This window comes from Xanthomonas sp. SS (assembly GCF_014236835.1).
In the GTDB taxonomy this organism is placed as follows: Bacteria; Pseudomonadota; Gammaproteobacteria; order Xanthomonadales; family Xanthomonadaceae; genus Xanthomonas_A.
Genome location: NZ_CP051190.1, coordinates 2564123 through 2619661 on the forward strand (window position 1 = coordinate 2564123; position 55539 = coordinate 2619661).

The window sequence follows — 55539 nt, forward strand, 5'->3', positions numbered from 1 at the left end:
ACCACCTGCACCGGTCCGCTGCCGTCGTCGAGCAGGAACGACACCGAGCCATGCAGGGCCACCGCCAATTGATTCAGATGGCGGTGCGCGTGCTGCCCGCGGTGCACGCCGTGCTTGGTCGCGAACAGGTAGTACACGCGCCGGATGTCGAAGGGCACGTCGCGTTGCTGCTCCAGGGCCACGAGCAGACCGCGCTCGTCGCCGTGCGTACGCAACTGGATTCGTTCGATTGCCATAGTGTGTCCGACACGGACTCCGACGCGGAGTTACCAGGCTGAGTGCCGCCGGCCGGCGCAAAGGTTGCGCCCCGCCACGCGCAGTGCCGCTGCGAACGCCGCCGCCACGCCGACGCAACCTTTTGCCGCGCGCCCGGCACCCATCTGCGACCACCACTGCGCCGGCCTTGCGCTGCCCGCGGGTGGCGCCGCACGACGCCGCGAACGGCAGCGCGCATTCCATCGACACGACCTGGACAGGGCACGCCACCATGACTTCATCCACGCAGGCCGACGACGGCACCTCTCTCTCCGGCGCACCGGAGCATCCGCCGCGCACATCCGCAGCGGCAGGGTTGCCGCGGCCGATGGTGGTGCTGCACTGGCTCACCGTGCTGTGCCTGGTGCTGGCGGCGAGCCTGATCCTGCTGCGCGAAGAGGTCGAAGGCCGCGCCGTACGCCAATGGTTGCTGGAGGGACATCGGCATTTCGGCCTGTTCGTACTAGGTCTGTTTTTCCTGCGTGTGGCGCTGCGCCTGCGCCTGGGCAAACGCCACGACCCCGATGCCGCCTCGCCGCTGCTGCGGGCGCTGGCCGGGCTTACCCACGTGGTCATGTACGCGCTGCTGCTGACCCTGCCGGTGCTGGGCTGGGCGCTGAGCCAGTCCATGGGCAAGCCGGTGCACCTGTTCGCCGCCACGCTGCCGGAACTGGTCGCCCCCGATCCGGATCTGGCCGACACGCTCGGCGCCTGGCACGTCTACGCCGCCTGGGCGCTGCTCGGCCTGATCCTGCTGCATATCGGTGCCGCGCTCTGGCACCACTTCGTGCGCCGCGACGACACCCTGCGGCGAATGCTGCGCTTCCGCCGCGGCTGAGCCGCGCCGCCACCCTTCCCTCGTCCGCCGCCGCGCCGACCCGCTCAAGGACCCATCGCATGCAGACCGCCCCGTCTCCTTCTTCTTTCTTCCGTGCCGGCACGCTGCGCGGCGCCGAGCAGGTCCTGCTGTGGTCCACGCTCGGCTCGCTGTTGCTGCTGGCCAGCCCGCGCGCCGCGGCGGTGCCGGCGTTCGCGCGGCAGACCGGCTCCTCCTGCGCGGACTGCCACATCGGCGCCTATGGCCCGGCGCTGACCCCGTACGGCATGCGCTTCAAGCTCAACGGCTACACCGACAGCGACGGCAACGGGACCAAGATCCCGGCCTCGGCGCAGCTCACCGGCACCCGCAGCGTGCCGGTGCGCGGCAAGACCAACAACCAGCTCAGCGAGGGCGATCTGTATCTGGCAGGGCGTGTCACCGACAACATCGGTGGCTACATCAAGGTCTCCAGCACCAATAACGGCAAGGACAAGTTCACCACCAAGCTGGACAACGTGGACCTGCGTTTCGTCGCCAAGACCTTCAAGCTCGGCGGCAAGGACGCCCTGCTCGGGGTCAGCGTCAACAACAATCCGGGCAGCCAGGATCCGATCGGCGTGCTGCCCAACGCCTCCGGCCTGGGGCCGGCCTCGGCCTATGCCAGCTCCACCACCCTGCTCAACCAGTCCTCGCTGTCCAACCGGGTGATCGGCACCAGCGTCTACGGCGTCTACGACCGCAACTGGTACGGCGAGATCGGCACCTACAACGCGCTGCCGGTCTCCACCCAGGACGACCTCGGCTACGCGGTCGGCGGCGACCCAGGCAAGCTCAGCGACACCGGCTACCTGCGCCTGAGCTACATGAAGGACATGAAGAAGCAGTTCTTCTCGGCCGGCGTGGTCGCCCTGACCACCCATCGCCAGCTGCCGCGCAGCACCGGCCCGCGCGACGACTTCACCGACCTGGGCTACGACCTGAACTACCAGTTCCTGGGCACCCGCGAGCACATCCTCAAGCTCGGCTATCTCAACATCTACGAACGCCGCCGCTACGGCAGCGCGCTGATCGACCCGGCCGATCCCAGCGTGGCCGGACTGCGCCGCGGCAGCATCCGCGACCAGTCGATCAACCTCAGCTACACCTACAAGCAGAGCTATGGCCTGCTGCTGGCGCACTTCATCAATACCGGTTCGGACGATGCGTTCCGCTACCGCCCGTACGCCGCCCCGGACACCACCAGCAACCTGATCAGCGCCTCCTGGGCGCCGTTCGGCAAGGACGATTCGTTCACCTCGATCGCCAATATGCGCCTGTCCGCCACCTGGTTCCGTTTCAGCAAGTTCAACGGCACCACCGGCAACGTGTTCGGCGCCCTGCCGGTGACCCGCCCGCACGACCTGAACCAGTTCTCGCTGGCCCTGAGCCTCGCGTTCTGAGCACACCTTTCCCCCCAAGTACGGATCGCCATGAAAGCAGCCAACCCATTTCCCCTGTGGTGCACCCTGATGGCCAGCCTGCTGCCGCTCGGCGTCGCGCTCGCGCCCGCCGCGCAGGCCGGCGGCGGCCTGCCCGGCGCCGGCGTGTTCGCCACCGAATGCGCCGAATGCCATAGCGCGGCGCCGGGCAAGAACAAGAAGGGCCCGACCCTGTTCGGCGTGGTCGGACGCAGCGCCGGCAGCGTGCCCGACTACCGCTACTCGGACGCGATGAAGAAGACCCAGTGGACCTGGAGCGACGACAAGCTGCGCAGCTACCTGGCCCAGCCCGCATCCAAGGGCGTGCCCGGCGCCAACATGAAGTACGACGGGCTCGACGACAGCAAGCAACTGGAAGACCTGATCGCCTATCTCAATACCCTGCATTGAAGTCGGCACCCGGCCCCGGCATAGTCGAACCTGAACCCGGCATCCGCCGCCGGGCGTCCGCCGTGTCGCCGCCAGTGCGCAATGCCGATAATGGCGATCGTCCACGCGGCGGGCGCTCCAGCGTTGCCGCTGGCACGTGCCCCAGCGTCCCATGCGATCCGACCCGCGACCATCGAGCGCCCGTGCACAACCGCCCTTCCGCCGCCGGCTCCCTGTCCCCGACCGCCCTGCCCGCGACCGCGATGGGCCGCCGCCGCAGATGGGCATCCCGACCGGCATGACCACGGCCGCAGGTGACCTGGCGCAGCGCGTCGCGTGCCTGCGCCCGTTGCCCGGCACGCTGGCGCTGGCGGCGGCGCTGTGCCTGCCGGACACGGCGCTGGCGGCCAAGCTGGGCGGCGCGGTCGGGCTCAGTTCGCAATTGGTCGATCGCGGCATCGCGGTGACCGCCGACACCCCGTCCCTGCAGGTCGCCGGCTACTGGCTGCCCGCGCCGGGCTGGTCGCTGGGCGCGTCCGCCAGTACGGCGCTGGACGCGCCGGGCCACCAGCTGCTGACCACGGTCGAGCTGTCGCGCAGCTGGACCCTGTCCGACAGCTGGCAGATGCAGGCCGGGCTGCTGCGCTACGACTACCCCGGCAACCGCATCAATCGCCTGTTCAACCGCAACGAGGCCAGCCTCGGCTGGTCGTACCGGGACCGGCTGAGCGTGTCGCTGGCCGCGTTCGAGCTGCCCGACAGCTACCGCGGCCGCTGGTACGGCGCCGCCGACCTCACCGTGCACCAGCCGCTGCCGGGGCAGCTGTCGCTGTCGGCCGGGATCGGCATCAGCCAGGCCCCGCCGGCGCTGTACGGGCTGGACTACGCCGACCACTACAGCTACGGCCACGCCGGGCTGATGTGGAACGCCGGCGCCTGGAGCGTGGAGATCGACCGCGTGTTCAGCGACGCGCGCAGCATCTACGCCAGGCGCGGCAACGGCATCTGGCCGTGGGTGGTCACCGTGTCGCGCGCCTTCTGATCCGCACGCAACCTTTTCGTGCCGACCCGGCACATACCGGTGCCCGTTGCCAAGCCAGCCCTCCATGACCGACACCGATCCACTAGGCGATGCCACCGACCGCATGCTGCTCCGGCGCATGGCCGGCGGCGACCGCGATGCGCTGGCCACCCTGTACCGCAACTACCACGGGCGCCTGTGCCGGTTCCTGTCGCGGCTGACCCGGCGCCCGGACATCATCGAGGAGGCGATCAACGACTGCTTCTGGATCGCCTGGCAGAAGGCCGGCGACTTCCGCGGCGATTCGCAGGTCTCGACCTGGATCATGGGCATCGCCTACCGCTGCGGGCTCAAGGCGATCCGCCACCACAGCGACGAGGCGATCGAGGACGGGGTGAGCGCCGAAGAGCATTTCGGCTCCTCTTCCGACCCGGACGAGGACCGCGAACTGCGCGACTGGCTGGGCAAGGGCCTGGAGCGGCTGTCGGCCGACCAGCGCCTGGTGGTCGAACTGGTCTACGGCCTGGGCCACAAGCTGGAAGAAGTCGCGGCGATCATGCAGTGCCCGGTGGGCACGATCAAGGCGCGGCTGTTCCATGCCCGGGTCAAGCTGCGCAACGTGCTGCCGGGATTGGCCGGCGGCGCTTCCCCTCTGACGGAGAGCGTGTCATGAAGACAGGCTTCAACGAGCCGGGCAACGAGTGCTCGCATGCCTGGGAACTGATGCCGTGGGTGCTGCAGGCCAGCGCCACGGAAGAACAACACGAGTGGCTGATCGCGCATCTGGCCAAGTGCAGCTTCTGCAGCGCCGAGTTCGCGCAGCAGAGCCGGCTGCGCATGGCGATGTCGCTGCCCAGCGACGTGCCGGTGGACGCCGAAGCCGGGCTGCAGCGCCTGCTCGGCCGCCTCGACGCGCCCGAACCGCAGCGCCTGCCGGCGCGCGTGCGCGCCAGCTGGACCACGCGTGCGCTGGTCGCCGCGGCGCTGGTGCAGGCGGTCGGACTGGGTGTGCTCGGGGTCAGGCTGTCCGCCAGCGACCAGGGCCAGGGTGGCGGCTACCGCACCCTCAGCGAGACCGCGCAGCCGCTGGCGAGCGATGCGATCCGCGTGGTGCCGGATGCGCGCATGACCCTGGCCGACTGGGACGCGGTACTGCGCAAGCTGCAGCTGCGCGTGGTCGGCGGCCCCAACGGCGCCGGCGCCTACACCGTGGTGCCGGTGCAGGCCGGATCGCCGGCGCAGCCGCAGCGCAGCGTGCAGCAGCTGCGTGCGACGCCCGGCATCCGCCTGGCGGAGCCGATTTCCGCACCATGAGCCTGCGTCGCGCCTGCCTGCTCGTCGTCTGTCTCGCCCTCGGCGCCTGTGCCCATGGCGGGCGCGGTGCCGTCGACGCGCCCGTGGCGGCCGCAGCGGCGCCGGCGAAGATCCCGACCCTGGACGCCTCGCCGGCCTTGGACAGCCAGCGCCAGATCGTGCTCGCGGTGGCCAACCCGATGGCCGCGCCGGGTCGGCATGCCGGCTCCAATCTGATCGGCTATGCCTCGTCCAAGTATTACGGTGCCGGCACCCAGGCGGCGGCGACGCTGGACGCGCTGACCCAGCGCTACAGCCTGCGCCAGGTGACCGGCTGGCCGATCAAGCCGCTCGGCGTGTACTGCGTGGTGTTCGAGCCGGCGCCGGGCACGGAGCGCGACGCGCTGCTCGCTGAACTGGCCAAGGACGAACGCGTCGCGCTGTCGCAGCCGCTGCAGGAATTCGCCACCTACGCCGACGCCGCACCGCCGGCCAAGGCCGCGCAGCCGCTGCGCTACAACGATCCCTACGTGGACATGCAGCGCGGCTTCGCCGCGACCAACGCCGCCACCGCGCAGGTGCTGAGTCAGGGCCAGGGCGTGGGCGTGGCCATCGTCGATACCGGAGTGGACACCGCGCATCCGGACCTGCAGGGCCGGCTGCGCGAGGTGCGCGACATGGTCGGCGCCGATCCCACGGCGTTCAATCGCGACCACCACGGCACCGAAGTGGCCGGGATCATCGCCGCCGGCAGCAACAACCATCTCGGCATCGTCGGCATGGCGCCCAAGGCCATTCTCGACGTGTACAAGGCCTGCTGGTATCCGCAGCGTGCCGGCGCCGGCGCCGGCTGCAACTCCTTCACCCTGGCCAAGGCGCTGGTCGCGATCGGCGACACCCGGGCGCGCATCATCAATTTGAGCCTGGGCGGCCCGGCCGATCCGCTGCTGCGCAAGCTGCTCGAGCAATTGCTGCGGCAGGGCCGCATCGTGGTCGCGGCGATGCCGCCGGACGGCCGCCTGGACGGCTTTCCCGATGCCACCCCGGGGGTGATCGTGGTGCGCACCAGCAGCCCTACCCCGTCGCCGCCGGGCGTGCTCAGCGCACCGGGCGAGGACATCCTCACCACCCAGCCCAACGGCGGCTACGACTTCACCTCCGGCTCGTCGATGGCCACCGCGCACGTCAGCGGCGTGGTCGCGCTGCTGCTGGCGCTGGCGCCGCAGCTGGACGCGCGCAGCGTGCACGAGCTGCTGCGCCGGACCAGCCGGCAGCGCGACGGCCTGCTGCAGGTGGATGCCGCCGCCGCGGTACAGGCGCTGCCGCGCACCGCCGCCACGGCGCGCTGAGCGTTGCGCATGGCCAAGTGGATTCCGCACTGGATGCACCGGCTGGCCTCGCCGCCGACCTTCTACAGCGTCGCCGGCGCGATCCAGCCGTGGGCGCTGGGCGCGGCGCTGCTGCTCGGCGCGGTGGCGTTCTACGGCGGCCTGGTGCTGGCGCCGCCGGACTACCAGCAGCACGATGCCTACCGGATCATCTTCATCCACGTGCCCAGCGCCTGGATGAGCCTGTTCGTGTATGTCGCGATGGGCGCGGCCGGCTTCGTCGCCCTGGTCTGGCGGCTGAAGCTGGCGGAAGTGGCGTGCATGGCCTCCGCCTCGATCGGCGCCGCGTTCACCTTCATCACCCTGTGCACCGGTTCGCTGTGGGGCAAGCCGATGTGGGGCACGTGGTGGACCTGGGACGCGCGGCTGACCTCGGAACTGGTGCTGCTGTTCCTGTACCTGGGCGTGATCGGCCTGTACCGCGCGATCGAGGATCCGCGCCAGGGCGCGCGTGCCGCGGCGCTGCTGGCGCTGGTCGGGCTGATCAACCTGCCGATCGTGCATTTCTCCGTGGTCTGGTGGAACACCCTGCACCAGGGCTCCACGGTGCGCGTGCTCGGCCCGTCGAAGATGCCGCTGGCGATGCTGTGGCCGCTGCTGACCGCGGTTTTGGCGAGCAAGTGCTACTACCTGGCCAGCCTGCTCGGGCGCATGCGCACCGACCTGCTGGCGCTGGAGCGCGGCAAGGGCTGGGTGCGCGCGCTCGCGCTGGCCGCAGACGCGCCGGCGTCGCTGCCGGAAGCGCGCGTTCCGGCGGAGCGCGCGGCATGAGCGGGTTCTGGGCGATGGGCGGCTACGCCGCCTACGTGTGGAGCGCCTACGCGCTGTTCCTGCTGGTGCTGCTGCTGGACACGCTGCTGCCGCGCTGGCGGCAGCGGCGCCTGCTCGCCGAGACGCGCGCGCAGTTGCTGCGCGAACACACCCGCCGCCAGCGCGGCGCAGCGCCGCTGGCGCCAGGTATCGACCATGAATCCCACCCGTAAACGCCGGCTGCTGATCGTGCTGCTGGTGCTGGGCGCCGCCGCGCTCGCCACCGGCCTGTTCGTGCTGGCCCTGCAGCACAACATCAGCTACCTGTTCACGCCGAGCCAGGTGCAGGCCGGCCAGGCCGACGGCTACCGCGTGTTCCGCCTCGGCGGCATGGTCAAGGCCGGCTCGATCCGGCGCAGCGCCGATTCACTGCGGGTGGAGTTCACCGTGATCGACAAGTCCGGCGCCACCGCGGTCGCCTACACCGGGATCCTGCCGGACCTGTTCCGCGACAACCAGGCGGTGATCGCCACCGGTTCGCTGCAGGGCGCCGGTTTCGTCGCCACCGAGGTGCTGGCCAAGCACGACGAGACCTACATGCCGCAGGAACTGAAGGACGCGATGGCGCAGGCCCACGAGGGCCGCACCGCGGCGGCGGTTTCCGCATCGGCCGCCACGTCCGCCACGCCATGACGCGGATGCCGACCTGCCGCACCGCGCTGCGCTGGCCGCGTTCGGTCGCCCTGCCGCGATGACCGCCGAACTTGCCCAGCTCGCGTTGATCCTGGCCCTGTTGCTGGCGCTGGCGCAGGGTGTGCTGCCGCTGCTCGGCGCCTGGCGCGGCGATCGCGCGTTGATGGCGGTGGCGCGGCCTGCGGCTTGCGCGCAAGCGCTGTTCGCCTGGCTGGCCTTCGCCCTGCTCGCCTATGCGCTGCTGCGCCTGGATTTCTCGGTGCGCTACGTGGCCGCCAACGCCAACTTGGCGCAGCCCTGGTACTACCGGCTGGCCGCGGTGTGGGGCGCGCACGAAGGCTCGCTGCTGCTGTGGATCGCCATCCTCAATCTGTGGACGCTGCTGCTGGCGCGCAGCAGCCGGCACCTGCCGGAGGCGTTCGCCGCGCGCGTGCTCGGCGTGCTCGGCCTGATCGCCGCCGGCTTCCTGGCGTTCGTGCTGTTCACCTCCAACCCGTTCGCGCGGCTGTCGCCGATGCCGCTGGACGGCAACGAACTCAACCCGGTGCTGCAGGATCCGGGCATGGTGTTCCACCCGCCGGTGCTCTACACCGGCTACGTCGGTTTCTCGGTGGCCTTCGCCTTCGCCATCGCCGCCCTGCTCGGCGGCGAACAGCAGCAGGCCTGGGTGCGCTGGGCGCGGCCGTGGACCAATGTCGCCTGGGGCTTCCTCACCGCCGGCATCGTCGCCGGCAGCTGGTGGGCCTATGCCGAACTGGGCTGGGGCGGCTGGTGGTTCTGGGATCCGGTGGAGAATGCCAGCTTCATGCCGTGGCTGGTCGGCGCGGCGCTGATCCACACCCAGGCGGTCACCGAAAAGCGCGGCGCGCTGGGCGCCTGGACCCTGCTGCTGTCGATCCTCGCCTTTTCGCTGTCGCTGCTCGGTACCTTCCTGGTGCGCTCGGGCGTGCTGACCTCGGTGCACGCCTTCGCCGCCGACCCGCGCCGCGGCCTGTATATCCTCGGCTTCCTGATCGTGGCGGTCGGCGGTGCGTTGCTGCTGTACGCGCTGCGCGCGCCGCGGCTGGCCGCCGGCAAGCCGTTCGCCGCCCTGTCGCGGGAAACCGCGATCCTGGTCGGCAACCTGATGCTGACCGTGGCCGCGGCGATGGTGCTGCTGGGCACGCTGTTCCCGCTGCTCGGCGATGCGCTGCGCTTGGGCAAGGTCTCGGTCGGCCCGCCCTACTTCGGCCTGCTGTTCCCGCTGCTGATGCTGCCGGTGGTGCTGCTGCTGCCGTTCGGCCCGTACCTACGCTGGGGCCGGACCGAACCCGGCGCGCTGCAGGCGGTGGCCGTGCGCGCGGTGCTGGCCGCACTGGCCTGCGCCCTGGTCGCCTTCGTGCTGACCGACGGCTCGGCCCGTGCCGTGGCCGGCGTCGCCGCCGCCACCTGGATCGGTGTCGGTACCGCCTTGTATACGTACAAGCGCCTGCGCGAAGCGCCGTGCGGGCGCCGTTTCCCGGCGGAGCTGGCCGGCATGTTGCTGGCCCATGCCGGCGTGGCGGTGTTCGTGGCCGGCGTGCTGCTGTCGGAAAGCCTGTCGATCGAGCGCGACGTGCGCCTGGCGCCTGGGCAGAGCGAACAGATCGGCGGCTATGCGTTCCGCTTCGACGGCGTGCGCATGATCGACGGCCCCAACTGGAAGGCCGAGCAAGGCACGCTGACGGTGAGCCGCGATGGCACGGCGGTGGCGGTGTTGCATCCGCAGAAACGCCTGTATTCCAGCGAGCGGATCCAGACCGAGGCGGCGATCGATGCCGGCGTCACCCGCGATCTGTACGTCGCGCTGGGCGAGCCGATGGACGACCAGCACATCGAGAACGCCTGGACCCTGCGCCTGTACTACAAACCCTTCATCCGCTGGATCTGGCTGGGCGGCCTGCTGATGATGCTCGGCGGCTTCGTCAGCGCCTGCGCGCGCCGGCTGCGTGCGCCGCATGCGGTCGCGCTCGACCCGGGCCTTGTCGCGCCTGCCGCCCCGGCAACAGCGGGCGTATCGCCATGAGCCGGCTGCTGCCCCTGCTCGGCTTCCTGCTGCTGGCCGCGTTGTTCGGCTTCGGCATCTACTGGAGCCGCGCGCACGACCCGCGCGAAGTGCCCTCGCCGCTGATCGGCAAGCCGGCGCCGGCGTTCTCGCTGCCGCGCCTGGACGATCCCGCGCAGCGCGCCGGCAGCGCCGAATTGCGCGGCCGGCCGTACCTGCTCAACGTGTTCGGCAGCTGGTGCCTGGCCTGCGGCGAAGAGCATCCTGTGCTGCTGGCGCACGCCAACGACCTCGGGGTCGCACTGATCGGCTACGCGTACAAGGACGACCCGCAAGACGCGCGTGCCTGGCTCGCGCAGCGCGGCAATCCTTATGCGCTGGTGGTGGTCGATGAGGACGGACAGCGCGCGATCGACTTCGGCGTCTACGGCGCCCCGGAAACCTTCCTGATCGATGCCCAGGGCGTGATCCGCTACAAGCATGTCGGCGTGCTGACTCCTGCGGTGATCGCCGAAGAACTGCGCCCGGCGATCGCCGCGCTGGACGGAGCGCAGCGATGAACGTGCCCTTTGCACTGACGCTACGCGGCCGGCCATGGACCAGACCGTGGCTGGCGTTGCTGGTCTTACTGCTGCTCACGCATGCGGTGCCGGCGGCGGCGCAGGCGGTGGATCCGCTGCCGTTCCAGGACCGGCAGCAGGAACTGCGCTTCCAGCGCCTGACCGCGCAATTGCGCTGCCTGGTCTGCCAGAACGAGAACCTCGCCGACTCCAACGCGACGCTGGCGCGCGACCTGCGCCACCAGGTGTTCGCGCAGTTACAGGCCGGCCGCAGCGATGCGCAGATCAAGCAGTACATGGTCGATCGCTATTCGCAGTTCGTGCTCTACGACCCGCCGCTGGCGCCGGCGACCTGGCTGCTGTGGTTCGGTCCGCTGCTGTTCCTGCTCGGCGGCGCGGCCATGGTCGCGGCCACGCTGCGGCGCCGGGCCGCCGCAGCGGCGCACGCGGCGCCGGAACAGGAGCCGGAAGAACAATGGTGACCGCCGGCTTCTGCATCGCCGCCGCGCTGATGCTCGGCATCGCGCTCGGCGTGCTGCTGCGGCCGCTGCTGCGCCGGCGTCCGGGCGCGCGCAGGTTGCGGCTTGGCGCCGCGGCGCTGTTGGCCGTGGCGCTGCCGCTGGCGAGCGCCGGCCTGTATCTGCTGGTCGGCGATCCGGCCGCACTTGCCGGCGTGCCCGTGCAGGCCGCAGCGGCACCCGACCCGGGCGTGGCGCAGCGGACACTGCAGCAATGGCTGGACCAGGCCGCGGCGGCCGTGCAGGCGAAACGCAGTGCCGAAGCGCGCGACGCCTACGCGCAGGCGCTGCGGATCGATCCGGACAACAGCGACGCACTGCTCGGCTGGGTCGAGGCGGACATGGCCGAGCAAGCCGATTTCGCCGTCGGCACGACCGCGCACGGCATGCTCGAGCGCGTGCTCGCGCAGCAACCGGACAACCAGCGCGCCCTGTGGATGCTCGGTATCGGCGAATTCCAGCAGCGCCGCTACGCCAACGCCGCGGCGCAGTGGCGACACCTGCAAGGCCTGCTGCCCGAGGCTTCCCCGCTGCGCGACGCGGTGGCGCAAAAAATCGCCGCCGCCGAAGCGATGGCCGCGACGCCCACGCCTGCGCCCTCCGCAGCGCGCTGAAGCGCCATTGCTTGCGCGACCTGTCGCACGGTCTCGGCATCCAGATGCCGCCCGCGCTACCCTTCGCCTTTCAACGAGAATGCGAAAAACCGCACTGTGGAGCACCCTATGCTGGTTTCCCCGACAAGCCCGAACAGCCGCGTCTATCGGATCAGGCCGACAGCAAGCAAGCTCGGCGCATGCGGCCTCGCGCTGACCGCGTTGCTCGCGAGCGCCATCTGGCCGCGCGACGCGACAGCGGAGGTCGCGATGACGCCGGGCGTCACCGGGCACCTGCTGGTCCCGGTGTTCGTCAATGGCAAGGGACCCTACAAGTTCATGCTCGACACCGGCGCCGACACCAGCGCGGTCTATGCCTGGTTCGCGGCGGAACAGCATCTCCCCTCCGGCAAGACCGCAACCATCAGCGGCGCGACCGGAGACGTGGAGGAGACGACGACGCGGGTAGAGTCGCTCTCGCTCGATGGCAGGGCGATCCATCATCTCGACGTGGACACCATTCCCGACCGGACCGACGGCGTGAAGATCGCGGGAATCGTCGGCGCCGATCTGCTGATGGACCGCATCACGGTGATGGATACCGGGTGCCAGACCGTCTCGCTGCTGCCGCGCGGCAAGAATGCGGCACGGCTCGCCGGACGCAGCGCGACCCTGATCGAGGCGGGGTCGATCAAAAACGGCAAGCAATTGACGCTGCCGGTCACGGTCAACGGCGTGGCCGGCGTGGCGACGCTCGACAGCGGCGCCCGCTCGTCGATGATCAACACCACCTTCGCCAACGCCGCGCGGATCGATCCCGGTTCAGCCGCTTTCCGCGACGGACCGCCCGCGCGTGGCGCCGTCCAGACGCCCATCCCTTCGCGTGTCGGCCCGATCGGCACAGTGAGCTTTCCGGGATCGACCCAACGCAACGTCGTGGCGCGCGTCGTCGACCTGCCGGTGTTCGACGACGCGGGGTACTCCGACGGGCACGCGTTCAACATCGGCGTGGACATGCTGCAGACCATGCGCATCACGCTCGATTACAGTGCGCGCCGGTTATGGATTGGCCCGTCAAGCTGTGTTGCCAAGTCAGGCAGCCGCTGATTCCCGCTCAGGCCACGCTCTCGATCGATCTTTCAAAAACAGAGCAATCCCGCCTCCGCCGTGACGTGTCCCAACGCTGTCGCATCGGCCAATCGCCGAAAACCGGTCAGAGCACGGCGTTGATCTTGGCTTGCAGCGTCTCGGCGTTGAAAGGCTTCACGAGGTAGCCGTCCGCCCCCGCATCCTTGAGCGCGGTGATGTCGTCCCGTCTGTTGTCGGCGAGGACCATGATGAACGGCGTGCTGGCTATCGCACGGTCCCTGCGGATCTCGCGCAGGAGCTGCAAGCCGGTCATCGGCTGCATGTTCCAGTCGCACAGGACCAGGCCGACCTTGTCCGCACGCAACGTGGCCAGCGCCGACGCGCCGTCGGCGGCCTCGGCCACGTCGTCATAGCCGAGCCGGTTCAACAGGTTCTGGATGACACGGCGCATCGTTCGGTAATCGTCGACGATCAAAATCTTCATCTATCGCGTCTCCGCAGTGGTCTGTCGCCGGCATCCGCCGGCCATCGGGCGCATCCGGTGCGGGACTGCGTCGTGACGGGAACGCGGCAACGGCCGCCCTCCCTTGCGCTCCACATCGTTCGCTTGGCCCATGGTGCCAGCAGCCCGCGAAGGATTGCAGCGCCAGAACTTGCCACGAGGCCGTCATTTGCCTCGCGGCGCCGTGGCCTGGACTGCCACGTCTGCTAACGCGACCACGGCACCAGGTACGGCAGGAATATTCGACCACCGTCGCCGCTGATCGGCGGCGAGCTTCCTGGCCGACACTGCGGTCGCTACACGCACTACCGAAGCATTGCGCAGCAAAGATAGGAATGCGTATCATTAACGTGTTCGGCAAGATTCATCGCCGCCACGCTCCCGCCTAGCCCGATGCCAAGCCGGTGCCTTTTCCCGACAGGCTCCCATGCATCCAGTTGCTCCCGCCCCTCTGTCCGATCCCCACGCCTCGCGCACGCCCGCTGCATCGCGGCGTCCATTGCCGCCCTGGTTGGGCGTGCTGTCGCGCACCCTGGCGGTGATCTTCGGCGGCTATGCGCTGGCCGCCGCGACCTCCGCGCTGCTGCCGCTGCTGTGGCCGACCCTGCGCGCGCAGGCGGTGCTGAGCGGCATGATGCTGGGCATCCTGGTCTGCGCCTGCACCGCGTTGTGGGCGTTCGCCACGCGCAGTGCCACCCGTGCCTGGCTGGGGATCGCCGCGCTGCTGGCGCCGATGGCCCTGGCCATCGCCTGGCTGCAGCGGCACGCGCCATGAAGCAGGGATTCCGCCAGTCGATGGCCTGGCTGCACACCTGGACCGGTCTGCTGGTCGGCTGGGTGCTGCTGCTGATCTTCATGGCCGGCACCGCCAGCTATTTCCGCGACGAGATCAGCCGCTGGATGCGCCCGGAACTGCCGCGTGCGCCGCTGAGCACGGATGCCGTCGCCGCGCGCGCGGTCGCGCTGCTGCAGCGCGAAGCGCCGCAGTCGCCGCAATGGACGGTGTCGCTGCCGGGCGCACGTTCCTCGTTCACGCAACTGTTCTGGCGCAACCCGCCGCCGGCCGACGGCAGCGCCCAGAGCCGCAAGCAGATGTTCGGCGACGCGCTGCTGGACCCGCTCAGCGGCCAGCCCAGCGCCGCGCGCGACACCCGCGGCGGCGAATTCTTCTATCGCCTGCACTTCGATCTGCACTACATCCCGGTGATGTGGGCGCGCTACATCGTCGGCTTCTGCGCGATGTTCATGCTGGTGGCGATCATCAGCGGGATCATCACCCACAAGAAGATCTTCAAGGACTTCTTCACCTTCCGCCCGGCCAAGGGCCAGCGCTCGTGGCTGGACTTCCACAACGTCAGCGCGGTGCTGGCCCTGCCGTACCACGCGATGATCACCTACACCGGGCTGGTCACGCTGATGCTGATGTACCTGCCGTGGGGCATCAAGGTCGCCTATCCGAATGCGGAAGACGCGTTCTATGCCGAAGCCTTTTCGCAGCCGGCCAATCCCCGCGAAGCCAGCGGCCGGCCGGGCACGCGCCTGCCGATCGCGCGCCTGCTGGACGTGGCGCGCGCCGAATGGGGCGCGCAGGCGCCGATCGCCGGGTTCTCGCTGTACAACCCGGACGACGCCGCGGCGGTGATCGAGATCCGCCAGGGCGAGGGCCGGCGCCTGGCCTACGATCCGCCGTCGCTGCTGCTGGATGCCGGCAGCGGACAGGTCCTGGCGCGCAGCGGCAGCCCCGGCGCGGCCGCGCAGACCCGCAGCACCCTGTACGGCCTGCACCTGGCGCACTTCGCCGGATCGGGGCTGCGCTGGCTGTTCTTCGGTTCCGGCCTGCTCGGCTGCCTGATGGTGGCCAGCGGCGTGATCCTGTGGGCGGTCAAGGAACGGCCCAAGCACGCCAAGGCCGGCCGGATCGGTTTCGGCCTGCGCCTGGTCGATGCGCTGAACATCGGCACGGTGGCCGGCTTGCCGATCGCCTTCGCCGCCTACTTCTGGGGCAACCGGCTGATCCCGGTACATATGGCCGAGCGTCCGGAGCAGGAAGCGGCTGCGTTCTTCCTGGCCTGGGCGGCGGCGCTGGTCGCCGCCTTCGCCTGGCCGAAGCGCGCGATGTGGGCCTGGCAGCTGTATCTGGGCGCCGCCCTGTTCGCGCTGCTGCCGCTGCTCAACGCGGCGACCAGCGACGCGCACCTGGGCAACAGCCTCCCGGCGCGGGATTGGGCGCTGGCCGGCGTGGACCTGGTGTGCGTCGCGCTAGGCTGCGTGCTGGCGCTGGCCGCACGGCGCATGCAGCGCTGGCAACCGCCGTTGTCGGCGGCCGAACGCCGCGCGCGCGAACGGGCGGCGGCGCAGCCGGTTTCCACCGCGGCGCTGGAGACGCCATGAACCTGCTCGGCCTGGGCCTGGCCTTTTCCGGCTTCGTCGCGCTGTGCCTGGCGATGGAGAAACACCAGCTGGAACTGTACGGCGCGCAGCGCGCCGCACCGGCGCGGATGCGCCAGCTGCGCGTCGCCGGCTGGCTGCTGCTGGCCGCGGCGTTCGCCTGCTGCGTGACAGCGCTGGGCTGGACCATCGGCGCGGTGCTGTGGCTGGGCACGCTCAGCGCCAGCGCCGCGCTGCTGACCTACGGCCTGCTGCCATACCGGCCGCGTGCCATCGTGCCGCTGGCGCTGGCCGCACCGCCGTTGGGGCTGGCTGCGGCGCTGCTGTCCTGAGCCGCGCCGGCGCGGTTCAGTTGGCCGCGCTGGCCGACGGCGGGCGCAATTCCGTGGCCACGCGGGCGCCGCCGATCACCAGCAGCAGGCCCGCTGCCAGGGTGATCGCCAGGTAGATCGGCACCATGCCGCCGCGGCCGCCGCGCAGGAACACCAGGCTCTCCATCATCAGCGAGGAAAACGTGGTCAGCCCGCCGAGCAGGCCGACGATCAGCAGCGCCCGCCAGTACGGCGCGCTGGCGCCCTTGCCTTCGATCCAGACCAGCAGGAAACCGCCTAAGAACGCGCCGACCAGGTTCACCGTCAGCGTGCCCCACGGGAAGCCGGCGCCATAGCGCTGCAGCAAGGCGCTGCCGATGGCGAAGCGCACACCGGAGCCGACCGCACCGCCGGCCATCGCCAGCAGCAACTGTTGCCACCACAGGGCGAAGTTCATGCGCGGCCCCGCTGCACGGCGGCGCGGCGGTGTGGAAAAACGAAAACGAAGTACGGCATCGTGGTCTCCAGATCGGGCGATGCCGGGGCGCAGGCCTGCCGCCCCGGCGGGGGGTGGGCAGGCATCATCAGCGCGCAGGGACTGCGGGCGGTTCGAGGAGGAATGCCATCTCCTTGCTGCCGATTATGAACGCGGCGGCTTGGCCTTGTCAGCCCGCGCCTGTTCGCGCGCGGCACGCAGGCGGTCGAGCTTGTCCTTGAGCTTGATCTCCAGCCCACGCTCCACCGGCCGGTAGTACACGCGCTCGCCCATCGCATCCGGAAACCCGGTCTGGTCCAGGGCGATGCCGCCCTCGGCATCGTGGTCGTACTGGTAATGCTCGCCGTAGCCGAGATTCTTCATCAGCTTGGTCGGCGCGTTGCGCAGATGCAGCGGCACTTCCTCGGTGCCGCTCTCGCGCACTTCGGCCTTGGCCTGGTTGAACGCGGCGTAGCCGGCGTTGGACTTGGCCGTGCTGGCCAAGTACAGCACCAGTTGCGCGAAGGCCAGTTCACCTTCCGGGCTGCCCAGCCGCTCGTAGATGTCCCAGGCTTCCAGCGCCATCTGCTGGGCGCGCGGATCGGCCAGGCCGATGTCCTCGATCGCCATGCGGGTCAGGCGCCGCGCCAGGTAGGCCGGATCGCAGCCGCCGTCGAGCATGCGCGTCAGCCAGTACAGCGCCGCATCCGGGTTGGAGCTGCGCACCGACTTGTGTAGCGCCGAGATCTGGTCGTAGAACTGCTCGCCGCCCTTGTCGAAGCGGCGGGTGCGGTCGGCCAACACCTGCAGCAGGGTCTGCGGGGTGATCTCGCCGTCCTCGCCCTGGGCCAGCTCGGCGGCGATCTCCAGCAGGGTCAGCGCGCGCCGCACGTCGCCGTCGGCGGCGCTGGCGATCTCCAGCAGCGCCGCGTCCGAGACCCGGATCGCCTCCTCGCCCAGGCCGCGCTCGCTGTCGTGCAGCGCACGCTGCAGCGCCTCGACGATGTCCTGCGGCGACACCGATTCCAGCACGTGCACGCGGCAGCGCGACAGCAGCGCCGAATTCAGTTCGAACGACGGGTTCTCGGTGGTGGCGCCGACGAACAGGATGGTGCCGCGCTCGATGTGCGGCAGGAACGCGTCCTGCTGCGCCTTGTTGAAACGGTGCACCTCGTCCACGAACAGCACCGTGCGGCGCCCGTCGGCGAAGCGCTGCGCGGCCTCGGCCAGCACCAGCCGCACCTCCGGCAGGCCGGACAGCACCGCCGAGATCGCCTTGAATTCGGCCTCGGCGTAATGCGCCAGCAGCAGCGCCAGGGTGGTCTTGCCGCAGCCCGGCGGCCCCCACAGGATCATCGAATGCACGCGCCCGGACTCGACCGCGCGGCGCAGCGCGCTGGCCGGCGCCAGCAGGCGTTTCTGCCCGACCATCTCGTCGAGCGTGCGCGGGCGCATGCGCTCGGCCAGCGGGCGCATCGCATCGCGATCCACGCTCAGCAGGTCGGGGGTATCGGGGGCGAGGAGTCTGCGCTTGGCCACCTGCGCATTCTATCGCCGGCATGTGCAGGCCGCGCGTTGCCGGTGGCGCCGGCAGCGCAGATCGGCGCCACGCTGCCGCTACAATCCGTTGCGTTCCCCTGCCCTGCGAGTGTCCCGATGAGCCACCACCGCACGCTGGACGCCTTCACCCACGCGCACGACTTCCTCGGCGATCGCCACGAGCGCAACGCGCGCCGGACCTGGGCGGTGGTCGCGCTGACCGCGGTGATGATGGTCGTGGAAATCGTCGCCGGCTGGTGGACCGGCTCGATGGCGCTGCTCGCCGACGGGATGCACATGGCCACCCACGCCGGGGCGCTGTCGATCGCCGGCTTCGCCTACTGGTTCGCGCGCCGCCACCGGCACGATCCGCGCTTCAGCTTCGGCACCGGCAAAGTCGGCGACCTGGCCGGGTTCTGCAGCGCGCTGATCCTGGCCCTGATCGCGCTCGGCATCGGCGTGGAGTCGGCGCTGCGCCTGGCGCAGCCGGTGCGGATCGCCTACGACGAGGCGATCTGGATCGCCTCCCTGGGCCTGCTGGTGAACCTGGTCAGCGCGTGGATGCTCGGCGCCGACCATCACCATGGTCACGACCATGGCCATGGGCACGCGCATGGCGATTCCAGCCACGGTCACGCAACAGCCGTGCAGCACCACGCACACCACGACCACGACCACGACCACGACCACGACCACGACGATCATGCCCACGGGCACGCTCATGTCCATGCCCTCGCGCCCGAGCGCACGCATGCCGCCGCGGACCACGCCGCACATGCGCATACCGACAACAACCTGCGCTCGGCCTATGTGCACATGCTGGCCGACGCGCTGACCTCGGTGCTGGCGATCGTGGCCCTGCTGCTGGCCAAGACCCTAGGCTGGCTGTGGATGGATGCGCTGATGGGTATCGTCGGCGCCATCGTCATCGCGCGCTGGTCACTGGGCTTGCTGCGCGATACCGGCGCGGTGCTGCTCGACGCGTCGGCGCCGGCCACGTTGCAGGCGCAGATCAAAGCACGCCTGGAACAGGACGACGAGCGCATCGCCGACCTGCACGTGTGGCGGATCGGCCCCGGCCAGCATGCGGCGATCGTGTCGCTGGTGACCCACCGGCCGCGGCCGGCGGCGTTCTACCACGCGCGCCTGGAGGGCGTGGCGACGCTGGGGCACGTCAGCATCGAAGTGCAGACCTGCCCTGATTGAGCCGGCCCGGCTGAGCCGGCCCGGCGTGGCCGCGGCCGGCGTTCGGCGCCTCAGCGGTCGCCGACCACGTCCACGTCCTTGTCCGGCACGTAGCGGAAGGTGCCGGCGGCGAAGGCCGGGTTGCGCTTCCAGTCGCTGAAGCTGATCTCGGTGCGCTGGCCGACCGCATCGACCACCTCCATCCGTGCCAGGCCACCGCCATCGAAACCGAGCTTGGCGATCTGGAAGCTGGCCTCGGTGTCCACCTTCGGCGTCATCGACAGCCACTGCAGGCCGTCGCGCGCCACCGCTTCCTCGCTGACGTCGTACTGGCGGTCCAGCTTGCCCGGGTCGATCAGCGCGGTCAGCGGGCTGTTCTGCTCCTCCGCGCCCTGAGTGCGCACCGTGGCCTGCTTCAGGTCCGGATCGTAGACCCAGACCTTGGCGCCGTCGGCGACGATCAGCTGCGTATAGGGCTTGCGGTATTCCCAGCGGAACAGGCGTGGCGCCGACAGCGCGACGCGGCCGCTGGCGGTTTCCTTCAGCGCGCCCTTGCCGTCGTAGACCTTCTGCGCGAACTGGCCGTCCAGGCCCTTGAGCCCGCGGGTGAAGGTGTTCAGGTCGTCGCGCGCGCCGGCGAAGGCGCTGCCGGCCAGCAGCGCGCTGGCGAGGACGGTATAGCGGAGTGTGCGAAGCATGCGGATGGAGTTCCGGATGGAGTGTGGGAAGTGTGCCGCGAACAAGCTGAATAGGCGATCAGACGGTGAGGCGCTCAGTGTTCGGTCTGCATGCGACCGAGGTCGCCGTACAGGATCTGGCTGCGGAAACCGCGCCGCACCTGCTGGTACAGCTCGCGGAACGCCGCGTAGTCCTGCGGCTGGCACAGCGCCTCAGGGCCATGCACCGCGCGCCGGTGCAGCGTGTGCGTGGCGACCACGGTCTGCCCGTCGCGTACCCAGGTCGCGGCGTATTCGCCGGCGGCGTTGCGGAAATGGGTATCGGCCGGAATCGCGATGATCGGCACGCTGTCCGGAAAGGTCAGCCGGTAGGTCTCGCTGCGCGCGTTGTCGTTGCAGTAGAACGGGGTCAGGTTGCGCTCGGCCGAGGTGGTCGCATAGACCCCGCGCACCGAATCGGCGCCGGGCATCTGCGGCAGGGTCATGCCGCCGACCACGCCGAAGTCGACGTAGTCGCTGGCGCGGAACTTATAGGCGTAGCCGAACGGCCGGCTCAGGTCCTGCGGCGCGCCCTGCAGCTCCAGTTCGCCGCTGCCGTCGAAGCCGGACGCGGCCAGGATCGATTCCTCGATGCGGGTGCGGTTCTGCGTATTGAGCTGCACGAACATGGTGCGCAGGCCGATCTCGCCGATCTGGCCGCTGTCCAGCCTGGTGGTGCCGCTCAGGCTGCCGTCGGCGGCGAAGCGGTAGTCGGCCTCGGCCTGGTACAGGTTCACCCGCGCGTCGTTGGCCGGGGTCCGCGCCACGCTGCCGTCCACGGTGTGCAGCACCGGCACGCCGAGATCGCCGGCCGGAAGCTGGCCGAAGCGCGCGTAGGGATTGGTCGAGTCCACGTACAGCTTGAACTCGGGCAGATAGGTGATGGCGTGGTTGAAGCGGCCGAGCACCGGCACCTCGGGCAGGGTCGGCCCGCCTTCGGCGCCGATCAGCACCGGCGTGCTGGCGATGCCCTTGGCCGCCAGCAGCGCCTCCAGCACCACGGTGTGGTCCTTGCAGTCGCCGTAGTGGTTGTCGAGGATGCTGTCGGCGCTGTTCGGCTCCAGTCCGCCATTGCCCAGGTACACCGCCACGTAGCGGATGTTGCGCGCCACCCATTCGTACAGCGCGGCGGCCTGCGCACGGCGGTCGCCGATGCCGGCGGTGATCTGCTCGGCGCGGGCGCGCACCTTCGGCGTGACCTGCGCGGCCACACCGCTGCTGCGCTGGTAGGCCTGGCCCATCTGCGACCAGCGGCGGAAGCTGCTGGCCATGATGGTCGGGCTGAATTCCCAGGTCGCCGCCGCCCAGTTCTGGCTCTTCATCGGCTCGCGGCGCTGGTAGCGCCACTCCCAGCGCGCCTGCGTGCCGTCGATCTTCGGCTTGTCGGCGCCGTCCACGCCGCGCGTGTAGACATGCATCGGCATGCGCCGCGGCGCGACCAGGGTCACCGTGGCGTCGTCGTACTGGGAGAACACGCTGAAGGTCTCCCACAGGCTGAAGTAGCCGGGGAAATACGGCACGGTCTGGGTGCGGCGCACCCGGTACACCAGGCGCGTGCCCGGCATCAGGTTGGGGAACACCACCACCTTGACCTTGCGGTCGGCGTACATCGCCGCCGAGGCGCTCGAATAGCTTTCCTGGGTGTAGATCTTGTCGGCCGGCACGTCGTGGCGCAGCCCGTCCGGGGTGATCGCGTAGGCGGCCAGCACCTCCAGCGTCTCCAGCTTCTCGCTGTAGCTCAGCCGCACCTGGCTGAACTTGTCCACGCCGGCCTTGGTCTTCAGCAGCAGCTCGTATTCGTCGGTCTCCACGCTGTTGGCGTCGTCGCGCACCTCGTAGTCGGCGCGGTAGCGCACGTAGCTGTAGTTGTTGGCGACTTCGGGCGTGGCCGCGGCCGGGCTGGCCGCCGCAGCGGCGGCTGGCGGCGGCGCGGCGGCAGCGGACCCGGCCACGGCCAGGACGGCGCACAGCAACAGGCGCAGGGTGCAGGCGGTTCGGGACATCGGCAACGGCAGCGGGTGGGACCAGCCGCCAGCATCGCATGCGGCACTGCGCCGGGCGGTGCCGGTGGCCGTGAACCAGGATGCGGGCCGCGTCGTGCGTCTCACTTCGGCGGCGGCGGCGCCAGCACGCTGCGGTCGCCGTTGTGTTCGGGCGGGCTGACCACGCCAGCCGCTTCCATCGCCTCGATCAGCCGCGCGGCGCGGTTGTAGCCGATCTTCAGCCGCCGCTGCACGCCGGAGATCGACGCGCGGCGGGTCTCGGTGACGATGCGCAAGGCTTCGTCGTACAGCGGATCCGATTCGTCCCCGCCGCCGCCGCTGCTCTCGGGCAGGCCGGTGGCGCCGACCACGGTGCCATCGCCCATGGTCTGCACCTCGTCCAGTACGCCCTCGATGTAGTCGGCCGGGCCGCTGGCCTTGAGGTGCTCGACCACGCGATGCACTTCCTCGTCGCTGACGAAGGCGCCGTGCACGCGGTCGGGCATCGCCGTGCCCGGCGGCAGGTACAGCATGTCGCCGTGGCCGAGCAGGGTTTCGGCGCCGGACTGGTCGAGGATGGTGCGCGAGTCGATCTTGGAACTGACCTGGAATGCGATGCGGGTCGGGATGTTGGCCTTGATCAGGCCGGTGATCACGTCCACCGACGGGCGCTGGGTGGCCAGGATCAGGTGGATGCCGGCCGCACGCGCCTTCTGCGCCAGGCGCGCGATCAGCTCTTCGACCTTCTTGCCGACGATCATCATCATGTCGGCGAATTCGTCGATGAAGATGACGATGAACGGCAGCGTGTCCAGCGGCCGCGGCGCCTCGGCCAGGTCCGGGTTGGGCTTGAACAGCGGGTCCATCATCGGCTGCCCGGCGTCCTGCGCGTCCTTGACCTTCTTGTTGAAGCCGGCCAGGTTGCGCACCCCGACCGTGCTCATCAGCTTGTAGCGGCGTTCCATCTCCGCCACGCACCAGCGCAGGCCGTTGGCGGCCTCCTTCATGTCGGTGACCACCGGCGCCAGCAGGTGCGGGATGCCCTGGTAGACGCTCAGCTCGAGCATCTTCGGGTCGATCATCAGCATCCGCAGTTCCTTGGCCGAGGCCTTGTACAACAGGCTCAGCACCATCGCGTTGACCGCCACCGACTTGCCCGAGCCGGTGGTACCGGCGACCAGCAGGTGCGGCATGCGCGCCAGGTCGGCCACGGTCGGGCGGCCGGCGATGTCCTTGCCCAGCGCCAGGGTCAGCGGGCTGGCCGACTTGTCGTATTCCTTGGAGCGCAGCAGCTCGCTCAGATAGATCATCTCGCGGCTGACGTTGGGGATTTCCAGGCCGACCACCGACTTGCCCGGGATCACGTCGACCACGCGCACCGACTTCACCGACAGGCCGCGCGCGATGTCCTTGTCCAGCGAACTGATCTGGCTGACCTTGACCCCCGGCGCCGGCTCGATCTCGAAGCGGGTGATCACCGGACCCGGATAGGCGCCGACCACCTGCGCCTCGATGCGGAAGTCCTTGAGCTTGAACTCGATCTGCCGCGACAGGGTCTCCAGGGTTTCCTCGGAATAGCCCTTGGTCTGCGGCTTGGGATCGTCGAGCAGGGCCAGCGGCGGGATGCCGGACTGGTCGCCGCCGGTGCCATGGAACAGCGGGATCTGCTGCTCGCGCTTGGCCCGCTCGCTCTTCTCCACCACCGGCGCCGGCGGCGGCTCGATCTTGACCGGCTCGCGCTTGGCGCGCTGCACCGCATCGACCTTGCGCACTTCCTCGCGTTCCTCGCGCATGGCGCGGGTCTGCTGCCATTCGTTGGCCTGCTGGCTGCCGCGCCGCGCCAGCGTCGGCAGGGTCATCACCGCGCGGCCGATGCGCTCCATCACCGCGAACCAGGACAGGCCGGTGGCCAGGGTGATCGACACCAGCAGCAGCACCAGCACGAACAGGTTGCTGCCCAGCGCGCCGAAGCCGGCGGTCAGCGAGCTGCCGACCAGCTTGCCGAGGATGCCGCCGGCACCGGCCACGTCGCCGCTGAACAGGCGCAGGTGCAGCAGCCCGGTGCCGGCGATCAGGAACCCGACGATGCCGACCAGGCGCAGCGCCGGGCCCAGGTCGGCCTCGCCGTCGCCATCGCTGTCCATGCCGAACAGCGCGATCCAGGACACCGCGCCGATCACCACCGGCAGCAGGAACGCCACGTAGCCGAACAGCTGCAGCAGCACGTCGGCGATCCAGGCGCCGAACTTGCCGCCCATGTTGTGCACCGGCGCGATGACGCTGCCGGTATGCGACCAGCCGGGATCGGTCGCCGAATAGGTGGCCAGGCTGGCCAGCAGGTACAGCAGCAGCGGCGCGATCGCGATCAGCGCCAGGTCGCGCCACAGCTTCTGCCGGCGCGGATTGGCCGCGGCGGCCTGCTTGCGTGCGGCCGCGTTGGCGCCCTGGGATTTGCCGCGTTCCGGAACCTGCTTCGCCACGCTATGACCAGACCTTAGAAATACACCGTTAGTGTTTGATAATAAACGAATCGGATTGGCATTTCAGCAGTCGGCACCGGATCGGCAAGCGAAGCCTGAAGCGTCCAGGGCCCGCTCCTGCCGCGACGCGGCGGCATGGACAACGCGGCGTGCGCAAGGCGGCACGCTGAGCGCAGGCCGCAGCGTTCTCGCCACGCGGCTTGATTCATCCCAGGCCGGCCGCCACTCTATGCGACTAAGCCGGAAGCCGCGCGATGCCGCGAATCCGCCGCCATTTCCACCTCTTCGCGAGTATACATGAGCTCTTCTGTCGCCAATTCCGCCAAGCATTCTCGCCTGCTGATCCTGGGTTCGGGCCCGGCCGGCTGGACCGCCGCGGTCTACGCCGCGCGCGCCAATCTCAAGCCGGTGGTCATCACCGGCCTGCAGCAGGGCGGCCAGCTGATGACCACCACCGAGGTCGACAACTGGCCCGGCGACGCCCATGGCCTGCAGGGCCCCGACCTGATGTCGCGGATGCAGGCGCATGCCGAACGCTTCGACACCGAGGTGATCTTCGACCACATCCACACCGCCGACCTGTCGCAGCGCCCGTTCAAGCTCAGCGGCGACAGCGCCGAGTACACCTGCGACGCGCTGGTCATCGCCACCGGCGCCACCGCCAAGTACCTGGGCATCCCCTCGGAAGAAGCGTTCAAGGGCCGCGGCGTGTCCGCCTGCGCCACCTGCGACGGCTTCTTCTACAAGGACCAGGACGTGGTCGTGGTCGGCGGCGGCAACACCGCGGTGGAAGAGGCGCTGTATCTGTCCAACATCGCCCGCAAGGTCTACCTGGTGCACCGCCGCGACACCTTGCGCGCCGAGAAGATCATGCAAGACAAGCTGTTCGCCAAGGTCGCGGCGGGCAAGATCGAGACCGTCTGGCACCACGCCATCGACGAAGTGCTGGGCAACGAGGCCGGCGTCACCGGGGTGCGGGTCAAGTCCACCCAGGACGGCAGCACCCGCGAGATCGAAGCGCACGGGTTCTTCGTGGCCATCGGCCACCACCCGAACACGCAGCTGTTCGACGGCCAGCTGGCGATGAACAACGGCTACCTGGAGATCCGCTCCGGCCTCGGCGGCGCGGCCACTGAGACCTCGGTGCCGGGCGTGTTCGCCGCCGGCGACGTCGCCGACCAGCACTACCGCCAGGCGATCACCTCGGCCGGCTTCGGCTGCATGGCCGCGCTGGATGCCGAGCGCTATCTGGACAAGGGTGCCTGAGCGCGCAGCCACACGCCCGCTGATGCCGTCCGCAACGCACAAGCGCGGGCGGGCATGAGCGGCGTGCGCTGGCTGCACCGGCTCGACGAGGTCGCCGCCGCCGACTGGGACGCCCTGCACGACGGCCGCAACCCGTTCGTCGCGCACGCGTTCCTGGCCGGCCTGGAACGGCACGGCTGCCTGCGCCCGGATTGGGGCTGGAATCCGCTGCACCTGACCCTGTGGGACGGCGACGCGCTGGTTGCCGCCGCGCCGGGCTACCTGAAGACCAACTCGCACGGCGAATTCGTGTTCGACCATGCCTGGGCGCATGCCTATGCGCGCTACGGCCAGGACTACTTCCCGAAATGGCTGTGCGCGGTGCCGTATTCGCCGGTGACCGGACCGCGCCTGCTGGCGCGCGACAGCGCCGGGCGCCAGGCGCTGCTGGCCGCGATGCAGGCGCTGACCGAGGCCAGCGGCCTGTCCTCGGCGCACGTGAACTTCCACAGCGCGGACGATGAAGCCGCGTTCGGCGACGACTGGCTGGCGCGCTGCGACGTGCAGTACCAGTGGCACAACGAGGCCGGCTGGGCGGATTTCGATGCCTATCTGGCGGCGATGGACCACAAGCGGCGCAAGAACATCCGCCAGGAGCGGGCCAAGGTGCAGCGCGCCGGGATCGGCTTCCGCGTCGTGCACGGCGACGAGGCCAGCGCCGCCGACCTGCAGGCGATGTACGCCTTCTACCTGCGTACCTTCGACGATTACGGCAATTCGCCGGCGCTGACGCTGGAGTTCTTCTCGCATCTTGCGCGAGAAATGCCGCGTAACTTTCTGATATTCCTGGCAATTATGGATGAAACGCCGGTGGCCGGAGCGCTGTGCCTGCGCGGCGGCGACACCTTGTATGGCCGTTACTGGGGCGGCGACACCCTGCCCGGCCTGCACTTCGAGACCTGCTACTACCAGGGCATCGACTACTGCCTGCGCGAAGGCCTGACCCGCTTCGAGCCCGGCGCGCAGGGCGAGCACAAGATCGCCCGCGGCTTCCTGCCACGGCTGGTGCGCAGCCGCCACTGGATCGCCGACCCCGGCTTCCGCGCGCCGCTGGCCGACTGGTGCGCCGAGGAAACCGCCGCGGTGCGCCAGCACGCGGCGACCCTGCTGCGGCACTCGCCGTTCCGCCAGGACTGAGCCGCCCGTCCGATCGGCTACGCTGCGTCGATGCGCCGTCTCCCTGCCCTGCTTGCCACCGATCCGGCCGCCCCGTTCCCGCCCGCGGCGAGCGCGCTGCGCGAACCGGAAGGGCTACTTGCGATCGGCGGCGACCTGACCGCGACGCGCCTGCTCAATGCCTACGCGCACGGCATCTTCCCCTGGTACTCGGACGGCGATCCGATCATGTGGTGGAGCCCGGACCCGCGCACCGTGTTCCGCAGCGACGCGGTGCGGCTGTCGTCGCGCTTCCGCCGCTCGCTGCGCCACTCGCCGTGGCGGGTCCGCGCCGACACCGCGTTCGCGCAGGTGATCGCCGCCTGCGCGCAGGCGCCGCGCCGCGGCCAGGACGGGACCTGGATCACCGCCGAGATGAGCGCCGCCTATGTCGCCCTGCATCGCGCCGGGCACGCGCACTCGGTGGAGGTGTTCGACGGCGAAGAACTGGTCGGCGGCATCTATGGCGTGGCGCGCGGACGCATGTTCTTCGGCGAAAGCATGTTCAGCGCGCGCAGCGGCGGTTCCAAGGTGGCGCTGGCGGCACTGGCCAGGCGCCTGCACGGCTGGGGCTGGCCGCTGATCGATGCCCAGGTCGAGAACGACCACCTGCTGAGCCTCGGCGCGCAGCGCTGGCCGCGCGCCGCGTTCCTCGACGCGGCCGCCACGCTGGTGGCCAAGCCCGCTCCATCTGGCCCGTGGACGCCGCATTTCGGCGAACTGGCGGCCGCGGAACTGGCCTTGCCCTGAGCGGGGTTAACGCAAACTTTGCATGCGGCGGCCGAGGCGAGTAAAATCCCCGCTCTTAAGGCCTTTGGCCGCACGCGAAATCGCACAGGAATACATGTCGAAAGACGACTCCATCGAATTCGAAGGCACCGTCAGCGAGACGTTGCCCAATACCACCTTCCGGGTCAAGCTGGAAAACGGGCACGAGATCATCGCCCACATCTCCGGACGCATGCGCAAGAACTACATCCGCATCCTGACCGGCGACCGGGTGAAGGTCGAGATGACCCCGTACGATCTGACCAAGGGCCGTATCACCTACCGCATGAAGTGATCGCCTCGCAGCGGTCATGAGAAAGGCGGCCAACGGCCGCCTTCTCGTCTGAATCGGTGACATCGCAAGGCGACTGCAGGTGCTGCAGCCGCCTTTTGTCGTGCCTGGCGTTCTAGCGCGCCATCACTCGACGGTCGCCGGCAGCAGGCGCTCCGGCTCGGCCTGGGCATCCACCACCAGCTCGCCGTCGCGCACGTCGATGGTGACGCGGCCGCCGCCGACCAGCTTGCCGAACAGCAGTTCGTCCGCCAGCGGACGCTTGACCTTGTCCTGGATCACCCGCGCCATCGGCCGCGCGCCCATCAACGGGTCGAAGCCGTGCTGGGCCAGCCAGTCGCGCGCGGTCGGGGTGGCCGACAGCGACACGTGCTTCTCCTGCAGCAGCATCTCCAGTTCGATGATGAACTTGTCGACCACGCGCAGGATGTGGCTGAACGCCAGCGGCTGGAACTGCACCACCGCGTCCAGGCGGTTGCGGAATTCCGGGGTGAAGCTGCGGCGGATGCTCTCCATCGCGTCGGTGGAATGGTCCTGCTTGGTGAAGCCGATCGAGCGCCGCGAGGCCTGGGTAGCGCCTGCGTTGGTGGTCATCACCAGGATCACGTTCTTGAAGTTGGCCTCGCGCCCGTTGGTGTCGGTCAGCACGCCGCGGTCCATGACCTGCAACAGGATGTTGAAGATGTCCGGATGCGCCTTCTCCACCTCGTCCAGCAGCAGCACGCAGTGCGGGGTCTTGACGATCTTCTCGGTCAGCAGGCCGCCCTGGTCGAAGCCGACATAGCCCGGGGGCGCACCGATCAGGCGGCTGATCGAATGCGGCTCCATGTACTCGGACATGTCGAAGCGCACCAGCTCGATGCCCAGCTGCAGCGCCAGCTGCTTGGTCACCTCGGTCTTGCCGACGCCGGTGGGACCGGCGAACAGGAAGTTGCCGATCGGCTTTTCCGGATTGGCCAGGCCCGACCGCGCCAGCTTGATCGACGAGGCCAGCGTCTCGATCGCCGGATCCTGGCCGAAGATCACCATCTTCAGGTTGCGCTCCAGGTGCTGCAGCACGTCCTTATCAGTGGCGCTGACCTGCTTGGCCGGGATCCGCGCCATCTTGGCGACGATGGTCTCGATCTCCTCGATGTCGATCAGTTCCTTGCGCACGCCCTGCGGCAGCAGCCGCTGGCGCGCGCCGGCCTCGTCCATCACGTCGATCGCCTTGTCCGGCAGCAGGCGGTCGCCGATGTGCTTCACCGACAGGTCCACCGCCGCCTGCAGCGCGTCGTCGGCGTAGGTCACGCCGTGGTGCGCCTCGTACTTGGGCTTCAGGCCCTGCAGGATCTCGAAGGTCTCGCCCACGGTCGGCTCGACGATGTCGATCTTCTGGAAGCGCCGCGCCAGCGCGCGGTCCTTCTCGAAGATGCCGCGGTATTCCTGGAACGTGGTCGAACCGATGCAACGCAGATCGCCCGACGCCAGCGCCGGCTTGATCAGGTTGGAGGCGTCCATGGTGCCGCCCGACGCCGAACCGGCGCCGATGATGGTGTGGATCTCGTCGATGAACAGCACCGCGTTGGGCACCTTCTTCAGCGAGGTCAGCACGCCCTTCAGACGCTTTTCGAAGTCGCCGCGGTACTTGGTGCCGGCGACCAGCGCGCCCAGGTCCAGCGAATAGATGACCGCGTCGGCCAGCACCTCGGGCACGCTGCCCTCGACGATGCGCTTGGCCAGGCCCTCGGCGATCGCGGTCTTGCCGACACCGGCCTCGCCCACGTACAGCGGGTTGTTCTTGCGCCGGCGGCACAGCACCTGGATGGTGCGCTCGATCTCGTCGGCGCGGCCGACCAGCGGGTCGATGCGGCCATTGCGCGCCTGTTCGTTCAGGTTGCTGGCGTATTCGGCCAGCGCGTCGCCCTTGGCCTCGCCCTCGCCCGCCTCGCCCTTGGCCTCGCCATCGGATGGCGCCGGGCTTTCGCCCTCCTCGCCGAGCTTGGCGATGCCGTGCGACAGGTAATTGACGATGTCGAGCCGGGTGATGTCCTGCTGATTCAGGAAATACACCGCATGCGAGTCCTTTTCGCCGAAGATCGCGACCAGCACGTTGGCGCCGGTGACTTCCTTCTTGCCCGAGGACTGCACGTGGTAGACCGCGCGCTGCAGCACCCGCTGGAAGCCCAGCGTGGGTTGCGTGTCGCGGCCGTCGTCTTCGGCCAGGCGCGACACCGAGGCCTCGATGGCCTGCTCCAACTCGCCGCGCAGGCGCTCGGTATCGGCGCCGCAGGCTTTCAGCACCGCCTGCGCCGAAGGGTTGTCGAGCAATGCCAACAACAGGTGTTCGACCGTCATGAACTCATGGCGGGCTTCCCGGGCGCGCTTGTAGCACTGGCCGATGGTTTGCTCGAGATCTTTGCTGAACATGGTTCACTCCGACGTCTGTTGCCAACAATATGCGGCTGGAGTTGCGAATTTCCACAACCCTATCGGATCAGTGTGTTCAGACCGCGTTAGTCCGGGCAAACCGGTGACCGACGCTTACCAATATCAGGCTTTTTCCATCGTGCACAACAGGGGATGCTGGTTCATCCGCGAAAACTCGTTCACCTGAGCTACCTTGGATTCAGCCACTTCGCGGGTATACACGCCGCAGACGCCGCGGCCGCGGGTATGCACGTGCAGCATCACCTGCGTGGCCTTCTCCAGGTCCAGCGAGAAAAACTGCTGCAACACGGTCACCACGAAGTCCATCGGGGTGTAGTCGTCGTTCAGCAACAGCACTTGGTACATCGGCGGGCGGGCGACTTCGGGCTTGCCGGTCTCCACCATTACGCCGTGGTCGTGGTCTGAAGAATTCTTGCGAGGCATGTGCCGATTATATACGGCCGCTGTCGGCCCGGATTGGACGATCGCCGATCCTGCCCGCACAATTCCCCTTCTTTGATGGCGCAACGCATGCATTCGACGAATTTCCGCACGGCCGCCCTGCTCGCCGCGCTCCTGGTGGCCTCTGTGCCAGCCGCAGCCGCGCCGGACCAGGCGCTGGGCAAGCGCCTGAAGGCAATGGGCTACGACGTCCAGGCCGATGCCGACGGCGACTACCAGTTGCTGTTCGGGCTGCGCGAACAGGGCCGCGAGCGCCAGCAGCTGATCTACGTGCGCTCGCCGGTGGAGAGTTTCGGCAGCTACCGGATCCGCGAGATCTGGTCGCCGGCCTACCAAGCCAAGGGCGACACCCTGCCCAGCGCGATCGCCAACCGCCTGCTGGAAGACGCGCAAGCCGACATCCTCGGCGGCTGGGTGCGCCAGGGCGGCACCGCGGTGTTCGTGGTCAAGGTGGCCGCCGATGCCGACGACACCGCCTTGCGCGAGGCGCTGGAAGCGGCGGCGCGCGGCGCCGACGCGATGGATGCCGAACTCAACGCCGGCAAGGACGCGTTCTGATGGCGCTGGCTTCCGGCCCCTGGCAGCCCGATGTGACCGTGGCCACGGTGGTGGTCCGCGACGGCCGCCTGCTGCAGGTGGAGGAATCCATCGCCGGCGCGCTGGTGCTGAACCAGCCGGCCGGGCACCTGGAGCCGGACGAGAGCCTGCTGCAGGCGGCGCTGCGCGAGACGCTGGAGGAAACCGGCTGGCAGGTGCGGCTGACCGCGTTCATCGGCGCCTACCAGTGGAAGGCCGACAACGGCCGCCACTACCTGCGCTTCGCCTTCGCCGCCGAGCCGGTCGCGCACGACCCGCAGCGGCCGCTGGACGACGGCATCGTGCGCGCCCTGTGGATGACCCCGGCCGAGCTGGAGGCCGCCGCGCCGCGCTGGCGCAGCCCGCTGGTGTGGCAGGTGGCCGCCGATTTCCTCGCCGGCAAGCGCTATCCGCTGGACCTGGTGCGGCAACTGGCATGAACGGCGCGCGGATCATGGTCGGCGTCTCCGGCGGGGTCGATTCGTCGGTGGCGGCCTGGCAGCTGGTGCAGCAAGGCGCCGACGTGGCCGGCCTGTTCATGCAGAACTGGGCCGACGACGGCAGCGGAGACTGCCGCGCCGAGGACGACCGCCGCGACGCGGTGGCGGTATGCGGCCTGCTCGACATGCCGTTCCACTTCCGCGATTTCTCGCAGGAATACTGGCAAGGCGTGTTCGCCCACTTCCTGGCCGAATACGCCGCCGGGCGCACGCCCAACCCGGACGTGCTGTGCAACCGCGAGGTCAAGTTCAAGCATTTCCTGGACGCGGCGCGCGAACTCGGCGCCGAGCGCATCGCCACCGGCCACTACGCCCGGGTGGCCTTCGCCGCCGGCCGCTGGCGGCTGCTGCGCGGGGTGGACCGCAACAAGGACCAGAGCTATTTCCTGCACCAGCTCGGCCAGGCGCAGTTGGCCGCGACCCTGTTCCCGGTCGGCGAGCTGCCCAAGGAACAGGTGCGGCGCATCGCCCGCGAGGCCGGCCTGCCGACCCACGCGAAGAAGGACTCCACCGGCATCTGCTTCATCGGCGAGCGCGACTTCCGCGAGTTCCTCAGCCGCTACCTTCCGGCCCGGCGCGGCGAAATCCGCGACCCGCAGGAACAGGTCGTGGCCGAGCATCCGGGGGTGTTCTATTTCACCCTGGGCCAGCGCGAGGGCCTGAACATCGGCGGCGTGCGCGGCCGCGCCGCGGCGCCCTGGTACGTGGTCGGCAAGGACGTGGCGCGCAACGTGCTGTACGTGGACCAGGATCGCGACAGCCCGCATCTGATGTCCACGCAACTGCAGTCCGAAGCCGCGCACTGGATCGCCGGGTCGGCGCCGGCGCGGCGCTTCGACTGCACCGCGCAGACCCGTTACCGCCAGGCCGACGAGCCGTGCACGGTCGAGGTGGCCGACGACGGCACCCTGGCGGTGCGCTTCGCCCGCCCGCAGCGCGCCGTGACCCCCGGCCAGTCGCTGGTGCTGTACCAGGGCGACGAGTGCCTGGGCGGCGCCGTGATCGCCACCACCGATGCCCCGCTGCAACGCCGTCTGGCGCAGCGCACCGATCTACATGAGGAAACCACCCGATGACCGATTCCATGGACGCGCGCGTGCTGGCGCTGGCCGGCGTCGCCCAGGCCCTGCAGCAGGTGCGGCGCATCGCCGAGACCGGGCAGTCCGAGGCGTCGCTGGTGCGGACCCTGCTGGACAGCGTGTTCCGCACCGACGCCGACACGCCGGAGGCGGTCTATGGCCGGGTCGGCGACGTCGCGCCCGGGCTGCGCCTGCTGCACAACTATTTCCGCAACCAGGGCCAGGACGAGGCGCTGCCGCGGCTGGCGCTGGCGGTGCTGCAGCTGGAGCGGCGCTTCGTGCGCGACACCGAGACCAGCGCCAAGGTCACCGCCGGCATCGCCCGGATCGCGCCGATGCTGGCCGAACACGCCGACAGCGCGCATCCGGAGATAATCGGCGCGCTCGGCCAGCTGTATGCGGACACCATCAGCCACCTGCGCCCGCGGGTGATGGTGCAGGGCAATCCGCATTACCTGGGCCAAGCCGGGGTGGTGGCGGAGATCCGCGCGCTGTTGCTGGCCGCGGTGCGCTCGGCGGTGCTGTGGCGGCAGATGGGCGGCAGCCTGTGGGATTTCCTGCTGGCCAAGCGGCGCATGATCGACGCGGTGGACCGCGCGCTGGGCTGAGCGTTGGCTGGCGGGGCGCTGGCGCTGCCGGCAGGGGCTCGATGCAGCGCACGTTTTTTTGCCGCGCCGACGCGATCCGCTCCATCTGGCGGCTAAAGACCGAGGGGGTACGGCCGATACAGCAATTGTGAATCTGCCGAGAACGTCCATGTACTCACGCCTCCTAATCCGTCTGGCCGCCCCGCTCGCCCTGACGCTGCTGTTCCCCATCGCCGCCGGTTTCGATTGGCCGGCCCCGGTCCGTTGGGCCATCCTCACCACGATGACGTTGAGTTGGCTGGGCTTCGCCGCCTGGACAGCCTACAGCCAGAGCCGGCGCTCGCCGGAGCAGTCCAAGATCATGCGCGAGCAGGATCAGCTGCTGTCGGAGTTGCGCAACTTCGTCGGCAACGAGATCGAGGGCTCGCGCAGCGAAATCGAACGGGCCCGCGAACTGATCCGTCAGGCGGTCAGCGGCCTGGGCGGCAGCTTCGAGGCGATGAACCGCAAGTCGCGGCAGCAGAGCGTGGCGCTTGCGCGGATCGTGGACCGCGCCGGCGACGACGGCGGTGCCGGGGTCGACGTGGCCCGCTTCGCCCAGCATGCCAGCCACCGCATGGAGCAATTGGTCGAGGCGCTGGAACAGGTCAGCGGCCAGAGCAGCGCCACGGTGCATTACATCGACGACATGTCGCAGCACCTGGACGGCATCTTCGCCCTGCTGGAGGACGTCAAGTCGATCGCCGACCAGACCAATCTGCTGGCGCTGAACGCGGCGATCGAAGCGGCGCGTGCCGGCGAGGCGGGCCGCGGCTTCGCGGTGGTCGCCGACGAGGTGCGCAACCTGTCCGAGCGCTCGACCACCTTCAACGAGCAGATCCGCAAGCTGGCGCACAGCTCCAAGGACGCCATCGCCAAGGTCCGCGAGACGGTTTCGCACATGGCCTCGCGCGACATGGACCGTTCCCGCGAGGCGCGCGCCGAAGCCGCGTCGATGCTGGACAACGTGGCGGCGATCAACAATTCGCTGGGCGAAGGCATGCGCGAGATTTCCGAGTGCGGCCGTGCCATCGACAGCAGCGTCGCCGAAGCGGTGCGTTCCCTGCAGTTCGAGGACATCGCCACCCAGGCCCTGGGTGGCGTGCACACCCACCTGGACCGCCTGACCGCGATCAACCGCGAGGCCGTGGGCCTGCAGGAACTGCTGCATCGCAACGGTGGCGTGTTCGACAACGAACTGGTCGAGGCCCTGCAACGGGTCGGCACCCGCCTGCGCGAGATGCGCGTGGAGTGGGAGCGTCCGCCGCACAAGGCGGTGGCGCAGCAGAGCATGGGCGCCGGCACCGTCGAGTTGTTCTGACCGATACCGCGTGCACCCCGTCCTACGATGAAACGACCAGTCCCCGGCCCTGTCCGGGGCTTGTCGTGTCTGCCCTCCTCCGACCGTTCGAGCCGATGCCTTTCCAGTCCCAGTCCCGAGTCGAGGCTATGTCCTGCGACGACCTGAGCGCCGAGCACGGCGTCCTGCCCGCTCACGCGCACCCGGCACCGGGTGCGGCCGCCAACGTCACGCCCGTCGTGGCGCGGCGGCAGCCGGGCAGCGCGCTGCGGCAGATGGAAATGCTGGCGCAGGCCGAACTGCGGCAGATGCTCGGCGGGCGTGGCCCGACGGCGCAGAGCGATAGCATCGCCGACCTGATCTGGGCCGGCCTGGCCTGGGACATGGGCCTGAGCGGGGCCGCCATCGCCGCGGCCGGCACGCCGCAGCCGCTGCCGGGCTACGCGGCGCTCGCCGACAACGACTGAAGTAATCTGCGCGGTTGCGGCAGTGTGCTGCGACCGCATCGCGACATCGCTGCACCCGGCTTGTTCGGCATCTGTCTGGGCGCGCAAAACCCTGTAGGAGCGGCTTCAGCCGCGACAGGCGTTACCGATAGATCCTGTCGCGGCTGATGGCCCTAGGCCACGTAGAGCCGCTCCTACATGGGCGCTGTCGCATTGCGCATCGATGAAGTCAGCTGGGATTCTCCAGCGAGAACAGGTCCGCCTGCTTGTCGTAGGCGAAATACTCGGCGTAGCGCGCCCAGCTGATCACCGCCTGCACGGTTTCGGCCGCATAGTCCTCGGACATGTGGTCTTCCAGTTCGTCGCGGAAACGCCGCGCCGGCGCATGGTGGGTCGGGCGTTCGTCGAGCACGCGGCGGATGTGCGCGGCCAGCGGCACGTAGGTGGCCAGGTGCTGGGCGAACATCTGCTTGCGCGCGTCGGTGCCGAGTTCGGCGAAGCGCTGCCCGGCTGGGGTCAGCTGCAGGTCGCCCTGCTCGAACACCGCGAAGCGCAGCAACTGCAGGGTTTCGGCGATCGGGAACAGTTCGTCCACCTCCAGTTGCAGGCTGGCGGCCAGCGGCGGCAGGTCGGCGCGGCCGTGGTACGGCTCGGCCGCCACCGCCTCGACCAAGCCGGCCAGCAGGTTGCTCGACACCCGCGGCAGCACCATGGCGATGCCGCTGCCGGGGAACACGCCTTCGCGCGCCTGCGGCCGCTGCGGGCTGGCGGTCATGCGCGCGTAGATGTCGTCGACCAGGGCGCGGAACGCCGGCGCCAGGCGGTTGCGCGGTTGCGGCAGGGTGACCTGGATCTCGCCGATCACCCGGCCTGGATTGGCCCCGAAGATCACGATGCGGTCGCACATCAGCACCGCTTCCTCGATGTTATGGGTGACCATCAGGATCGACTCGATCGGCATGCGCCCTTCCGACCACAGGTCGAGCAGGTCGGTACGCAGGGTCTCGGCGGTCAGCACGTCCAGCGCCGAGAACGGTTCGTCCATCAACAGCAGTTTCGGCCGCACCACCAGCGCACGGGCCAGGCCCACGCGCTGGCGCATGCCGCCGGAGAGCTCCTTTGGATAGGCACCCTCGTAGCCGTCCAGGCCGATCAGGTCGATCGCCGCCAATGCCCGGCGGCGGCGTTCGTCGGCGGCCACGCCGCGTGCCTCCAGGCCGACTTCCACGTTCTGCAGCACGGTCAGCCACGGGAACAGCGCGAAGCTCTGGAACACCATCGCGATATCGTCGATCGCCTGGGTCGGGGTGGCGTCGCGGAACACGATGCTGCCGGCGCTGGGCTGCAGCAGACCGGCGATGGCGCGCAACAGGGTGGACTTGCCGGAGCCGGAGCGTCCGAGCAGGCCGACGATCTGCCCCGAATGCAGGGTCAGGTCGACATCGTCCAGCACCACCAGCGGCGTCGCCCCGCCCTTGTCGTAGCTCTTGCGCACGCCGTGCACGCGGACCAGCGGGGCGCGCTCGGGCGCGCTTGCGGAAAAGGTCATGGTCGGAATCTCCAAGGATGGTCAGTCGAAGCGCAGGCGGCGTTCGGCGAAGGCGTACAGGCGCCGCCACACCGCGCGGTTGAAGGCGGTCACGAACAGCGACATCACCGCGACCCCGAGCAGCACCCGCGCGCCATCGCCGGCGGCGGTGGCGCGGGCGATGTAGGAACCCAGCCCGTAGGCCTGCACCCGGGTGTCGCCCCAACTGGCGAGTTCGGCGACGATGCTGGCGTTCCACGAGCCGCCGGAAGCGGTCAGCGCGCCGGTGATGTAGTACGGGAAGATGCCCGGCAGGATCACCCGCCGCCACCAGGTCCACGAGCGCAGCTGGTAGACCGTGGCCGCCTCGCGCAGGTCGGTCGGAAACGCGCTGGCGCCGGCGATCACGTTGAACAGGATGTACCACTGCGTACCCAGGATCATCAGCGGCGACAGCCAGATGTTCGGATTGGCGCCGGTGGCCACGATCGCCAGCACCGCGAACGGGAACAGCACGTTGGCCGGAAACGCGGCCAGGAACTGCGCCAGCGGCTGCACCCGCTGGGCCACCTTAGGGCGCAGTCCGATCCACACCCCGATCGGCACCCACACCACGCTGGCCAGCGCGATCAGCACCACCACCCGCAGCAGCGTGGCCAGGCCGCCGCCGAACGCTTCGGCCAGGTCGTGCAGGCCAAGGTGCTGGCGGCCGTAATCGAACGCGAACCACGCTGCGGCCAATCCCGCGATCGCCAGCGCCGCGCTCCAGAGCCGGTCGCCCCAGACATTGCTGCTGGCGTTCTGCACTAGCGGAGCCGCCGGACGCGGGCGCCGCGGTGCCCAGCGCAGCAGCAAGGTGCGCTGCCAGACCCAGGCCAGCGGCGCGACCAGGCGCTTGGCCAGGCGCGTGCGCCGCAGCAGGTCGTACAGCCACGATTGCGGCTTGTCCTGCGAGGCGGTGAGTTCGGCGCGGAACTTGTCCGACCAGGCGACGATGGGACGGAACAGCAACTGGTCGTACAGCACGATCAGCACGCCCATCGCCAGCACCGCCCAGCCGACCGCGGCGAAATTGCGCTGCGCGATCGCCAACGCCAGGTAGGAGCCGATGCCGGGCAGTTCCAGGGTGTGGTCGCCGACCGTGATCGCCTCGGAGGCGACCACGAAGAACCAGCCGCCGGACATCGACATCATCATGTTCCAGATCAGCGCCGGCGTCGCATACGGCGCTTCCAGCCGCCAGAAGCGCTGCCACGACGACAGGCCGAAACCGCGCGTGACCTCGTCCAGGTCGCGCGGCACGTTGCGCAGCGACTGGTAGAACGAGTACGCCATGTTCCAGGCCTGGCTGGTGAAGATGGCGAAGATCGAGGCCAGCTCAGCGCCGATCTGGCGGCCGGGGAACAGGCCCAGGAAGAAGGTCACGGTGAAGGTCAGAAAGCCCAGCACCGGCACCGACTGCAGGATGTCCAGCGCCGGCACGATCAGCCGCTCGGCGCGGCGGCTCTTGGCCGCCAGGGTCGCCACGACGAAGGTGAACGCCAGCGAGGCGGCCATCGCCGCGAACATGCGCAAGGTGGTGCGCAGGCCGTATTCGGGCAGCTGGCGCAGATCCAGCGAGACCGCTTCGGTGCCCGGCGGCGGCAGCGGCGCGCGCATGTCGGCGGCGCCGTGCAACAGCAGCACGCCCAGCGCCAGCAGCAGCGCGAACACCGCCAGATCGTGGAAATTGGGCAGCACGCCGGGGCGTGCGGCGACTGTGCCGGGCGCGTTGCGGTCGCGGGGGAATAGCACCATGGGAAGGTTCCGGCAGGACGGCGACGCCAGTGGCGCCGCATGGGTTGGGAGGAGTGAGGGAAACAGGCGCGGGACGACCGCTCAGTGTGGCGGGCGAATATTCAAGCCAAGCGTCAGCCGCTGCTGCGCCGCGTTCGTGGTGCGCCGAGCGGCCATCGGGTCGATGCCGGTCGCGGCGTCGATCGCGGCAAGCGTGCAGGCGTCGGCCAGGGCCGCGGCGCGTTCGCGACCAGGCCAGATCGGTTTGCCGCCGGTGCGAACGGCAGGCGCACAGACGCCGCACGTTGGCGTGCAGTGAGGATCGAGCAGCGGCTGCTGCATGCGCCGACCACGGACCGGTTCCGGCACGCGCACGTGGAACCGGCAGCGACTACACGGCGCATGGCGACAACGACGACGACAGATGCATGGGCGGCTCCGGAATGCGGAAACGCCAGGGGCCACGCTCGGGGTCCTCGCGGATCGGGCTTGCGTACTGCGGGAGTGTCTTGCCAGCGCCGGTGCGGCGCTGGCGAACGATCCCGTCCTGAGCGGACGGGACCCATCTGGGACGAACCCAGACCTTGGCGGTCCTGTCAGCTCGACAGCTGCAGCGTCGGTCTAGGATGACTGTCCAAGGAAGTGGCCTCTGGCCGGGAACGATGGGCGCGAAGTATAGCCAGCAACTGCGGTGCCGCAACGGCGTCCGGCGGGCGCCGGCAACGCGCGTTCACTGACCAGCAAGCACCAGCCGCGGCAGCGTCGCCGGCGTCTCGGCCTGGCGCGCGCGCAGCCAGGCCGCCAGCTCGCGCGGCGGCAGCGGCCGCGAGTGCAGATAGCCCTGGATCTCGTCGCAGCCTTGCTCGCGCAGCAGCGCCTCTTCCTGCGCCGTCTCCACCCCCTCGGCCACCACCTGCATGCCCAGCGCATGGCCGAGTTGCACGATCGCCTGGGTGACCTTGGCGGTACCGCTGTCGATCAACATGTCCTGCACGAAGCTGCGGTCGATCTTCAGCCGCTGCACCGGGAAGCGGTTGAGGTAATGCAGGTTGGAGAAGCCGGTGCCGAAGTCGTCCACCGCCAGCAGCACGCCTTCCTGCTCGAACAGTTCGAAGCAGCGGCGCAGCGATTCGGTGTCGCGGATCAGCGCCGATTCGGTCAGTTCCAGTTCCAGCCGCTTGGGCGACCAGCCGTTGCGCTGGCACAGCTCGATCACCCGCTCGGCGAAGCCGCGGTCGCGCAGCTGCATCGCCGAGACGTTGACCGACACGCGGTCGAAGCTCAGCCCCGCCGCATCCCAGGCCGCGGCCTGGCGGCAGGCCTCGTTGATCACCCAGTCGCCCAGGCGCACGATCTCGCCGCATTCCTCGGCGATGGGAATGAACTCGGCCGGGTTGCAATGGCCGTGGCCGGGGCGGTGCCAGCGCAACAGCGCCTCGACCGCCGGCGCGCGTTCGCCGGCCGCGTGCACCAACGGCTGGTACACCAGCGAGAACTCCTCGCGGTCCAGCGCACCGTGCAGCGCATGCTCGATCTCCAGGCGCCGCTGCGCGCGCAGCAGCACGTCCTGGCTGTAGTAGTGGCAGGTGTTGCGGCCCGATTCCTTGGCCGCGTACATCGCCGCGTCGGCGGCGCGCAGCAGGCTGTCGAAGTCCTGGCGCCCGTCTTCCATCAAGGCGATGCCGATGCTGGCGCCGATCTTGATCACGTTCTCGCCGTTGTGCAGCGGCTCGGCCAGCGCCGCGATCAGCTTGCGCGCGACATGGCCGGCGTCGCCCGGCTCGGCCAGGTCGCGCAGCACCACCAGGAACTCGTCGCCGCTGAAGCGCCCGAACAGGTCGCTGGTGCGCAGTTGCTGGTGCATGCGCGTGGCCGCCAGTTTCAGCAGCGCATCGCCGGTGGCATGGCCGAAGGAATCGTTGATGCTCTTGAACCCGTCCAGGTCGACGAACAGCATCGCCAGGGTGCTGCCGCGCTCCACCGCGTCGTGCATCGCCGCTTCCGCCTGCTCGCGCAGCAGTTGCCGGTTCGGCAGCCCGGTCAGCAGGTCGTAGTGGGCCAGCAGTTCGATCCGCTCGCTGGCTTCGCGTTCGCGGCTGATGTCGCGGAACAGCACCACGAAGCGCGGCGGCAGGCCGTCGCGGTCGTCCAGTTCGATCAGCACCTGCACCCACACCCGGTGCCCGGAGGGCCGATGGAAGCACAGGTCTAGCTGCTCGGGCAGGCCGCCGTGGGCGATCCGCGCCAGCGCCGTTTCGAACGCGTCGCGCGAATCCAGGGTGTACAGCGCCAGCGCCTGGTCCAGGTCGATGTTTTCCTTGCGCAGGCCGTGGATGCGGTAGCACTCCTCGGTCCATTGCATGCGCCGGGTGCCGACCTCGATCTCGCAGCCGCCGATCTTGCCCAGCGCGGAGACGCGGTTGAGCAGTTCGGTACGCCAGCGGATCAGCGCGTCGGTCTGGCGCTGCTCGGTGATGTTCTGCACCTGGCCGAGCACGCGCTGCACGCTGCCGTCCGCTTCCAGCTGCGGCTGCGCCCACACCCGCAGGTGCAGCGGCGCTTCGCTGCCGCGCACCAGCTCGACCTCGAAATTGGCCTGCTTGCCGTCGCGCTGCATGCGCCGCCAGGTGGAGATCACCTGCGCCGCCGACTCGCGGCTGAGCAGGCGCAGCCAGCCGCGGCTGCTCGGCACCTGCTCCTCGGTCAGGCCGGTGACGCGCAGGAACTCGCGCGACCACCAGATCCGGTTCTGCAGCGGATCCCACGACCAGCTGCCCATGCGGGTCATGCGCTGCGCCTCGCGCAGCAGGGTCTGCTGGTCGCGCAGGCGCTGCTCGAGCAGCTTCTGTTCGTGGATGTCGGTATGCGTGCCGACCATGCGCAGCGGGCTGCCATCGGCGGTGCGGGCGACGATGCGGCCGCGGTCCAGGATCCAGCGCCACTGGCCGTCCTGCTGGCGCAGCCTGAATTCGCACACGTAGGTCGCGCTGCGGCCTTCGAAATGGGCGCGGATCGCCTCGCGCAGGCGCGCCTGGTCGTCGTTGTGCACCAGCGGCAGCAGCGTGTTGAGTCCGTAGTCCGGCGCGTCGCCCTCGTAGCCGAGCATCTGCTTCCAACGCTCGGAACGGAAGATCCGGTCGCTGGGGATGTCCCAGTCCCACAGGCCGTGTTCGGCGCTGTCCAGGGCGATTTCCCAGCGCGTGGCGCCGTCGCTGCCGACCGGCTCGGGCACGCTCAGGGTATAGGCCAACAGCGCGCCGGCGTCGTCGCGCACCGCGCGCAGCCACCCGTCCAGGCGCCGCCCGGCGGTACCGGGCAGCGCGCAGGCGAGCATGCTCTCGCCGTTGAGCAGGCGCTCGCGCACGTCGCGCATCAGCTCGGCATAGGCCTCCACCGTGCGCGGCAGCTCCAGCGCCTGCGCGGCCCGGTTCGCGGCCAGCGGCCGCCCTTCGGCGTCCAACAGGACCACGGCCGAGGTGAGCGGATGCTGCAGCAAGCTTGCGATGACGCCTTGATCCACGCCGAGGTGCTCCGTTTCTGCCGCGCTGGTGCTGGCGGACGAAGGAGATAACGGCACCCGGCGGCATTAATTGAGCGCCGGGCCGGCGGCGGCGCCGGGCGCGCTGGGCCGCAATGGCCGCTTGCCGGTAAGATGGCGGTGGACGAATACCGCCGCATCGGGCTGTCGGGGCATGCAACCACAACGCGATCTCTCCCCGACCTCCCCGTCCGCGGGCATGCGTCTGGCGCAGCGGCTGGACCGGGGAATCTGGCGGACCGCACTGCTGTACCTGCTGATCGGCCTGATCTGGTCGCTGGGCAGCGACCTGCTGCTGGTCCGGTTCGTGAACGACACGCACACCCTGGCCGTGCTGCAACTGGTCAACGATGCGGTGTTCCTGCTGTTGACCGCCATCGCCCTGTACTGCCTGCTGCGCCCGCTGGTGCGCGGCGCCGTGCAGGTGCATGCGCAGCTGGCGCTGTCCGAGGCCGGCTACCGGCAGATGTTCCAGGCCAACCCCAGCCCGATGCTGGTCTACGATCCGGAAACGCTGCGGGTGGTGGACGTCAATCCGGCGGCGATCGCCTTTTTCGGCTGGCCGCACGACAGCTTCGTCGGCCTGGAACTGGGCCGGCTGTGGCCGGCCGACGCCGCCGAGCGCATGAGCGAGGTGATCCAGGCGATCCGCGACGCCCCGTCCAAGGTCTGCGTGGTGGCCGAGCCGCTGCGCCTGCGCGACGGCAGCCAGCGCATGGTCGAGGCGCGCAGCACCGGCCTGGACTACCGCGGCCGCGGCGCGCGGCTGGTGGTGATCAGCGACCGCAGCGCCGAGCACGAGGCGCAGCAGCGCCGCGACCAGGCGCTGCTGCGGCTGGAGGAAGCGCAGGCGATCGCCCGCCTCGGCTCCTGGCAACTGGACCCGGGCAGCGGCCTGGGCCGCTATTCCGATCAGGTCTACCAGATGCTCGGCCGGCGCGCGCCGCAGGCGCCGCGCCAGCATCGCCTGGAGGAATTGCTGATCCCCGCCGACCTGGCGTCGCAGGCGCGCATCCAGCGCATGCTCGAGGACCTGTGCGGCGCCGCGCCGGTGCAACTGGACATGCTGCTGCCGGTGCTGGCCGCCGACGGCCAGGCGCGCATGCTGCACCTGCGCGCCGAATCGGCCAGCGACGACGATGGCGCGGCCTGCGTGCGCGGCACCCTGCAGGACGTGACCGAGCACGAACGCTCGCGGCGCCTGCTGCACGAGCGCGAGGAGCAGTTCCGCGAACTGGTACGGGTGCTGCCCGACGGGGTGGCGATCCTGCACCAGGAGCACGTGCTGTACGCCAACGCCGCCTGCGCCGGGCAGTTCGGCTACGAGGGCGAGAACCTGCTCGGCGAACCGCTGCAGGGCCTGGTCTACCCCAGCGATCTGCAGCAGGTGCGCGAGCAGATGCGCGATGCCGGCGACAAGGGCGAGCGCGGCGCCGCCGCGCGCATGCGCCGCCGCGACGGTTCGCTGTTCCACGCCGGGCTGTCGTTCGGCAAGGTGCGCTACAGCAGCCGCGACTGCAAGCTGCTGATCGTGCGCGACCTCAGCGAGCCCGAGCGCATGCGCGACGCGCTGGCGCTGAGCAACCGCGAGCTGCAGGCGATGGCGCGGCGGCTGTTCTCGCTGCAGGAGGACGAGCGCCGCGCGATCTCGCGCGACCTGCACGACGACATCGGCCAGGCGATCACCGCGATGAAGCTGTCCGCGCATGCCGCGCTGGACGAAGCCGATGCCGAGCGCCGCCGCGAAGACCTCAACGAGATCGTGCAGCTGGCCGACAGCAGCATCACCAAGCTGCGCAACCTGTCCACCCTGCTGCGCCCGCCGCAGCTGGACGCGCTCGGCCTGGAGGCGGCGCTGCGCTGGCAGGCCGGCATGCTGTTCCGCGCCTCGCCGGTGCGCCTGCAGCTGGAGATCGCCACCCTGCCCGCACGGCCCAGCGGCGAGGTCGAGCAGGCCTGCTTCCGCATCGCCCAGGAAAGCCTGACCAACGTGCTGCGCCACGCCTGCGCCGGCGAAGTGCGCATGGCGCTGAGCGACGAGCAGCACCGCCAGCTGCGCCTGGAGGTGGTCGACGACGGCGACGGCTTCGATCCGGCCGGACCGCGCGGACTGGGCCTGATCGTGATGCGCGAGCGCGCGCAGAGCGCAGGCGGTACCCTGCAGATCGACACCGCGCCCGGTGCCGGCACGCGGGTGACGCTGTGCCTGCCCTATACGACGGCGGCGACGCCGACGCACCCACCTGGACCCTGAAACGATGTGGAATCCCGCTGTCCCCGTGCCGCCAGACGACGAACTTCCGTCGCGCCTGGGCGCAGGCCACCCCGCGCTGACCGGCATGATCGCCGAGTCGCTGGCCGGCGGGCCGGGGGTGATGCTGCTGCACATCGACATCGACCACTTCGCCTCGATCAACGAGAACATGAGCGCGGAAGTGGGCGACCACGCGCTGGCGCTGCTGGCGCATCGGCTGCAGGCGCACTTGCGCGGGCGCGGCCTGCTGTGGCGCCACGGCAGCGACGAACTGGTCATGGCGGTGCCGCGCACCGCCGACGTGCCGCCGCCGGAGGCCTTCGCCGAAGAGATCCGGCAGCAGATCGAGCTGCCGCTGTCGGTGCTGCCGTACACCTTGTTCATGACCGGCAAGATCGGCGTGAGCCTGTGCCCGGAACACTCCACGCGCCTGTCCACGCTGCTCGACTATGCCGAGGACGCGGTCTACCAGGCCGCGCGCGAAGGCGGCAACATGGTGCGCCTGTACGCGGCCGACGGCCCGCCCAGCGCGCACAGCGAGAGCATCATCTCGCGGCAGATCGTCGATGCGATCCCCAACGGCGAGCTGCGCCTGCGCTACCAGCCGATGGTCAGCGCTCGCGACGGCCGCGTGGTCGGCATGGAATCGCTGCTGCGCTGGCAGTCGCCGACGCTGGGCATCCTGGTGCCGGAACGGTTCATGCGCACCGCCGAACGGCTGGGCGTGATCGTGCAGATCGGCACCTGGGTGATGGAAGGCGCGCTGCGCCAGGCGCGGCTGTGGCGCGACCAGGGCTTCGACGACTTCACCATCGCGGTCAACGTCTCCACCCTGCAGCTGCTGCGCCCGACCTTCTTCAACGAAGTGATGTCGGCGCTGCAGGCGGCCGGCGTGCCGCCGCAGATGATGGTGCTGGAGATCAACGAAAGCGCGCTGACCAACAACGTCAACTTCGTCCACGAGACCCTGGCCAACCTGTGCCGCGAGGGCATCAGCCTGAGCCTGGACAACTTCGGCACCGGCGATTCCAGCCTCAGCGCGCTGGTGCGCTATCCGGTGGACAAGCTGAAGATCGACCGCAGCTTCATCAAGAGCGCGCCGGCCGGCAACCGCGAGGCGGCGATCGCCCGCGCCATCATCGCCATGGGCCACCAGTTGGGCATGGTGGTGATCGCCAACGGCGTCGAATCGCAGGCGCAGTTGGGCTTCCTGCGCCGCAACGACTGCGACATCTTCCAGGGCTACCTGTTCGGCGAACCGATGTCGGCCGAGGCCGCGGGCATGGCGCTGCGGCGCCGCTACCTGCGCCCGGAATCGTTCACCGAGACCCGCCCCGACCGCACCCTGCTGCTGCTCGACGACGAGGAGAACGTGCTGCGCTCGCTGGTGCGCCTGTTCCGCCGCGACGGCTACCGGATCCTGGCCGCCGGCAACGTGCGCGACGCCTTCGACCTGCTAGCCACCAACGACGTGCAGGTGATCCTGTCCGACCAGCGCATGTCCGACATGAGCGGCACCGAGTTCCTGGGCCGGGTGAAGATGCTCTACCCCGACACCATCCGCCTGGTGCTGTCCGGCTACACCGACCTGGCCACCGTCACCGACGCGATCAACCGCGGCGCGATCTACCGCTTCCTGACCAAGCCCTGGAACGACGACGAACTGCGCGAACACATCCGCCAGGCGTTCCGCACGCATGACGAACAGCGGCGGGATGCTGGGCCCTGACGGGCCGGGATTCGGCATTCGGGATTGGGGATTCGCCAAAGGGCCGGGATTGGAGATTCGGGATTCGGGATTGGCAAAAGCGTTTGCCGTTCGCTGTTCCCTTCCCGGCATACCAACAAGAAAGCGGGATGTGCGGCTCTTGCGAATCCCCAATCCCGAATCCCAAATCCCGGCTCCTACTTAGGCTGCCGAACAGGAATCACGATCCGGAAGCTGGAGCCCTCGCCGACGTTGCTGGTCACGTCGATGCGGCCGTGGTGCTTGTTGATGATGCCGTAGGAGATCGACAGGCCCAGGCCGGTGCCGCTGCCGACCGGCTTGGTGGTGAAGAACGGGTCGAAGATGCGCTGCAGCAGGTCCGCCGGAATGCCGGCGCCGGAGTCCTTGAACTCGATCCAGACCTCCTCGCCGTCCTGGCCGGTGCTGACCACGATGGTGCCGCGCTCGCCGATCGCCTGGCCGGCGTTGAGCAGCAGGTTCATGTACACCTGGTTGAGCTCGGACGGCAGGCACTCGACCAGCGGCAGGTTGCCGTAGTGGCGGTCCAGGGTGACCTTGTACTTGAGCTCGTTCCAGATGATGTTGATCGTGGATTCGAGCCCGGAATGCAGGTCCACCAGCTTCCACGATTCCTCGCGGCCGGAGTACGAGAAATCCTTGAGGTCGCGCACGATCCGCGTCACCCGCTCGATGCCTTCGCGCGACTCGGCCATCAGCTGCGGCAGGTCGCGGCTGATGAAGTCGATGTCGAAACGGTTGCGTATGTCGTCGATTTCCGGGATCAGCGCCTTCGGATCCGGCGCGCGCAGGGCGCGCTCGTAGGCTTCGATCAGGGTGAACAGGCTGCGCAGGTATTCCTGCAGGCTGCCCAGGTTGGAATGCACGTAGCCGATCGGGTTGTTGATCTCGTGCGCGACGCCAGCGGCGAGCTGGCCGATCGAGGCCATCTTCTCCGATTGCAGCAGCTTTTCCTGCGCGCCGTTGAGGCGCAGATAGGCCTGGCGCAACTCGGCGTGGCGCTGCTGCAGTTCCTGTTCGTAGTCCTGCTGGCCTTCGATGCCCTGGATCAGCACCAGAAAGTGGCCATCGTCGCCGTCGGCATGGAAATACAGATGCGCCAGCACCACGTGTTCTTCGGTCGGCAGGCTGCCGCTCCAGCGGCCGTTGCTGCGCGCCTGCGACAGCGCATCGCTGGGCAGCCACTGCGCCAGGCGTTCGCCCAGGGCGCAGTCGTCGAAGACTTCGGCATTGCACAGGTGGCCGCGGGCGGCACTGTTGGCCAGCAGCAGACGGCCGTCGGCGCGGAACAGCACCAGACCTTCGTCGATCAGCTCGCTCAGCGCGAGCAGGCTCTTGCGCGAAGGCAACGGCACCGTGTCGGTGTAATCGGGATCGGCAAAATTCACGAAAGGCAACGGGTAACGAGCGGACGCTCAATATACGCCGATGCCATGGTCAGGTGCGCAGATGCCGGCACATGGCCGGCGGTGCCGCGATCGGCGTCTCAGGCGATCGCCAGCGGGCGGCTCATCCGCAACGTGCTGGACTGGCCTTTGGCATCGTAGGACGAGGCGCTCTCGCTGCGCCCCAGGTGCCGCAGTGCCCAGTTGACCTCGCGCCGCCGCCGCGACAACAACGCGCCGTTGGCGCGGTTGGCGTCGGCCAGCTGGCGCAGCAACGACTCGGCCTCGGCACCGGCCGGCACGTTGGCTTCCAGCGCCCGCAGCGCGGCCAGCTTGTCGCTGGTCGCCTGCATCAGGCCTTCCACGTTGTGATCCAACAACGCCTGCCGTTCGCCGGCGAGCGCGTCGCTGAGCTGCTGCAAGGGGTTGGTCACGGTCGTGTTCATGCGCTGAGCTGCTGATCCATCTCCAGCATGCGGCTGGCGATCGCGTCGGGGTTGATCTTGTAGCTGCCGCTCTGCAGCGCGTTGCGCACCGACTCGACGCGGTTGCTGTCCACTGCCGGCGCCGCCGCCAGCTCGCGCTGCAGGCTTTGCAGCCCGGACGCTTCGCCGGTCAGGCGCAGGCTATCGGTTGCGGCCGTGGCGCCCACCGCACTCGTCTTGCCGTCCTCGGACGCGCCGGAGGCGGCCTTGGTGTTGACGGTCGAAGTACGAAGGGTGGCCTGGGTCGGCGAATTCCCTTCAATTTTCTGGCTCATGACGACATCCTGCTACGGGTTCGGTGTAGGTAACGGCCCTACACCGACGAACTTTAGGCCAGATCTCAACGCGTCACAAAAACGTCGCCATTTTGTGACACGGTTCCCTGAACGACGCGGCGAGACGACAGGTTTTCGACGGTCACCCGCTCGTTCTCGCCGCCGTCGCTGAGCGCGCGGCCCGCCATCCGCACTTCCAGCGCGCCGTTGCGCGCCACCAGCGCCACATTGTCGCCGCGCCGCACCAGCCGCTGCGCGACCAGATCGCTGGCCGACAGCAAGGTGCCTGCCGGCAGGGTCCGCCGCACCACCCTGCCGATCGCCGCGGCCGGATCGGTCATTGCCGCACCGACGATCCGCGCCGCGTCGCGCTTCTCGACGACCATATCGGCGGCACCGACGGTTTCTCCAGCGGCCAGGCCGCGGCCCAGCACCAATACGTTCTGCAGGCGCCGCACCTTGACCGGTACGAACAGGCGCCAGCCGGCCTCGCGCGGGCAACTCACTTCCACCGTCGTGGTTCCGGTCGGCTGCGCCTGCAACGACACCGGACACAGCGGCACGCGCACCGACGGGTCCAGCGTCGCCTCGGCTTCGGCATCGGGACCAAGGGTGGACAGCGCCGCGGCGCGGATCGACTCCACCGGTTGGAATTCCGCGGCCCAGGCCGGCATCGCCGCCAGCAGGACCACTAACAGGATCAGGCGCATGGCCATCTCTCTAATGAAGGTGTCGCCAGTCCCATGCAAAGCCCATGCCGCAATTCACGCCCGTCGCCGACAGCCCGGCCCTCAAGTTCCGCCGCGAATGCGCCGATATGAACCCCATGTCTCATGACCTGCTCAACCGAATCGACCAGCGCACCCGCTTGGCGGGCCACAATCGGCTTGCCCTGCTGCTGTTCCGGCTGGGCGGCCGTCAGCTTTTTGGCGTGAACGTCTTCAAGGTGCAGGAAGTGCTGCGCCGGCCGGAGTTGTTCCAGGTGCCGGGGCTGCCACTGCAATTCTCCGGGGTCGCCGATGTGCGCGGCCGTTCGGTGCCGGTGCTCGACCTGGGCCTGGCGATCGGCCATCCGGAACGCGAGACGCAGGCCGACAAGGCGCCCGGCTACCTGGTGGTCACCGAGTTCAACCGCTCGGTGCAGGGCTTCCTGGTCAGCGGCGTGGAGCGCATCGTCAACATCGCGGTGGAGGACATCCATCCGCCGCCGGAACTGGGCGCCGAATCCAGCTACCTGACCGCGGTGACCCGCTTTCAGGGCGAACTGATCCAGGTCATCGACGTGGAAAGCGTGCTGGCCGACATCGCCCAGAACCGCACCGAGGCGCTGATCGACCCGGCACTGGCGCTCACCGGCTCGCAGCTGCAGGTGCTGGTGGTGGACGACTCGCGTGTGGCGCGGCAACAGATCCGCAGCGTGCTCGACCAGCTCGGGGTCGGCGCCACCCTGCTGTCCGACGGCCGCCAGGCCCTGGACCATCTCTTGCAGATCCATGCGGGCGGCGAGAATCCGGCCGAGCGCTACGCCATGGTGATCTCCGACATCGAGATGCCGGCGATGGACGGCTATACGCTGACGACGGAAATCCGGCGCCACCCCGGCCTAGCCGGCCTGTACGTGCTGCTGCACACCTCGCTGTCGGGGGTGTTCAACAACGCCATGGTCGAGCGCGTCGGCGCCAACGCCTTCGTCGCCAAGTACAGCCCGCACGAACTGGCCGACTACGTGCTGGCGCGGCTGCGGGTGGTCGCCGAGGCCCAGGCCGCCTAGCGTTCCGCGGTGCCCGGCGCGACGCCGGGCATCCAGCAGTACGCCTTCCGCCGCAATGGCGAAGGCGGTTCCCCGCGCCGCACGGCGCGCGCACCCCGGTTCTGGCACAGACTTTGCCTGTACTCCTGCAACGAACCGCGGGAGCGCGCCATGCCCAATCTGATTTCATCCTACCTAGGTGTCCACGGCGACGCCCTGCCGCTGCGCGAGCAACGGATGAAGCTGATCGCCAGCAACCTCAGCAATGTCGACACGCCCGGCTACAAGGCGCAGGACCTGGATTTCGACGCAGCGATGCGTGCCGCGCAGGGCCAGCGCGACGGCAGCCAGATGCAGGTCACCGACGGCCGCCACATCGCGGTCGGCGGCACCGGCAACGGGCTCAATCCGTTCCAGGTCACCCGCGAGGCCAACCAGCCCAGCCTCGACGGCAATACCGTCGATGCGGACACCGAACGCGCCGCCTACGGCCGCGCCGCGCTGGAATACCGCGCCTCGCTGAGCTTCGTCGAATCCAAGGTGCGCAGCATGCTCACCGCGATCACAGGCCAATAAGCATGAGCAATCTGCCGATTTTCGACGTCGCCGGCTCCGCGCTGCAAGCGCAGTCGGTACGCCTGAGCACCATCGCCAGCAACCTGGCCAACGCCGATTCGGTGGCCGGGTCGGCCGAAGCGGCCTACAAGCCGATCGAGCCGATCTTCCAGGCGGTGCGCAACCCGCACGACAGCAGCCTGACCGCGGTCAACGTCAAGGAAATCACCCAGAGCAAGGATCCGCCGATCAAGCGCTACGAGCCCGGCCATCCGCTCGCCGACGCCGACGGCTACATCTACTCGCCGGACGTGGACCCGGTATCGCAGATGGTCAACCTGATCTCCGCCTCGCGCAATTACCAGGCAGGCGTGGAAGTCCTCAACACCGCCAAGGAACTGGCGTTGGCCACCTTGTCCATGGGCCGCTGAGCCCTCCCTCCCGCCGCCTAACGGCCTAGGACGTACCGATGAGCACCGTTTCCAGCGATATCTATTCCAGCCTCGGATTGACCGGCTCCAGCACCAGCAAGACCACCGACAACAAGTCCTCGTCGCTGAACCAGGCCGACTTCCTGAAGCTGATGACCGAGCAATTGCAGCACCAGGACCCGCTCAAGCCGATGGACAACAGCCAGATGGTCTCGCAGATGGCGCAGCTGTCCACCGTGCAGGGCATCGGCGACCTCAACAAGACCGTGACCGCGCTGTCCAGTTCGATGAGCACCGACCAGATCCTGCGCGGCGCGCAGCTGGTCGGGCACAAGGTGCTGGTGCCGTCGGCGACGATGCCGCTGGGCAGCGAAGGCGGCGCCACCGGCGTGATCGCCGCGCCCGACGCCGGCATCGTCAACCTCACCGTCACCGACGCCAACGGCAACGCGGTCAAACAGATCAGCGTCAGCGCCAGCAAGGCCGGCGAAGTCAATTTCAGTTGGGATGGCACCAACACCGCCGGCGAGCGCATGCCGGCCGGCGCCTACGGCGTCACCGCCACGCATACCGACAGCAAGGGCACCAACACCGCGCTGTCCACCTACGTCCAGGCCCCGGTCGAGAGCGCCACCATCGGCTCGGACGGCATCTACCTCGACCTGACCGGGCTGGGCACCGCCCCGCTCGCCAACGTGCTCCGCGTCAGCTGAGCCGGCCAATCCACAGGAGTCCACCATGGGTTTCAATACTTCGCTGTCCGGTATCAAAGCGGCCAACTCCGACCTCAACGTCACCGCCAACAACATCGCCAACGTCAACACCACCGGCTTCAAGGAATCGCGCGCCGAGTTCGCCGACCTGTTCTCCGCCACCGGCTACGGCCTGGCGCGCAACGCGATCGGCGCCGGCGTGCGGGTCAGCAACGTCGCCCAGCAGTTCTCGCAGGGCAACGTCGATCCGACCGGACGCAACCTGGACCTGGCGATCTCCGGCGACGGCTTCTTCACCCTGACCAACAACGGCGCCAAGGTGTATTCGCGCGCCGGCAACTTCCAGACCGACGACAACGGCTACGTGGTCAACCCGCAGGGCGCCAAGCTGCAGGTGTTCCCGCCGGCGGCCAACGGTAACGGCTTCGCGGTCGGCACCCTGACCGACCTGCAGTTGCTGACCACCGACAGCTCGCCCAAGCAGAGCGAGACGGTGAACCTGATGTTCACCCTGCCCGGCAATGCCAGCGCGCCGACGGTGACCACCTTCTCGCCGAGCGACGCCAACAGCTACAACCACTCCACCGGCGGCATCACCGTCTACGACTCGCTGGGCGTCAGCCATACCCAGACCTCGTATTTCGTCAAGACCGGCAACGCCAACGAGTGGCAGGTGCACAACTACGTCGACGGCACCGCGGTCGGCACCCCGACCACGATCCAGTTCGACGGCAACGGCAAGCTCACCACTCCCGCCGACGGCAGGATCGCGCTGAGCACGTTCACCCCCAGCACCGGCGCCGGCACCCTCAACCTGACCCTGGACGTGAGCGGCTCGACCCAGTACGGCGAGGCATTCGCGCTGCGCGACGCGCGCCAGGACGGTTACGCCAGCGGCAAGCTCAACTCGATCAGCATCGACGCCAACGGCGTGGTCTACGCGCGCTACTCCAACAACGCCGACAAGGCGCTGGGCCAGGTGGCGATGACCAACTTCGTCAATCCGCAGGGACTGAGCTCGCTCGGCGACAACGTGTGGGCGGAGAGCTCGGCCTCGGGCAACGCGCGCACCGGTGCGCCGGGCACCTCGGATTTCGGCGGCGTCCAGTCCGGCGCGCTGGAAGCCTCGACCGTCGACCTGACCGAACAGCTGGTCAACATGATCGTCGCGCAGCGCAACTTCCAGGCCAACTCGCAGATGATCTCGACCCAGGATCAGGTCACGCAGACCATCATCAATATCCGTTAAGGCCGGGATTGGTGATTCGGGATTGGTGATTCGTCACGGCTGGCGTTCCGTCGATCGGAAGCCAGCCTTGCACGCCACCCCTGATCGTTTGCGGCAGCCCCGCTTGTTCGAATCCCGAATCCCCTCATCCCGAATCACGGCTCACATCCATGGACAAAGCACTCTACGTCGCCATGACCGGCGCCCGCGCTTCGCTGCAGGCGCAGGGCACGGTGTCGCACAATCTGGCCAACGTCGATACCGCCGGTTTCAAGGCGGCATTGGCCAATACCGAGGCGTTCCGCATCAAGGGCGCCGGCTATCCGTCGCGGATCGATGCGCTGCATATCGACCAGGGCTTCAATCGCGATGTCGGCGCGCAGCAGGTGACCGGCAATGCGCTGGACGTCTCGCTCAGCGCCGACAACTGGCTGGCGGTGCAGGCCAGCGACGGCAAGGAGGCGTACACACGCGGCGGCGAACTGGCAGTGACCCCGAACGGCCAGCTGGTCACCTCCAGCGGCCGCGCGGTGCTCGACGACCAGGGCAATCCGATGGCGATCCCGCCGCACCAGTCGCTGGAGATCGGTGAGGACGGCTCGGTGTCGATCGTGCCGCTGGGCGAAGGCCCGCAGGCGATGGCCGTGGTCGGCAAGATGAAGGTGGTGCAGGCGCCGGCCGAACGCCTGGAACGCCGCCCCGACGGGCTGATGCGCAACATCAGCGACGATCCGACCCAGGCCTTCGCCCTGGCCACCGGCAGCGCGGTCCACACCGGCGCACTGGAAGGCAGCAACGTCGATGCCGCCGGCGCGCTGGTGCAGATGATCCAGCTGCAGCGCCAGTTCGAGATGCAGGTGAAGGTGATCAAGCACGGCGACGAGAACGCGCAGTCGGCCAACACCATGCTGCGCCTGAACGGCTAAGCCCGCCACGGGCGCCGCGCCGCTGCCGACGAAAAGCCGGCGCATTTGTGGCACGGCACATGCATCAGTCCCCCTGCCCCTCGCGGATCTGGGGGCCACCATCAGAGGAATCGGGTCATGAATCAGGCTTTGTGGGTCGCCAAGACCGGACTGGATGCGCAGCAGACGCGCATGTCGGTCGTGTCCAACAACCTGGCCAACACCAACACCACCGGCTTCAAGCGCGATCGCGCCAGCTTCGAGGATCTCCTGTACCAACAGGTGCGTCAGCCTGGCGGTGCGACTTCGGCGCAGACGCAGTTGCCCTCGGGCCTGCAGCTGGGCACCGGCGTGCGCGTGGTGTCCACCTCGAAGGACTTCGAGCAGGGCAATCCGCAGCAGACCGGACGCGCGCTGGACGTGATGGTCAACGGCCGCGGCTTCTTCGAAGTGCAGATGCCCGACGGCACTTCGGCCTACACCCGCGACGGCAGCTTCCAGATCAACTCGCAGGGCGAGCTGGTCACCAACAGCGGCTATGCGATCCAGCCCGGCATTCAGGTCCCGGAAGGCGCGCAGTCGCTGACCATCGGCACCGACGGCACGGTCAGCGTGCAGGTCGCCGGCACCGCCGCGGCGCTGGAGATCGGTTCGTTGACGCTGACCGATTTCATCAATCCCTCGGGCCTGCAGGCCAAGGGCGGAAACCTGTATGCGGAAACCGCCGCCTCCGGCCCCGCGCAGAACGGCACGCCCGGCCTCAATGGCCTGGGCACCACCGTGCAGGCCTCGCTGGAAGGCAGCAACGTCAACGTGGTCGAGGAGCTGGTCAGCATGATCGAGACCCAGCGCGCCTACGAAATGAACGCCAAGGCGATCTCCACCACCGATTCGATGCTCGGCTATCTGAACAACAACGTCTGATCCCGACACTTCTGGAAACTGTCATGTCGCGTCCCTTCTCTCTTTCCCTCATCGCTGCGCTGGTCCTGCCCACGCTGCTCGGCGGCTGCGCCGGCCTGGGCATCGCCGCCGGCGACGTGCGCCCGTACGCGCCGATGGCGCCGATCGTGCCGGTGGTGGCGCAGGCCGCGCAGCCGACCGCCGGGGCGATCTATGCCGCCGGCCCGAGCCTGTCGCTGTATTCGGACCGGCGCGCGCGCGACGTCGGCGACCTGCTGACCATCACCCTGGTCGAAAGCACCAACGCCAGCACCACCGCCAACACCAGCATCACCAAGAAGGACGCGGTGACGATGGCCACGCCGACCCTGCTTGGCGCGCCGCTGACGGTCAACGGCGTCAACGTGCTGAACAATTCTACGAGCGGCGACCGCAGCTTCGCCGGCAAGGGCAACACCGCGCAGAGCAACACCATGCAGGGCAGCATCACCGTGACCGTGATGCAGCGCCTGCCCAACGGCAACCTGGTGATCCAGGGGCAGAAGAACCTGCGCCTGAACCAGGGCGACGAACTGGTGCAGGTGCAAGGCATCGTGCGCGCCGCCGACATCTCTCCGGACAACACCATTCCTTCCAGCAAGGTCGCCGACGCGCGCATCGCCTACGGCGGCCGCGGCGCCGTTGCCCAATCCAACGCGATGGGCTGGCTGAGCCGCTTCT

Annotated in this window: 56 protein-coding genes and 1 riboswitch (2 of these 57 only partly in view); of the genes, 39 read left to right on the forward strand and 17 right to left on the reverse strand. The window is 69.1% G+C overall.

Translation table 11 applies throughout. From position 1 onward, the window contains the following. A protein-coding gene (locus HEP74_RS10580; RefSeq protein WP_185816401.1) for a sugar 3,4-ketoisomerase crosses the window boundary here: on the reverse strand, window positions 1-236 show its 5' portion. Its footprint begins 181 nt before the window's first position; 236 of the gene's 417 nt are visible here — the first part of the coding sequence; it begins with the start codon at window positions 234-236; its stop codon lies beyond the left edge, outside the window. Between the two features lie 347 nt (window positions 237-583). On the opposite strand from HEP74_RS10580, the gene HEP74_RS10585 reads away from it, so the two are divergent. The 15 genes from HEP74_RS10585 to HEP74_RS10655 all read left to right on the forward strand — a co-directional run bounded on the left by HEP74_RS10585 (window position 584) and on the right by HEP74_RS10655 (window position 12868). After that, window positions 584-1093, forward strand: coding sequence for a cytochrome b (locus tag HEP74_RS10585; protein ID WP_185816583.1), 510 nt, complete (start codon window positions 584-586; stop codon window positions 1091-1093). 59 nt (window positions 1094-1152) lie between these two features. Beyond that, complete coding sequence (locus HEP74_RS10590) at window positions 1153-2514, forward strand: cytochrome C (protein WP_185816402.1); 1362 nt, start codon at window positions 1153-1155, stop codon at window positions 2512-2514. 30 nt (window positions 2515-2544) lie between these two features. Next, window positions 2545-2943, forward strand: coding sequence for a c-type cytochrome (locus HEP74_RS10595; protein ID WP_185816403.1), 399 nt, complete (start codon window positions 2545-2547; stop codon window positions 2941-2943). Between the two features lie 277 nt (window positions 2944-3220). Beyond that, the gene (locus HEP74_RS10600; RefSeq protein WP_255427933.1) at window positions 3221-3964 is read left to right on the forward strand and encodes a TorF family putative porin; all 744 of its coding nucleotides are present in this window, start codon (window positions 3221-3223) and stop codon (window positions 3962-3964) included. Window positions 3965-4028: 64 nt separating this feature from the next. Continuing rightward, on the forward strand, window positions 4029-4616 hold the full coding sequence (locus HEP74_RS10605; RefSeq protein WP_053841697.1) for an RNA polymerase sigma factor: 588 nt from the start codon (window positions 4029-4031) through the stop codon (window positions 4614-4616). Then, entirely contained in the window at window positions 4613-5257 is a 645-nt protein-coding gene (locus HEP74_RS10610; RefSeq protein ID WP_185816404.1) for an anti-sigma factor, read from the forward strand. The genes HEP74_RS10605 and HEP74_RS10610 overlap by 4 nt, the downstream gene beginning before the upstream one ends. Then, entirely contained in the window at window positions 5254-6585 is a 1332-nt protein-coding gene (locus HEP74_RS10615) for a S8 family serine peptidase (protein ID WP_185816405.1), read from the forward strand. The genes HEP74_RS10610 and HEP74_RS10615 overlap by 4 nt, the downstream gene beginning before the upstream one ends. Before the next feature lie 9 nt (window positions 6586-6594). Continuing rightward, window positions 6595-7395, forward strand: a complete 801-nt coding sequence (locus HEP74_RS10620) for a heme ABC transporter permease (RefSeq protein WP_185816406.1) — start codon at window positions 6595-6597, stop codon at window positions 7393-7395. Then, window positions 7392-7607 carry a heme exporter protein CcmD gene (ccmD, locus tag HEP74_RS10625; RefSeq protein ID WP_185816407.1) on the forward strand — a complete coding sequence of 72 codons (216 nt, stop codon included), beginning with the start codon at window positions 7392-7394 and terminating at the stop codon, window positions 7605-7607. The genes HEP74_RS10620 and ccmD overlap by 4 nt, the downstream gene beginning before the upstream one ends. Next, window positions 7591-8067, forward strand: a complete 477-nt coding sequence (gene ccmE / locus HEP74_RS10630) for a cytochrome c maturation protein CcmE (RefSeq protein WP_185816408.1) — start codon at window positions 7591-7593, stop codon at window positions 8065-8067. The genes ccmD and ccmE overlap by 17 nt, the downstream gene beginning before the upstream one ends. 58 nt (window positions 8068-8125) lie before the next feature. Then, window positions 8126-10111, forward strand: coding sequence for a heme lyase CcmF/NrfE family subunit (locus HEP74_RS10635; protein ID WP_255427934.1), 1986 nt, complete (start codon window positions 8126-8128; stop codon window positions 10109-10111). After that, on the forward strand, window positions 10108-10650 hold the full coding sequence (locus HEP74_RS10640; RefSeq protein ID WP_185816409.1) for a DsbE family thiol:disulfide interchange protein: 543 nt from the start codon (window positions 10108-10110) through the stop codon (window positions 10648-10650). The genes HEP74_RS10635 and HEP74_RS10640 overlap by 4 nt, the downstream gene beginning before the upstream one ends. Then, complete coding sequence (locus tag HEP74_RS10645; RefSeq protein WP_185816410.1) at window positions 10647-11132, forward strand: cytochrome c-type biogenesis protein; 486 nt, start codon at window positions 10647-10649, stop codon at window positions 11130-11132. The genes HEP74_RS10640 and HEP74_RS10645 overlap by 4 nt, the downstream gene beginning before the upstream one ends. Then, on the forward strand, window positions 11126-11782 hold the full coding sequence (locus HEP74_RS10650; RefSeq protein ID WP_185816411.1) for a tetratricopeptide repeat protein: 657 nt from the start codon (window positions 11126-11128) through the stop codon (window positions 11780-11782). The genes HEP74_RS10645 and HEP74_RS10650 overlap by 7 nt, the downstream gene beginning before the upstream one ends. A gap of 108 nt (window positions 11783-11890) precedes the next feature. Further along, the gene (locus HEP74_RS10655; protein WP_185816412.1) at window positions 11891-12868 is read left to right on the forward strand and encodes a retroviral-like aspartic protease family protein; all 978 of its coding nucleotides are present in this window, start codon (window positions 11891-11893) and stop codon (window positions 12866-12868) included. Window positions 12869-12974: 106 nt separating this feature from the next. On the opposite strand, the gene HEP74_RS10660 is transcribed toward HEP74_RS10655, so the two are convergent. After that, on the reverse strand, window positions 12975-13334 hold the full coding sequence (locus tag HEP74_RS10660) for a response regulator (protein WP_185816413.1): 360 nt from the start codon (window positions 13332-13334) through the stop codon (window positions 12975-12977). 445 nt (window positions 13335-13779) lie between these two features. Here HEP74_RS10660 and HEP74_RS10665 point away from each other — a divergent pair, with 445 nt between their 5' ends. The 3 genes from HEP74_RS10665 to HEP74_RS10675 are packed head-to-tail and all read left to right on the forward strand — an operon-like array spanning window position 13780 to window position 16072. Next, window positions 13780-14127 (forward strand): DUF3649 domain-containing protein, encoded by a 348-nt coding sequence (locus HEP74_RS10665; RefSeq protein WP_185816414.1) that lies wholly within the window; start codon window positions 13780-13782, stop codon window positions 14125-14127. Further along, window positions 14124-15743 (forward strand): PepSY-associated TM helix domain-containing protein, encoded by a 1620-nt coding sequence (locus HEP74_RS10670; protein ID WP_185816415.1) that lies wholly within the window; start codon window positions 14124-14126, stop codon window positions 15741-15743. Before HEP74_RS10665 ends, HEP74_RS10670 begins: the two co-directional genes overlap by 4 nt. Then, complete coding sequence (locus HEP74_RS10675) at window positions 15740-16072, forward strand: DUF3325 domain-containing protein (RefSeq protein WP_185816416.1); 333 nt, start codon at window positions 15740-15742, stop codon at window positions 16070-16072. Before HEP74_RS10670 ends, HEP74_RS10675 begins: the two co-directional genes overlap by 4 nt. Window positions 16073-16088: 16 nt before the next feature. On the opposite strand, the gene crcB is transcribed toward HEP74_RS10675, so the two are convergent. Beyond that, window positions 16089-16508 (reverse strand): fluoride efflux transporter CrcB, encoded by a 420-nt coding sequence (crcB, locus tag HEP74_RS10680; RefSeq protein WP_185816417.1) that lies wholly within the window; start codon window positions 16506-16508, stop codon window positions 16089-16091. Window positions 16509-16619: 111 nt separating this feature from the next. Beyond that, a riboswitch (Fluoride riboswitch) is annotated at window positions 16620-16690 on the reverse strand. Between the two features lies 1 nt (window position 16691). Beyond that, on the reverse strand, window positions 16692-18002 hold the full coding sequence (locus tag HEP74_RS10685; protein WP_185816585.1) for a replication-associated recombination protein A: 1311 nt from the start codon (window positions 18000-18002) through the stop codon (window positions 16692-16694). A 180-nt stretch (window positions 18003-18182) separates the two neighbouring features. On the opposite strand from HEP74_RS10685, the gene dmeF reads away from it, so the two are divergent. Beyond that, complete coding sequence (gene dmeF, locus HEP74_RS10690; RefSeq protein WP_185816418.1) at window positions 18183-19271, forward strand: CDF family Co(II)/Ni(II) efflux transporter DmeF; 1089 nt, start codon at window positions 18183-18185, stop codon at window positions 19269-19271. 50 nt (window positions 19272-19321) lie between these two features. On the opposite strand, the gene lolA is transcribed toward dmeF, so the two are convergent. The 3 genes from lolA to HEP74_RS10705 all read right to left on the reverse strand — a co-directional run bounded on the left by lolA (window position 19322) and on the right by HEP74_RS10705 (window position 24428). Next, window positions 19322-19948, reverse strand: coding sequence for an outer membrane lipoprotein periplasmic chaperone LolA (lolA, locus tag HEP74_RS10695; protein ID WP_185816419.1), 627 nt, complete (start codon window positions 19946-19948; stop codon window positions 19322-19324). A gap of 74 nt (window positions 19949-20022) precedes the next feature. After that, on the reverse strand, window positions 20023-21969 hold the full coding sequence (locus HEP74_RS10700; protein ID WP_255427935.1) for a DUF3857 domain-containing protein: 1947 nt from the start codon (window positions 21967-21969) through the stop codon (window positions 20023-20025). 101 nt (window positions 21970-22070) lie between these two features. After that, complete coding sequence (locus tag HEP74_RS10705) at window positions 22071-24428, reverse strand: DNA translocase FtsK (protein ID WP_185816420.1); 2358 nt, start codon at window positions 24426-24428, stop codon at window positions 22071-22073. Window positions 24429-24725: 297 nt separating this feature from the next. Between HEP74_RS10705 and trxB the strand changes: the two genes are divergently transcribed. The 4 genes from trxB (at window position 24726) to infA (ending at window position 27951) form a co-directional block, all read left to right on the forward strand. Further along, on the forward strand, window positions 24726-25694 hold the full coding sequence (trxB, locus tag HEP74_RS10710; RefSeq protein ID WP_185816421.1) for a thioredoxin-disulfide reductase: 969 nt from the start codon (window positions 24726-24728) through the stop codon (window positions 25692-25694). Window positions 25695-25748: 54 nt separating this feature from the next. Then, complete coding sequence (locus HEP74_RS10715; RefSeq protein WP_185816422.1) at window positions 25749-26870, forward strand: GNAT family N-acetyltransferase; 1122 nt, start codon at window positions 25749-25751, stop codon at window positions 26868-26870. Between the two features lie 30 nt (window positions 26871-26900). Beyond that, window positions 26901-27638 (forward strand): leucyl/phenylalanyl-tRNA--protein transferase, encoded by a 738-nt coding sequence (aat, locus tag HEP74_RS10720; protein WP_185816423.1) that lies wholly within the window; start codon window positions 26901-26903, stop codon window positions 27636-27638. 94 nt (window positions 27639-27732) lie between these two features. Next, on the forward strand, window positions 27733-27951 hold the full coding sequence (infA, locus tag HEP74_RS10725) for a translation initiation factor IF-1 (RefSeq protein WP_004425677.1): 219 nt from the start codon (window positions 27733-27735) through the stop codon (window positions 27949-27951). Window positions 27952-28074: 123 nt separating this feature from the next. Here the strand turns inward: infA and clpA are convergent, their stop codons facing one another. Together clpA and clpS are read right to left on the reverse strand one after the other, a co-directional pair. Beyond that, window positions 28075-30357, reverse strand: coding sequence for an ATP-dependent Clp protease ATP-binding subunit ClpA (clpA, locus tag HEP74_RS10730; protein WP_185816424.1), 2283 nt, complete (start codon window positions 30355-30357; stop codon window positions 28075-28077). Between the two features lie 123 nt (window positions 30358-30480). Next, a complete protein-coding gene (clpS, locus tag HEP74_RS10735; RefSeq protein ID WP_046979857.1) occupies window positions 30481-30801 on the reverse strand; it encodes an ATP-dependent Clp protease adapter ClpS in 321 nt (106 codons plus the stop codon). Between the two features lie 75 nt (window positions 30802-30876). Here clpS and HEP74_RS10740 point away from each other — a divergent pair, with 75 nt between their 5' ends. The 6 genes from HEP74_RS10740 (at window position 30877) to HEP74_RS10765 (ending at window position 35367) form a co-directional block, all read left to right on the forward strand. Further along, a complete protein-coding gene (locus tag HEP74_RS10740; RefSeq protein ID WP_185812874.1) occupies window positions 30877-31377 on the forward strand; it encodes a hypothetical protein in 501 nt (166 codons plus the stop codon). Beyond that, the gene (locus tag HEP74_RS10745; RefSeq protein WP_185812875.1) at window positions 31377-31835 is read left to right on the forward strand and encodes an NUDIX hydrolase; all 459 of its coding nucleotides are present in this window, start codon (window positions 31377-31379) and stop codon (window positions 31833-31835) included. Before HEP74_RS10740 ends, HEP74_RS10745 begins: the two co-directional genes overlap by 1 nt. Beyond that, on the forward strand, window positions 31832-32971 hold the full coding sequence (mnmA, locus tag HEP74_RS10750) for a tRNA 2-thiouridine(34) synthase MnmA (protein WP_185812876.1): 1140 nt from the start codon (window positions 31832-31834) through the stop codon (window positions 32969-32971). Before HEP74_RS10745 ends, mnmA begins: the two co-directional genes overlap by 4 nt. After that, the gene (hflD, locus tag HEP74_RS10755) at window positions 32968-33582 is read left to right on the forward strand and encodes a high frequency lysogenization protein HflD (RefSeq protein ID WP_185812877.1); all 615 of its coding nucleotides are present in this window, start codon (window positions 32968-32970) and stop codon (window positions 33580-33582) included. Before mnmA ends, hflD begins: the two co-directional genes overlap by 4 nt. Window positions 33583-33730: 148 nt before the next feature. Then, window positions 33731-34921, forward strand: a complete 1191-nt coding sequence (locus tag HEP74_RS10760) for a methyl-accepting chemotaxis protein (RefSeq protein WP_185812878.1) — start codon at window positions 33731-33733, stop codon at window positions 34919-34921. Between the two features lie 128 nt (window positions 34922-35049). Further along, window positions 35050-35367 carry a hypothetical protein gene (locus HEP74_RS10765; protein WP_185812879.1) on the forward strand — a complete coding sequence of 106 codons (318 nt, stop codon included), beginning with the start codon at window positions 35050-35052 and terminating at the stop codon, window positions 35365-35367. 208 nt (window positions 35368-35575) lie between these two features. Here the strand turns inward: HEP74_RS10765 and HEP74_RS10770 are convergent, their stop codons facing one another. The 4 genes from HEP74_RS10770 to HEP74_RS10785 all read right to left on the reverse strand — a co-directional run bounded on the left by HEP74_RS10770 (window position 35576) and on the right by HEP74_RS10785 (window position 42170). Next, entirely contained in the window at window positions 35576-36895 is a 1320-nt protein-coding gene (locus HEP74_RS10770; protein ID WP_185812880.1) for an ABC transporter ATP-binding protein, read from the reverse strand. 21 nt (window positions 36896-36916) lie between these two features. Then, complete coding sequence (locus HEP74_RS10775) at window positions 36917-38671, reverse strand: ABC transporter permease (protein ID WP_185812881.1); 1755 nt, start codon at window positions 38669-38671, stop codon at window positions 36917-36919. Between the two features lie 81 nt (window positions 38672-38752). Continuing rightward, window positions 38753-38992 (reverse strand): hypothetical protein, encoded by a 240-nt coding sequence (locus HEP74_RS10780; RefSeq protein WP_185812882.1) that lies wholly within the window; start codon window positions 38990-38992, stop codon window positions 38753-38755. A 388-nt stretch (window positions 38993-39380) separates the two neighbouring features. Beyond that, the gene (locus HEP74_RS10785) at window positions 39381-42170 is read right to left on the reverse strand and encodes a sensor domain-containing protein (RefSeq protein ID WP_185812883.1); all 2790 of its coding nucleotides are present in this window, start codon (window positions 42168-42170) and stop codon (window positions 39381-39383) included. 172 nt (window positions 42171-42342) lie between these two features. On the opposite strand from HEP74_RS10785, the gene HEP74_RS10790 reads away from it, so the two are divergent. Together HEP74_RS10790 and HEP74_RS10795 are read left to right on the forward strand one after the other, a co-directional pair. Next, the gene (locus HEP74_RS10790) at window positions 42343-44442 is read left to right on the forward strand and encodes a PAS domain-containing sensor histidine kinase (protein WP_255427716.1); all 2100 of its coding nucleotides are present in this window, start codon (window positions 42343-42345) and stop codon (window positions 44440-44442) included. 4 nt (window positions 44443-44446) lie between these two features. After that, window positions 44447-46171, forward strand: a complete 1725-nt coding sequence (locus HEP74_RS10795; RefSeq protein WP_185812884.1) for an EAL domain-containing protein — start codon at window positions 44447-44449, stop codon at window positions 46169-46171. A 176-nt stretch (window positions 46172-46347) separates the two neighbouring features. Here HEP74_RS10795 and HEP74_RS10800 read toward each other — a convergent pair whose 3' ends face one another. The 4 genes from HEP74_RS10800 to flgA all read right to left on the reverse strand — a co-directional run bounded on the left by HEP74_RS10800 (window position 46348) and on the right by flgA (window position 49044). Continuing rightward, on the reverse strand, window positions 46348-47577 hold the full coding sequence (locus tag HEP74_RS10800; protein ID WP_185812885.1) for an ATP-binding protein: 1230 nt from the start codon (window positions 47575-47577) through the stop codon (window positions 46348-46350). A gap of 98 nt (window positions 47578-47675) precedes the next feature. Next, window positions 47676-48020: a flagellar protein FlgN gene (locus HEP74_RS10805; RefSeq protein ID WP_185812886.1), complete on the reverse strand. Its 345-nt coding sequence runs from the start codon at window positions 48018-48020 to the stop codon at window positions 47676-47678. Continuing rightward, window positions 48017-48334 (reverse strand): flagellar biosynthesis anti-sigma factor FlgM, encoded by a 318-nt coding sequence (flgM, locus tag HEP74_RS10810; RefSeq protein ID WP_185812887.1) that lies wholly within the window; start codon window positions 48332-48334, stop codon window positions 48017-48019. Before flgM ends, HEP74_RS10805 begins: the two co-directional genes overlap by 4 nt. Window positions 48335-48399: 65 nt before the next feature. Further along, complete coding sequence (gene flgA, locus HEP74_RS10815) at window positions 48400-49044, reverse strand: flagellar basal body P-ring formation chaperone FlgA (RefSeq protein ID WP_185812888.1); 645 nt, start codon at window positions 49042-49044, stop codon at window positions 48400-48402. 116 nt (window positions 49045-49160) lie between these two features. On the opposite strand from flgA, the gene HEP74_RS10820 reads away from it, so the two are divergent. The 8 genes from HEP74_RS10820 to flgH form a co-directional block, all read left to right on the forward strand. Continuing rightward, entirely contained in the window at window positions 49161-50105 is a 945-nt protein-coding gene (locus HEP74_RS10820; protein ID WP_185812889.1) for a chemotaxis protein, read from the forward strand. Window positions 50106-50255: 150 nt separating this feature from the next. Further along, on the forward strand, window positions 50256-50660 hold the full coding sequence (flgB, locus tag HEP74_RS10825; protein WP_185812890.1) for a flagellar basal body rod protein FlgB: 405 nt from the start codon (window positions 50256-50258) through the stop codon (window positions 50658-50660). 2 nt (window positions 50661-50662) lie between these two features. Further along, the gene (gene flgC / locus HEP74_RS10830; protein ID WP_145708233.1) at window positions 50663-51070 is read left to right on the forward strand and encodes a flagellar basal body rod protein FlgC; all 408 of its coding nucleotides are present in this window, start codon (window positions 50663-50665) and stop codon (window positions 51068-51070) included. A 38-nt stretch (window positions 51071-51108) separates the two neighbouring features. Continuing rightward, window positions 51109-51783 carry a flagellar hook capping FlgD N-terminal domain-containing protein gene (locus HEP74_RS10835; RefSeq protein ID WP_185812891.1) on the forward strand — a complete coding sequence of 225 codons (675 nt, stop codon included), beginning with the start codon at window positions 51109-51111 and terminating at the stop codon, window positions 51781-51783. A gap of 25 nt (window positions 51784-51808) precedes the next feature. After that, window positions 51809-53032, forward strand: coding sequence for a flagellar hook protein FlgE (gene flgE / locus HEP74_RS10840; RefSeq protein WP_185812892.1), 1224 nt, complete (start codon window positions 51809-51811; stop codon window positions 53030-53032). A 149-nt stretch (window positions 53033-53181) separates the two neighbouring features. Then, window positions 53182-53937 (forward strand): flagellar basal-body rod protein FlgF, encoded by a 756-nt coding sequence (locus HEP74_RS10845; protein WP_145708224.1) that lies wholly within the window; start codon window positions 53182-53184, stop codon window positions 53935-53937. A 117-nt stretch (window positions 53938-54054) separates the two neighbouring features. Beyond that, entirely contained in the window at window positions 54055-54840 is a 786-nt protein-coding gene (flgG, locus tag HEP74_RS10850) for a flagellar basal-body rod protein FlgG (protein ID WP_185812893.1), read from the forward strand. Between the two features lie 23 nt (window positions 54841-54863). Next, window positions 54864-55539 carry the 5' portion of a flagellar basal body L-ring protein FlgH gene (gene flgH / locus HEP74_RS10855; RefSeq protein WP_185812894.1) on the forward strand. Its footprint extends 26 nt past the window's final position, so only the first 676 of its 702 coding nucleotides appear in the window; it begins with the start codon at window positions 54864-54866; the stop codon falls past the right edge of the window.

Coding starts and splice junctions, on each gene's coding strand:
- flgG (WP_185812893.1), top strand. CDS start 54,055: ATGAATCAGGCTTTGTGGGTCGCCAAGACCGGACTGGATGCGCAGCAG.
- HEP74_RS10620 (WP_185816406.1), top strand. CDS start 6,595: ATGGCCAAGTGGATTCCGCACTGGATGCACCGGCTGGCCTCGCCGCCG.
- HEP74_RS10590 (WP_185816402.1), top strand. CDS start 1,153: ATGCAGACCGCCCCGTCTCCTTCTTCTTTCTTCCGTGCCGGCACGCTG.
- HEP74_RS10805 (WP_185812886.1), bottom strand. CDS start 48,020: ATGAACACGACCGTGACCAACCCCTTGCAGCAGCTCAGCGACGCGCTC.
- HEP74_RS10745 (WP_185812875.1), top strand. CDS start 31,377: ATGGCGCTGGCTTCCGGCCCCTGGCAGCCCGATGTGACCGTGGCCACG.
- HEP74_RS10650 (WP_185816411.1), top strand. CDS start 11,126: ATGGTGACCGCCGGCTTCTGCATCGCCGCCGCGCTGATGCTCGGCATC.
- HEP74_RS10665 (WP_185816414.1), top strand. CDS start 13,780: ATGCATCCAGTTGCTCCCGCCCCTCTGTCCGATCCCCACGCCTCGCGC.
- flgA (WP_185812888.1), bottom strand. CDS start 49,044: ATGCGCCTGATCCTGTTAGTGGTCCTGCTGGCGGCGATGCCGGCCTGG.
- HEP74_RS10610 (WP_185816404.1), top strand. CDS start 4,613: ATGAAGACAGGCTTCAACGAGCCGGGCAACGAGTGCTCGCATGCCTGG.
- mnmA (WP_185812876.1), top strand. CDS start 31,832: ATGAACGGCGCGCGGATCATGGTCGGCGTCTCCGGCGGGGTCGATTCG.
- aat (WP_185816423.1), top strand. CDS start 26,901: ATGCGCCGTCTCCCTGCCCTGCTTGCCACCGATCCGGCCGCCCCGTTC.
- HEP74_RS10640 (WP_185816409.1), top strand. CDS start 10,108: ATGAGCCGGCTGCTGCCCCTGCTCGGCTTCCTGCTGCTGGCCGCGTTG.
- HEP74_RS10760 (WP_185812878.1), top strand. CDS start 33,731: ATGTACTCACGCCTCCTAATCCGTCTGGCCGCCCCGCTCGCCCTGACG.
- flgM (WP_185812887.1), bottom strand. CDS start 48,334: ATGAGCCAGAAAATTGAAGGGAATTCGCCGACCCAGGCCACCCTTCGT.
- HEP74_RS10845 (WP_145708224.1), top strand. CDS start 53,182: ATGGACAAAGCACTCTACGTCGCCATGACCGGCGCCCGCGCTTCGCTG.
- ccmD (WP_185816407.1), top strand. CDS start 7,392: ATGAGCGGGTTCTGGGCGATGGGCGGCTACGCCGCCTACGTGTGGAGC.
- dmeF (WP_185816418.1), top strand. CDS start 18,183: ATGAGCCACCACCGCACGCTGGACGCCTTCACCCACGCGCACGACTTC.
- HEP74_RS10605 (WP_053841697.1), top strand. CDS start 4,029: ATGACCGACACCGATCCACTAGGCGATGCCACCGACCGCATGCTGCTC.
- HEP74_RS10595 (WP_185816403.1), top strand. CDS start 2,545: ATGAAAGCAGCCAACCCATTTCCCCTGTGGTGCACCCTGATGGCCAGC.
- lolA (WP_185816419.1), bottom strand. CDS start 19,948: ATGCTTCGCACACTCCGCTATACCGTCCTCGCCAGCGCGCTGCTGGCC.
- HEP74_RS10685 (WP_185816585.1), bottom strand. CDS start 18,002: ATGCGCCCGCTGGCCGAGCGCATGCGCCCGCGCACGCTCGACGAGATG.
- flgB (WP_185812890.1), top strand. CDS start 50,256: ATGCCCAATCTGATTTCATCCTACCTAGGTGTCCACGGCGACGCCCTG.
- flgE (WP_185812892.1), top strand. CDS start 51,809: ATGGGTTTCAATACTTCGCTGTCCGGTATCAAAGCGGCCAACTCCGAC.
- trxB (WP_185816421.1), top strand. CDS start 24,726: ATGAGCTCTTCTGTCGCCAATTCCGCCAAGCATTCTCGCCTGCTGATC.
- HEP74_RS10790 (WP_255427716.1), top strand. CDS start 42,343: ATGCAACCACAACGCGATCTCTCCCCGACCTCCCCGTCCGCGGGCATG.
- HEP74_RS10795 (WP_185812884.1), top strand. CDS start 44,447: ATGTGGAATCCCGCTGTCCCCGTGCCGCCAGACGACGAACTTCCGTCG.
- HEP74_RS10835 (WP_185812891.1), top strand. CDS start 51,109: ATGAGCACCGTTTCCAGCGATATCTATTCCAGCCTCGGATTGACCGGC.
- HEP74_RS10780 (WP_185812882.1), bottom strand. CDS start 38,992: ATGCAGCAGCCGCTGCTCGATCCTCACTGCACGCCAACGTGCGGCGTC.
- HEP74_RS10700 (WP_255427935.1), bottom strand. CDS start 21,969: ATGTCCCGAACCGCCTGCACCCTGCGCCTGTTGCTGTGCGCCGTCCTG.
- HEP74_RS10770 (WP_185812880.1), bottom strand. CDS start 36,895: ATGACCTTTTCCGCAAGCGCGCCCGAGCGCGCCCCGCTGGTCCGCGTG.
- HEP74_RS10645 (WP_185816410.1), top strand. CDS start 10,647: ATGAACGTGCCCTTTGCACTGACGCTACGCGGCCGGCCATGGACCAGA.
- HEP74_RS10775 (WP_185812881.1), bottom strand. CDS start 38,671: ATGGTGCTATTCCCCCGCGACCGCAACGCGCCCGGCACAGTCGCCGCA.
- HEP74_RS10635 (WP_255427934.1), top strand. CDS start 8,126: ATGACCGCCGAACTTGCCCAGCTCGCGTTGATCCTGGCCCTGTTGCTG.
- HEP74_RS10615 (WP_185816405.1), top strand. CDS start 5,254: ATGAGCCTGCGTCGCGCCTGCCTGCTCGTCGTCTGTCTCGCCCTCGGC.
- HEP74_RS10675 (WP_185816416.1), top strand. CDS start 15,740: ATGAACCTGCTCGGCCTGGGCCTGGCCTTTTCCGGCTTCGTCGCGCTG.
- crcB (WP_185816417.1), bottom strand. CDS start 16,508: ATGAACTTCGCCCTGTGGTGGCAACAGTTGCTGCTGGCGATGGCCGGC.
- ccmE (WP_185816408.1), top strand. CDS start 7,591: ATGAATCCCACCCGTAAACGCCGGCTGCTGATCGTGCTGCTGGTGCTG.
- infA (WP_004425677.1), top strand. CDS start 27,733: ATGTCGAAAGACGACTCCATCGAATTCGAAGGCACCGTCAGCGAGACG.
- clpS (WP_046979857.1), bottom strand. CDS start 30,801: ATGCCTCGCAAGAATTCTTCAGACCACGACCACGGCGTAATGGTGGAG.
- HEP74_RS10765 (WP_185812879.1), top strand. CDS start 35,050: ATGTCCTGCGACGACCTGAGCGCCGAGCACGGCGTCCTGCCCGCTCAC.
- HEP74_RS10600 (WP_255427933.1), top strand. CDS start 3,221: ATGACCACGGCCGCAGGTGACCTGGCGCAGCGCGTCGCGTGCCTGCGC.
- HEP74_RS10820 (WP_185812889.1), top strand. CDS start 49,161: ATGTCTCATGACCTGCTCAACCGAATCGACCAGCGCACCCGCTTGGCG.
- hflD (WP_185812877.1), top strand. CDS start 32,968: ATGACCGATTCCATGGACGCGCGCGTGCTGGCGCTGGCCGGCGTCGCC.
- clpA (WP_185816424.1), bottom strand. CDS start 30,357: ATGTTCAGCAAAGATCTCGAGCAAACCATCGGCCAGTGCTACAAGCGC.
- HEP74_RS10670 (WP_185816415.1), top strand. CDS start 14,124: ATGAAGCAGGGATTCCGCCAGTCGATGGCCTGGCTGCACACCTGGACC.
- HEP74_RS10660 (WP_185816413.1), bottom strand. CDS start 13,334: ATGAAGATTTTGATCGTCGACGATTACCGAACGATGCGCCGTGTCATC.
- HEP74_RS10715 (WP_185816422.1), top strand. CDS start 25,749: ATGAGCGGCGTGCGCTGGCTGCACCGGCTCGACGAGGTCGCCGCCGCC.
- flgC (WP_145708233.1), top strand. CDS start 50,663: ATGAGCAATCTGCCGATTTTCGACGTCGCCGGCTCCGCGCTGCAAGCG.
- HEP74_RS10585 (WP_185816583.1), top strand. CDS start 584: ATGGTGGTGCTGCACTGGCTCACCGTGCTGTGCCTGGTGCTGGCGGCG.
- HEP74_RS10740 (WP_185812874.1), top strand. CDS start 30,877: ATGGCGCAACGCATGCATTCGACGAATTTCCGCACGGCCGCCCTGCTC.
- HEP74_RS10655 (WP_185816412.1), top strand. CDS start 11,891: ATGCTGGTTTCCCCGACAAGCCCGAACAGCCGCGTCTATCGGATCAGG.